The sequence below is a fragment of the Owenweeksia hongkongensis DSM 17368 genome, assembly GCF_000236705.1.
In the GTDB taxonomy this organism is placed as follows: domain Bacteria; phylum Bacteroidota; class Bacteroidia; order Flavobacteriales; family Schleiferiaceae; genus Owenweeksia; species Owenweeksia hongkongensis.
In genome coordinates this window covers 230,686-288,356 of record NC_016599.1, presented here as the reverse complement: position 1 = coordinate 288,356, position 57,671 = coordinate 230,686, and the positions used below count along the sequence as shown (strand labels likewise).

Here is a 57,671-nt window from a genome sequence, read left to right as displayed (position 1 = left end):
TTTTGGAATAGTTCACTACTGGGGTACCCCTGGTGGGTTTGGCGGTGTGCTTTTAGCAGGATTTCTCGGTTGGCTATTGGCCAAATCTATTCTTGAAACCAAAGGAATATTTTGGGCATGGCTCATTCACTTTTGCCAGGATATAATCATCATTTCCGCACTTCTGAGCAGCACTTAAACACTAATTAAAAACATAAGACCTTTTTGCTTTTGCAATTCCTTAATGAGGGTTTGCCAGGAGATTCTTTGTCCAAAAAATCAATTAAATAAACACGTATGAAAACCATCAAATTATTCATCCTATTGTGTTTCAGCCTTGCCTTGAACGCACAAAACAACTCCCAAAAACGTAACCAACTAAGTCTGATGACTGGCATTGGCATGGGGCAATGGAAAGATTTGAGCTATTCGCCATTGAGCTACAAACTAGGCCACATGCCTACTGAGTTGCGCTTTCGGCATTTTAGTAAAAAAGGTCACATTCTTGATTTTGAATTGCAGGGCTGGGCCGGCACTTTAGATTATGATCCGTATGAAAGTTTTGAAACCCATCTTTTGGGTCTAGACTTTACAGCACAGTGGCTGGGAAAACTGGGCGAAGCCAACGGATGTACACTCTACTTGGGACCTCGCTACAAGCTCGGCTCACAAATGATAACGTGGGAAGATGACCCTGAACTGAGTTCGGCCTACAGTTACTTAAGCACCAGCAACCTGGGAATTACCGCCAGAGTAGATTACACCCTAGAGAGGTGGAGTTTTTCCGCGGAAGCGAGCTTACCCTTAATCACCAGCAACAGCCGTCCTGCATATTCTGGTTTTACCGATGATGACAGCGATGAAATTCTAAACTTTCTTTTTGACGATGCCGAATGGCAAGGCCCCGACACCTATTTCGCACCAGAATTAGGACTCCAAGCCAGCTATCAAATCTTCAACTGGGCAGATATCACGGCTAAATATGAAGGCGCCTATACCCACGTTAGTGATTCTGAAAAAATCGCCTTTGCAACCCATCAATTCATGTTCGGACTAAAATTCAAATTTTAAAATGAAAAATATACTTAAAACCTCAGTATCACTGGCGATTCTCATTTTCACATCAAGCTGTGAAAAATCGTTTTTGTACGAAGACCAAGTCAATGACCCTCAAACCATTTTTGATGCCGTGTGGACAGACATGGACGAGCATTATAGCGGCTTTACTGACTCTCCACTTCAGTGGGATGATTTGGGAAATATGTATAGCCCGCTGATTACCAGCAACACTTCTAATCAGGATTTGTGGAATGTGTTAACTGAGATGATGGATAAGCTAAATGATGAGCATGTAAAATTGTATGATGATGCATCCAAAGAAGTATTTATTTCTGGAGATGACAAGGCTGAAAAGGCTGTAACCGAGTTTGATTTGGAACTTATTGCAAATGATTATCTCACCGAAATTGCCTCGCCCAACAATTACATCCTTAATGGCAAGATGGCTGGAAAGGAAAATGTAGGCTACATCTTTATTGCTGCTTTTTTAGATGAAAATCCCGGATTAATTGGCTCCGCACTTCAGCAAATGGATTATCAAAATCTGGATGCCCTCATTATAGACATACGCACCAGCATTGGCGGCTATGATGGCCTTGCGGCAAAATACGCTGCTTACTTTTCGGATGGGTGCCATCATATATATAATTCCCAATATAAAGATGGCCCAGACAGGAATGACTTTACTTCTGCAAAAGCATGCTACACTCAAAGGGCTGAGGTTGTAAATTTCACAAAACCCATCATCCTATTAGCAGATGCGGCCACGGCCAGCGAAGCCGAAATTTTCACCCTCAACATGCGGTCTTTTGCCCATGTAGTACAAATGGGTGACACAACAGCTGGAGCTCTTTCCACCGTGGGTCCAGCACGATTTTTAGCCAATGGATGGCGCTATGAATACAGCATTCAACGCATTAGCAACCCGGATGGCAGCACCTTCGAAAAAGCCGGTATACCTCCTGTAAAATATGTTCAAAATACGGAAACCGATATCCTAAACGGACAAGACAAAGTGCTTGAAGAAAGCCTCCTCTACTTGCAGCAAAACTTCAATATTTAACCTTTAAATTTTATCACGATGAGAATATCAATCCTTGCTATCTTTCTCATTTCGCTTTCGCTAAATGTATTCGCACAAAGCAAAGAAATACAGACTTTACAAAATTGCGACTCCCTTAGCTGGGGAGCTTATGGCGGCCCCAGAACCAGCATAATAAACCCGGTTGGAAAAACAGCTTTTATGGCTGGAGGTCAGGGAGCTATAGTACTAAACAGCCAATTTGCTTTAGGTGGATTTGGCCAGGGCATGACAGGTTCTTCCGAGTTTGATGGTGTGCCAAACGGCTACGACAATCCTTTGGAACTCAGCATGGGTTATGGTGGAATATTTTTGGAATACATGCCTTTTCGCCATAAGATTTTGCACCCTTCTTTTTCATTGCCTATAGGTTTGGGAGGCGCATCGGTTCAGGAAGTTAATTCTGATTCTAAAATCTCCAAAACCACCTTGGTAGCATTTACCCCTCGGGTAGGTCTCGATTTTAATATCAGTAAAAGTGCCGTGGTCTCCCTGTTTGCCGGATATCAGTTTATAAAAACTAATGACGATTTTATGATAGCTGATCATGATCTTTCGGGTTGGGAATTAGGGATAAGCGTAAAGCTCGGAAAGTTTTAATTTTACCAGGTCCGGTGAGCCGCTTAGCTTACCGGACCTTTCTTTATTTTAACTCAAAACCAATTTATGGCCGCTCCCGATAAAGATCTAAGCTTTCCACTACCACATTATGATCGTCTGTGTTTTTTGAAAAATATCGTCAAAAACCCCAATATCATTGTGGGCGATTACACGTATTACGATGACTTTGAAGACGTTTACAACTTTAAAAAAAATGTAAAGTACCACTTCGATTTTGTTGGTGATAAGCTCATAATTGGCAAATTCTGCCAAATAGCCTCAGGAGTAACTTTCATAATGAATGGCGCCAACCACCTTCAGGATTCCGTGTCCACTTTTCCGTTTGCCATTTTTGGTGAAGACTGGAAAGATGCCATGGAAGGCAAAACATATCCTACGAAGGGCAACACACAAATTGGCAATGATGTATGGATTGGTTTTGAAGCCTCCATTATGCCAGGAGTTAAAATTGGTGATGGAGCAATCATTGGCAGCAAAAGCGTTGTAACCAAGGATGTGGAGCCTTATAGTATAGTTGGCGGCAATCCCGCAAAGCTTATCCGCAAACGTTTTTCTGAGGAAAAAATAGCCGAGTTATTGGAACTGAAATGGTGGGATTGGCCAGTGGAAAAAATTACCGCTAATCTTGATAAATTGACGAGTTAAGAAAAAGCAGGTCTTGATTTAAAGAATCACCCACAGTGCCGTTAAAGAAATAAACAACCATAGTGAAACCCCAACTAAAAGAGGTTTAAAACCAACACTTTTAACCGAATTGAAAGAAAGGCCGGCTCCAATAAGGAATAAAGTCAGCGTTAATCCAGCTTTTGAAATTGCCACTAAATAAGGGCTTATCACTTCCATACCAGGAACAAAAGTGTTTACCAGCATAGCCAATACAAAATAGCCAATGAAGTAAGGTATCTTCAATTTGCTTCCACCCTCTTTTCCGTGTACTAGTGCAAAAGCAATCGACACCGGAATAATCCACAATGCACGCGTCAATTTTACTGTAGTAGCTACCTCTAAAGCTTCAGCGCCATATTGCGCAGCCGCTCCTACTACCGAGCTGGTATCGTGTATTGCAATGGCTGCCCACATGCCAAATTGTTGCTGTGTCATGTCTAAATAATGACCGATAGACGGGAAAACTAGCAAAGCGATTGAATTTAGAATAAACACAATTCCAAGCGCAACAGATATCTGCTTTTCATCGGCCTTGATAACCGGAGCAATAGCAGCAATGGCGCTTCCGCCACAAATAGCGGTACCAGAGGCCACCAAGCGCGAAATCTGCAAATCGATTCTAAAAACTCGACCTAAAAGAAAACCTAGAAAAAGAGTAAGTGTAATAGATACAACCGTAAAGATTACTCCATCCTTTCCTGTCTCTAAGGCACTATTAATATTCATACCAAAACCTAAGCCCACTACTGAGATTTTAAGCAATAGCGAACTGACCTTGCTATTTACTTTTTGAATTGGGTTTCCAATAGTTTGAGCCACCACCAAACCGAGCAATAAAGCTATGGCAGGCGACATCCACGGTGTAAGACACAAGAAAACTAAAACGATAAAAACTAGCTTCTTCCAATTTAAAGGAGTGAAGTCATTTGTGATTTCTTTTAGAATACCCATTCCTATTTATTTTTCACGAGCAAAATTGCCTTATAGCATTAGGTCTCGCAAATCACATAAAATGATAAGCCATTACTTTTAGTTATAGTCTATCGAGATAAAATCTTTAAAAAGCTTTGCTAAAGGCCCAGAGTCTTCAGAGCGTTGTACTAGATAAAAGTTTCGTTCCACTTTAAAATTTGGAATATCAATCACATTTAGATCGCCCGCTTTTAATTCTTTTAATACGGTATGAATACTAAGGAAAGCACAACAATCAGAATGAAAAAGATATGACTTTATACTTTCCGTACTGCCGAGTTCCATCTCTACAACCAGCTCACTCAAAGGCATTCCGGCTTTTTGCAGGGCTGTACTCAAAATTTGTAAAGTCCCCGACCCTGATTCTCGTATAAGTAACTTTTCCAGTTTTAGCTCCTCTAAAGTCACCTCTCCTTTTCGAGACAGTCTATGTCCTCGTGGAGCCACCAACACAATTTCATCTTTCAGAAAAGGAGAGTAACTCAATCCGGTTTGCTGTGTTTCACCCTCTATCAAACCAAGATGAACCTTACTATTCAGCACTAAATGCTTCACTTCCCGCGTGTTTCCATTTACCATACTTATTTTCACTTCGGGAAATTTCGAGTGAAACTCAGCCAGTAACGGAGGTAACCAATATTGAGCAATAGTAGTACTTGCCGCCATATCAATCTGCCCTCTAGTAGCCTCCTGAAGTAAGTTCATATCAAACTCCAACTTTTGATATTGCCCCACTATAGCGCGCACATGCTTTAGCAAAACACGACCTGCCTGTGTAAGCTCTACCTTATATCCTTTTCGGTCAAATAACTTTTCAGAAAAATGCTCTTCCAGCAATTTCACATGCTTTGTTACAGCTGGTTGCGTAATGTGCAGTGCCTCCGCAGCTTTTGAAAAACTACCTTTTTGCACGATGGCATAAAATACCCTAAGTCTAAAATCAAACATATAAACAAAGGTAATACACCGTGTTATAAAATCACTTTGACAAACTCACAATCCTTTACATGGTCAAAAAAGGATTTTATTTCTAAATAAAACACATGAACAAATCACCAAAAAACCCACGGTCAGCCCAGCCTTTTTATATCTTTGCCCTCCTTAAAAAATTAGGCTAGGCTTATGATTAATATCACTTTGCCCGATGGCAGTGTAAAACAATTTGAAGATGGTGCATCAGCTTTTGATGTAGCCAATAGTATAAGCAGCGGATTGGCGCGCAATGTGTTATCCGCCACATTCAACGACAAAACGGTAGAGGTTATGGATCCTCTTCCTGGTGATGGAAACCTTACGCTTCATACGTGGGACAGCCAGGAAGGAAAAACGGCTTTTTGGCACTCTAGCGCTCACCTTTTGGCGCAAACTATTTTGCAGTTTTACCCTGATTCCAAGCTTACGATAGGACCAGCCATCGAAAATGGTTTTTACTACGATGTAGATTTTGGTGATAAATCAATCGGTGAAGGCGACTTTGCCAAGATTGAAAAAGCCATGTTGGAAAATGCTCGTCAAAAACATTCATTCAAGCTTCACCCAGTGAGCAAGGCGGATGCTTTGGCTATGTACACCGACAATCCTTATAAAACGGAATTGATTGAAAATCTAACAGATGGCGAAATCACTTTTTGTGATCACGCTGACTTTACGGATTTGTGTCGTGGTGGACATATTCCAAACACGGGATTTATCAAAGCCGTAAAGGTGATGAGCGTAGCTGGTGCTTACTGGCGCGGAGATGAAAACAATCCACAGCTTACTCGTGTTTATGGAATTTCATTTCCAAAAGCTGCCTTACTGAAAGAGTATTTGGAACTTTTGGAAGAAGCCAAAAAACGTGATCACCGTAAGTTAGGGAAAGAGTTAGGTCTATTTACTTTCTCGCAAAGAGTAGGTCAAGGTCTTCCACTTTGGTTGCCAAAGGGTGCAGCTTTACGCGAAAGATTGGAGCAGTTTCTAAAGAAAGCTCAGCGTGCTGCAGGATATGAGCCGGTAATTACTCCACATATTGGGAGTAAAGAATTATATGTTACAAGTGGTCATTATGCCAAATATGGTAAGGATAGCTTCCAGCCAATCTCTACACCAGTTGATGGTGAAGAGTATTTGCTAAAGCCCATGAACTGCCCGCATCACTGTGAGATTTATAAAAGTGAACCTCGCTCCTACCGCGATCTTCCAATTCGTTTTGCAGAATTTGGAACCGTATATCGCTATGAGCAAAGTGGTGAGCTTCATGGATTGACACGTGTTCGTGGCTTTACTCAGGATGATGCACACCTTTTCTGCACGCCTGACCAGCTGAAAGAAGAATTTAAAAAAGTTATAGACCTTGTTCTTTATATTTTCAAAACACTTGACTTTAAAGAATATAAAGCTCAGGTTTCATTAAGAGATAAAGAAGATCGCAGTAAGTACATCGGTAGCGATGAAAACTGGGAGAAAGCAGAAAGCGCAATTAAAGAGGCTGTAGCCGAAAAAGAATTGCCATTTGTGGTAGAATATGGCGAAGCGGCCTTTTATGGTCCTAAGCTTGACTTTATGGTAAAAGATGCTTTGGGTCGCCAGTGGCAGCTGGGAACTATTCAAGTAGATTACAACCTACCAGAAAGATTTGAGCTAGAGTATAAAGGCTCTGATAACGAGACCCACCGCCCAGTGATGATACACCGTGCACCATTTGGTAGCATGGAAAGATTTGTAGCTGTATTGCTTGAGCACTGCGGTGGAAATTTCCCTGTATGGCTTACGCCTGATCAGGTTGCTATTTTGCCAATTAGTGAGAAATATATGGACTACGCTCAAAAAGTTTCGTATCTCCTTAAAAATAACGACCTTCGCACGCTCATTGACGAGCGGGCAGAAAAAACGGGACGAAAAATTCGCGATGCTGAAGTATCAAAAATCCCGTATATGCTTATCGTTGGTGAGAAAGAAGCAGAAACAAATACTGTATCTGTGCGCAAACATGGCGAAGGTGATATCGGAACCATGAGCATCGAAGAGTTTGCCAATATGGTAAACAAAGAGGTGAGCGATCAGATAGAAAATTTTGAATAATAATAAGTTTCATTAAAAAGTAGTAACACTGGCTAAGAGATTTAACAACAACAGAAACAGGGGGCCGATAAAAAGAGAAGACGCTCACCTGATTAACGAGAAAATCCGTTTTCCACAAGTTCGTGTGGTTGGCGATAATCCTGATGATAATGGGGTTTTCCCGATTGAGAAAGCAAGAGCAATGGCAAAAGATGCCGAAATGGATTTGGTACTTATTGCTGACAAAGCCGACCCTCCGGTAGTAAAGATTGTAGACTATAAAAAGTTTCTTTACGACCAAAAAAAGAAGCAAAAGGAAATTGCCCAAAAAGCTCAAAAGACCGTTGTAAAGGAAATCAGGTTTGGCCCGAATACTGACGATCACGATTACGACTTCAAAAGGAAACATGCTGAAGGTTTCTTAAAAGAAGGTGCTAAGCTTAAGGCTTACGTTTTCTTTAAAGGACGTTCAATTGTTTTTAAAGATAAAGGTGAAATCTTATTGCTTCGCTTAGCTCAAGATCTTGAAGATCTTGGAAAAGTGGAGAGCATGCCCAAGCTGGAAGGTAAGCGCATGATAATGATGATTGCTCCTAAAAAGTAAAAAGTACATAGTACTAAGTATAAAGTACGAAGAATAGGAGCCATACTTGGTACTACCTACTTTGTACTAAATACTGCAAAGCAAAAAGTTGAAAACCCGAATATAAAAGCGAAAGAAGATGCCAAAAATGAAAACAAAAGCTAGTGCCAAGAAGCGTTTTAAGCTTACTGGTTCTGGAAAGATCAAGAGAAAGCACGCCTTTAAGAGTCACATTCTTACTAAGAAAACGACTAAGCAAAAGCGTAACCTTACCCAATCTGGATTAGTTGCCAAGGTGGATGAGGCTAGTATCAAAAAGCAACTTTGTATTTAACAAATTAGAGTTATTAATTAACCCTGTGTAAGTGCACCTAAGATTTCGATTAACCTCGGAACGCCTTGCACAAAAAAATTAAAAATTATGCCAAGATCGGTAAACTCAGTAGCCTCAAGGGCTCGTAGAAAAAAAGTGATGAAACAGGCCAAAGGTTACTTTGGTCGTAGAAAAAACGTGTGGACAGTAGCCAAGAATGCCGTTGAAAAAGGGCTTCAATACAGCTACCGTGACCGTAAAAACAAAAAGAGAAATTTCCGCTCTCTTTGGATTCAGCGTATCAATGCTGGAGCTAGAGAAGAAGGAATGTCTTACTCTGCTTTTATGGGTAAAGTTAAATCCAGTGGAATTGAACTAAACAGAAAAGTTCTTGCAGACCTTGCAATGAACCACCCTGAAGCGTTCAAAGCTGTTGTGAATAAAGTAAAATAAGTATTTAACTTTTTTGGTTTTCAACTTCTTAAAGAAGCCTCGACAGAAATGTCGGGGCTTTTTTACTTTTAAAACTGTCTCGTCCTGAAATAAGTTGACACAAATTGGACTTATTATGTCAAGAAATTCAGGATCAAGTAAAAGGCGCAGTCAGCGTGATTACAACATGGGCTTTAAACTGGCGGTGATCAGCCAGGTAGAAAAAGGCGAAATGACGTATAAACAAGCTCAGAAAGCCTATGGTATCCAAGGTAGAAGTACGGTTTTGGTTTGGCTCAGAAAACATGGTAGCTTAGACTGGAGCAAACCTTACCTACACTCCATGAGCAATCCCAGACGAAAAGAAACCCCGGCCCAAACCATCAAACGCTTAGAGCGCGAGCTATCTGATGAACGTTTGAAGAATGAAATCCTTAACATAACGATTGATATGGCGGATAAAGAGCATGGAATTTCTATCCGAAAAAAGGTATTACCCAAACAATCTGGCGCATCCGGCAACAAAAGCAAGTAAGCCTTACCCACAGTTGTCGTTTGTTTGGGATTAGCCGTCAGGCCATCTATCAGGCTCGTGCAAGAGCTTTAAATCGAGCTGATGAATTAGCACAACTCAAGCCTATGGTACTGGCCATTAGGATGCGTATGCCCCGGCTGGGCACACGAAAACTCTACTATTTGCTTCAGTCGGATCTGAAGAAAATGGGAATCAAAATAGGTAGGGATGCTTTCTTTGACTACTTGCGATCAGAACACCTGCTGATCCGGCCAAAGAAAACCTACACCAAAACCACCAATAGCAAACACTGGTTGCACAAGCATCCCAACCTACTTAAGGAGCATAAGGTAACCCGTCCGGAAGAGGTTCTTGTCAGTGATATTACCTACGTAAAAACCAGGGAACGCACCCATTACCTTTCTTTGGTAACCGATGCCTGTAGCCGAAAAATCATGGGGTACCACCTAAGCGAAGACATGGCCGCAGAGCAGGTGGTCAAAGCTTTGAAAATGGCTATGAAACATAGGCGTAGTCAAGCTCCGATGATCCATCACTCAGATCGAGGACTTCAATATTGCGCAGCCGTTTACCAAAATGAACTTCAAAAACATCAGGTCACCCCTTCCATGACGGATGGATATGACTGCTACCAGAATGCCTTGGCTGAAAGAGTTAATGGAATCCTCAAAAATGAGTTCCTGATAGAAACCTGCAACACAGCTAGCGAGCTACAGTTGCTGATAAAACAGTCCATTGAAACCTACAACAACTTGCGTCCACACCTAAGTCTCAACTATAAAACACCTAACTTTATACATGAAAAAACCCTAGAAGCTATAGCTTCTAGGGTTCATTAAAAATCTATTTAAAAACCGTCAACCTATTTTAGGACGTGTCAAACCTTCCCGCACTCCTCCACCTCATTTCCTATTCCAACCAAACACGTAAGTATAATTACAACCCTCCTTCAAAGTTTGGCGTACCTTCGGCCCACTTTTAATAGCATCTGTTTTGAAAAATTTTAAAGAACTTGGTATTGGCGCTGACTTTGTAAAAGGCCTTGCTGAACTAAATATTATTGAACCTTCTGAAATTCAAAAGAAGGCCATACCCCTATTGATGTCGGGAGCTACAGATCTTGTGGCACGAGCACAAACGGGAACCGGAAAGACAGCTGCTTACGGTCTGCCCTTGTTGGCACAAATAAATCCAAAGCGCAATGCCGTTCAAGGTTTAATTCTATGTCCCACGCGTGAACTGGCAAAACAGGTGGCCAAGCAGTTATTCAAGTTTACTAAGTATACCGATAAAATTTTTGCCGAAGCCGTTTATGGTGGTGAGCACATTGACCGCCAGATTTCTGCCCTACAACGCCCTACTCATATTCTGGTAGCTACACCCGGCCGATTGATTGATTTGGTGAAAAAGAAGGCCGTAAACCTTAGCGAAGTAAAAACTGTGGTACTGGATGAAGCAGACGAAATGCTGAGCATGGGCTTTAAAGCCGAACTGGATGAAATCCTGAGTTTTCTTCCTGCCGCCAAAAACAAATGGCTTTTTTCAGCTACCCTTCCGCAAGGTATACAGGAAATCATTTCCAAACACCTTTCTGAAGATGCTGCGCGCCTTAAAGCCAGTGGAGACGATATCGTAAACAAAAATATTTCGCACCGCTACGTGATGTGTGAAGACTCTGAGAAACTGCCTGCTCTTTTGCAGTTCTTAAAGTCAGAAGGGCAAAACCGAGGAGTGATTTTTTGCAAAACAAAAGCTGCCGCTAAACTGCTTTCTAAGCAATTGATAGCAAAAAACATAGCCACAGATGCCATACATGGTGATTTACTCCAAAAAGAGAGAGATAAAGTGATGCGCTCCTTTAAGAATGAAACCCTACGCATACTTATTGCCACAGACCTTGCAGCAAGAGGAATTGACATATCTGACCTCACCTTTGTAGCACATTACCAATTGCCCGAAAGTGATGAATACTATACCCACCGCAGTGGGCGAACTGCTCGTGCCGGCAAAGAAGGTGTTTCTATGTGTTTTGTAACCCCCACCGAAGTGCAGACGCTACGCAACTACGAACGCAACCTGGACATTAAGTTTTCTAAAGTGAAAAGGGTGGGCTAAGACATTACAACATTTAGATAAAATGTTCTAATAAAGTACACAGACCGCCTCTAAGAAATTCGGGGCGGTTTCATTTCTTCACCTTTCCCCATTCCAATTTCTTATATATTTACGCTAGCCTGACCGCTGTGTATCAAACCTTAGTGGATATTGGGCTTTAAACGAAAATTATATAGTGGATATAACGGGAATTCCCGTTAGCCGCTAGTTAGGCGCAATCTGAAAAAATGAACTTACTAACCGACATAATCCAAGGATTAATAAAAGGACTGACCTCTTCTAATTCGAAGTTGAAATTGACCGTGAAACTGGCAATTTTTTTGACAATGATTGCAATAGTTGTAACTGTGGTCTCCAAAATTGATAAATCTAATGAACAATTATTTGAAATAATAGCGGGTGCAGTTGGAGCTATTGCTGCACTTATCGGGTTGGGTGTTAAAGTTTACGAGGACACGAAAGACAGAGAAAAGCGAGAGGAGAAAATTGAAAATCTAGAAAAGGAGGTAAAAGAAAAACCAACCGAAACGAAAACGGCTTGGGAATTAGCTAGATTAAAACTTGAAAGTTACCTGAACCGAAACCTCCAACAAGTTTCCTCAATTTTTTATTTGTCTGTTACTGTTATGATTGTGGGTTTTGGCCTCATTATTTTCGGAGTTTATCAGGTTTTTACGGACCCTGAACTTATGAATCCGTCTATCCTAGCAACTTGTTCAGGAATAGTCGTAAACTTTATTGGAGGAACATTCTTGTTGATTTATCGGTCGACTATGAAACAAGCAAAAAACTATGTGGACGTATTAGAAAGAATTAATGCCGTAGGTATGTCAATTCAAATTTTAGAAAATATAAGCTCTGAAAAAGGAGATTTGAAGGACGAAACAACGGCTCAAATTTCAAAGGAGTTGCTAAAAATATACAGTGAAATGAAAATTAACAAGAAAGAAAGCGCCTAACAAAATGTATAGTGCATACCCTTCGGGATACGCACCATACATAGACCGTTGGCGGTACTTTAAAAACGAAAAATTCGCAACATTAACAATTAATTCAAATTCAATGACCTATGAAAAAATTAATTCTACTTTCAGTCTTAATCCTAAATGCCTGCACAGGTGAATCAGATTTAGATGATTTTGTTGGCAAATGGAAACCTGTTAACCCCTTGAATAAATATGAAGAGGTGGAAATTGAAAAGGCGGACGATAATGAACTAAGAATGATTCTTCACAACCAAAGAAACAACCTAAATTTCATTATGATTCCTGAAGACGACCACAAAATTAAAAGTAAAGAAGCTATGTTCGGAAGTCATATAATCTGGAAATATGACGAAGAAAAAGGCCTTCTAATAGACTACAACCTTAATCAAGAGTATCAACCAATAAAATAACAACTATGACATTTGTGTATTTAATATTTGCAATCATTATTGGAGTATTAATCTATCTATTTACCAAAGGTTTCTCAAACTCCAAATACACAGCTAACGAAAACGAATTCAGTCAAGCTGGTGTTACCGTGAATTTTAATGAACAGACATTATCTTTCAAGAATAAGAAGTTCAATGTAAATCAAGTAACTAGACTTAGAATGAATCATTTTGAATCGGGCAGAAGAGGTAATAGTAAAGCTATGAATGTAATTATTGAATTAGATGATTTTGACTGTCCCTCTCATAAAATCATGTTTCTATCAAGCGGACAAGGTCAAAAATTTATGCAGAGGTTTTCTACGGCACTCAGAAAAGCAGGTGGACCAAGTTTCGCTTAAAAATTAAAGAAAAAAACTACCGCCAACAACACATATAGCTTATGGCGGGTGAACGGCAGCCAGCAAGGTTTTCGCTTCGTAGCCAGCTTTGGTTTCAGCGGACAGGAAAGTGCTCCGAAACCGCCACAAGCCATATGCAAAACGTTCCTATCACCTCCCCCTATCTCCCAATAACAAACCCCACTCCCGCTTTCCGAAATAAAAATTGACCTTTACCCAATGGCAAAGGAAAAAGTAAAACTCAAGGATCGCGTTAGTGCTTTCCGTAACCTTCCCCGTTTTTTCAAAATGATATGGCACACCAGTCCGGGTATGACGCTGGGGAATGTGGTATTGCGTATTGTAAAAGCGGCCATTCCGGTAATTATGCTTTGGGTGGGCAAGCTCATCATTGATGAAATCGTTTTTCAAATAGCGCAGGAAAACAAGGATTTTCACAATATCTGGATTTACCTAGCCATGGAGCTGGGGCTTGCACTTTTTAGCGACATCATCAATAGAGGCATCACTTTGCTGGATAGCTTGCTTGGCGATCTTTTTAGTAATGAAACTTCTGTAAAGCTCATTCACCATGCTGCCACTTTAGACTTATATCAATTTGAGGATAGCAAGTTTTACGACAAGCTGGAGCGTGCCCGCAGGCAAACCAATAGCCGCACAGCACTTATGAGCCAAACGCTCACCCAGCTTCAGGATATTATCACCATCATCTTTTTTGCGGTGGGGCTTATTGCTTTTAAGCCACTGCTAATTGTCATTCTGTTTATTGCTATCATTCCTTCCTTTTTGGGCGAAACCACTTTTAGCGAGCGCAGCTATAGCCTCACCCGCAGCTGGACACCTCAACGCAGAGAGCTTGATTACCTAAGGTATATTGGCGCTAGTGATGAAACGGCCAAGGAGATTAAGATTTTTGGTCTTCAGGATTTTATCTCACAGCGATTTAAAAAACTGACTGAGGAATATTATAAGGCCAATAAAAAGCTGGCCACCAGCAGGGCATTTTGGGGTAGCTTGCTTACCGCTGTCGGTACTGTGGCCTACTATGGCGCCTATGTTTATATTGTGATTGACACTGTAAATGGTGACATTTCTTTAGGTAAACTCACCTTCTTGGCGGGGTCATTTTTACAAATGCGAAATATGCTGCAAAGTATCATGAATCGCTTTAGCCAGATTGCTGAAAGTGCTCTTTACCTGCAAGACCTTTTTGATTTCTTTGAGCTTCGTCCGCAAATCATACCAAAAAGTAGTAATCCCAAAATCCCGGATCCTATTCTTCAAGGTTTCACTTTTGAAAACGTAAGTTTTAAATATCCAGGCAGCGAACGCTACTCTCTAAAACATCTCAACTTTCATTTGAAGGCTGGTGAAAAGTTAGCATTGGTTGGTGAAAATGGTGCAGGAAAAACCACTCTGGTAAAACTTCTGTCTCGCCTTTATGAACCTACCGAAGGGCGAATTCTTCTGGATGGTGTAGACCTTTCAGAATATGACATTGTAGACTTACGCAAAAACGTGAGCATCATATTTCAGGATTTCGTGAAGTTTCAGCTTAAAGCTGATGAAAACATTGCCATTGGAAATATCAACCAGTTGCAAAAACAGGATCTGATTGAGGATAGTGCTGATAAAAGTCTGGCCAACACCGTAATTGACAAACTCCCGGAGCGCTACCAGCAGTTTCTCGGCAAACGCTTTGAAGGTGGTGTAGAGCTGAGTGGTGGCGAGTGGCAAAAAATAGCTTTGGCCCGTGCCTACATGGGCGAAGCACAACTCATGATTTTGGATGAACCCACCAGCGCCCTGGATGCCCGAGCTGAAAATGAAGTTTTTATCCGCTTTTCAGAACTTATTGCTGGACGAACAGCTGTCCTCATAAGCCACCGCTTTAGCACCGTGCGTATGGCCGATCGCATTCTATTTTTAGAAAACGGTGAGCTATTGGAGCTTGGCAGCCATGATCAACTTCTGGAGAAAGATGGTAAATATGCGGCTTTGTTTAAGTTACAGGCCAAGGGATATGAATAGATTTCTGGATCGCTTGAATGTAGAACAAGGCCTGAGCGCGTAGTACGATAAGTATCTCCTTACTCCTCAAAATACTCATACGCATCAATGATGTCCAGGTAAACACCACTAAAGCCTGAGCTTACAATTTTATTAAGGTATGAATCTGAATTGCTGTAAATAATGCCTTGCCAATCTGAGTGCCAGTATTGCACTTTGTAATTCCCCGCCCAGTTCGGGTTTTCTTCCAACAGCCATTCGGGCTTTTCTGTTTCCCACTCGGTACCCCAATAGTAGCGGTAGTCTTCTGCTTCGCCAATGCTCATATAGGCCAGCACCAGCCTGCTTCCGCCATTAGCTTTGGTTTTAAGGCTTTGTACATCTCCTGAAGATAAAAGCTCATCTTCATAAAAAGCATCTACTATAACCACATCATAATTGGTATTGGCCACCGCTTGTAAAAAATCATCTTTCCCTGAATAGTTGGATGGATTGATGATGTACAAGAAATTTTTGGCAGCAGCCAAGGAGCTGATATCTTCACTATTCTCCTGAAAAGGTTTGATAGGATATGTGGGAATTTCATCCAACTCACGTGATGGAGCAGCAAAACCTACATAGCCAAGATTGCTGTTGGTTTGGTATGAATCATCCACACCAGCCTGCGAGTACACATAGTCTGTTACCAAGATTGTTTTCCCGGCATCTTCATACAAATTCAGGAAATTGCTCAACTCACGATTTTGGGCTGCGCTGTTTAACACATTGTCTTTGGAGTAGCCATAATTCAAGTCTTCACGTCCAATACCATCAATGCTATTCATGTAATCCACATCAACAGATGTGGCGCAATCACTGCAGTAACTTCGCAAAGCCACGGCCTGGCCATTTTGAGGAACCACTATAAAACTGGGTCGGGCAGCTCTCGCTTCCTGAGCAATATTTTTTACCAAAGTTCGCATATCATCACGATACACATACTCTGTTTGGGTTACCGAATCGGGTGGATCACAAGCCGCAAAAAGAAGGGGAATACCTAATAAGGCAAAGTATAAAGTACTTTTCATGGTGTGGATATTAACACAGACTGTGCCACTACCAATCTATTTTTCAGAAGGATGGCTTACTTCTCCAAGCAATGAAACTGCCTTCTCCATTCCTCCAGAGTAATCGCCTACACTGAGGTGAGGAATAATGCTTCGTATCACATTATCGCAAACGGAATCATTATAAACCTGCTCTACACCTTGACCGGTTGCTATACCAATTTGGCTTACACCTTCGCTCATCAAAATAATAAGCCCATTGTTTTTAGATCCGTCACCCACATCCCATTGATTACCAATTTTGGCGGCAAACAGAGTTGCATCTTCATCAGAAGGAATCGTGTCCATAGTAACCACCACAATGCGATTTCCAGTGCTTTCTTCAAAGTTTTCAATTGCAGTACTTAAATCAATTTCGTCCTCATCGCTAATGATTCCTTCAAAATCGTTTACCACCCCCATTTGCTTGGGAATTGGAACACCAGTCTCCTCCGCTTTTTCCGTAGAAACAGCGGTGTCGCCTGTGTTAGAATTACAAGCTGATAGTACAATTGCGGCAATGGTAAGCGATAAGAAGGCTCTCTTCATCATAAATAATAAATACTTTTTTGGGAGCCCGAATATAGCCAATATTCTAGTCTGGCGATTTAATCAAGGATAACCGTGCAGCCAGGCAGTGCCTCTTTAATTCGCGTCTTTTCGCTTTCGCTAAAATTGTTTCCCACTGCTATAAGCGTTCGTAGATTTTTAAGGCGGCCAATATTACGAGGGAGTTCTGTCAAAGCATTTTCTGAAAGAATAAGTTGTTCCAGATCTTTCAGCTTACAAAGTTCTTCAGGAAGTTCGGTCAGTTCATTATTCGAAAGATTCAAAGCTTTCAGACTCTTCAGTTTTTTCACCTCACCAGGGAAATTCCGCAAATAGTTATGGTTTAAATCTAAATCCTCTAAGCTTGATATGTTACACCAATCGCCTTTAAATTCTCTAAACTGGTTATAGCCCAGTTGCAATGTTTTTAAATTTTTAAGACTTGAAAATTCAGCTGGAATAGCACTCAGTTGATTGTGAGACAGATCAATAACTTGAAGCTGTTCGCAAGTACCTAGCGCTGGCGAAATGTAAACCACATTGTTAAAGGAAGCGTGCAATAATCTTAAGCTTTGCAACTCTCCCATCTCCTTTGGTATCTCTGGTACTTTGTTTTTAGCAATGTCCAAAGCCTCGAGCTTTTTCAGGTTTTCGATTTCTTTTGGAATGGCCTTCAGGCTATTCTCCTTCACATTTAAAGTTTGGAGATTTGTAAGTGTAAAAATGCTCTTGTCCCAACTCTCCATATTGTTTTTCATCAAGTTTAGAAAAGTGAGATTCTTCAATTCCTCGGCACTATCATCCAGCTGAAAAAGCTGCAAGTCGCGAAGGTTAAGTTGTGTGGCATTATCTACCTCTGCAGCTTCGCTTATCGCGGAATATACCGGCTCAGTAGGATTGGCGAATTGGGCAGAAAGAGCCAATGATCCAAAAACGAAAAGCGTAATTATGGTGAATTTCGGAGCCATCAATTAATAATTTAAAGTAGTGTCCGTAAGCGATTTCATAAACGCAATGATATCATTCATTTCATTTTGTGAAAGACCAAGTGAATCCGGAGCCAAGGTTTGATTTGTAACTTCTAAGCCAATTCCTGCTCCACCTCCATTATTGTAAAAATCCATCACATCCTGAAGTTCAGCAAACTCTCCATTGTGAAAATAAGGTGCAGTAAGCTCCACATTTCTCACCGTTGACGTTTTGAAGGAACGTTCATATATCCAAGCCTTTTCGCTGTGGATCTGATTATTTATTCTCCCAAGGTCATCGTCCAACTCTTCATCATTGGCAGTAGCCAAAATGCCCAAAATCTCTGTTTCATTTTTAATAAAATTGGGAGGAACTAAGCCTGAAAAAGTTGGTGCAAAATGACAAGTACCACAAGCTGCTTTTCCCATAAAAAGGTTGAAGCCTCGCTTGGCGTCATCCGGTAGCTTAGCTTCTTCATTCCGTACATATTTATCAAAAGGGCTATTGAAAGATCGCAATGACAAAACGTAGGAAGCCAAGGCCGAGGCAAATTGCTCCTCGTTTATTTTCTTGCTGCCAAAGGTTTCTTTGAAGACTGACTTGTATTCTTTGTCATCATTCAGTTTCTCTAAAATCTCAGCATTGGCAGTGTTAAATTCATCAGGATTGAAAATTACGTGCTGTGCCTGCTGCTCCAAAGTGAAGGCTCTTAAGTCATAAAAGTATCGATCTGCATAAACGGCATTTAGCAATGTAGGTGCGTTGCGCTCCACCGTCTTCCCTTCTACGGAACTCAGCGATCGCTTTTCGCCATCAGTAAAAGCCTTGGTAGGATTGTGGCAAGTAGCACAGCTCATTTGTGCGTTTCCGCTAATTAACGGATCGTAAAAAATCTTCTTCCCAAGGTTTCTCAACTCATCCGAATCTTCTTCTGCGCTAAGCTGACTGTAGAAATAAGGATCGAGCACATCATTTGCAAAAATGCTTTTGCTCTTTGGGTTCCAACCGCCTTTACTTTCCGGGTAAGCATAATTGCTAATCTTAGTCAACTTTTCATACAGGGGATCAGCTATTTCTTTAATAAAAGTAAGTCTGTCAAAATCGTCAAAAGTGCTATTTGAAACCTGCTTTTGTCCTTCGTTCAAAAGCTCCAAAACTTCATTATGAATTGGTTTATCCGAAGCTTGAAGCAAAGGCTCAAGGTACGTTTCCATACTTTTCAGAGAAACCGAAACTTCATCCAAACCGTTGAGCGAACCAGGCGTATCAAAACCAGTAATACTCATGGACACCATCCTAATTATTTCTAAGCGAGCCGCATTTAGAAGCTCCTCTGTTTTTAGTGTCCTGCTTTTGAAATCGGCCAATAGAAATCCGGATTGCATTTGTAATTGTCGAGAAAGCAAGGCAATTTCCTTAATATTCTCGTTCCAGTCTTCGGCAAAAATCATTTCGTCCAACACCTGCAGTCCTTCCGGTGGAATCACCATTGGGTTGGTGTCAAAAGTTTCGATGTGTAAAAGTGGGGCGCCATTGATATGCTCCTCCACATATTCAGGATAAAAATATTCGAGTAAAAACTCAAGCCTTTTGTAGCTCTGGCGGGTTCTTACTAGTTGGCTTTTTAGCTGTTCGCTGCTGGCTTCTCCTTCCCTTGCCTTTTCGGCAACTACTCTTAAGCTTTCAATTTCTTCCTCAAAACTTTGGCTAAGTGTGGCATTAAGCACCTTCACTTTTTCGGCAGTAGATGGATTGTAAAATTGAAACATCAACACAGCGCCAACAATAGTAAGGAGTATCCACAGGCGCTTTGCAGCAAAATTCATCTTCATGGGAAGTCTATTCATAATCCACAAAAATGAACTACTCAACTTAACTGACTCTTAAGCCTATATTAAGAAAAGGTGTAGAAACAAAAAATCCCTCCCGGTTGCCCGGGAGGGATTTAGAAATAAGGGTTAGAAACCGCTTAGTGCTTAATCAACTTTTCAGTAAAGTTTTCTGAACCATTCTTCACCTTAAGGAAGTAAACTCCTGCAGGGTAAGCGCTCAAATCAACTTCTACTTCAGTTTGTGCATCAGCGTGGTACATTAGCTTTCCGTTGATGTTGAAAATCATCACTTCGCTAGCCGTAGCTTGTGGCAAAGCAATGTTGATCACACCGCTGGTAGGATTAGGATACACTGCAAATGAAGCAGCACCTTCAGCAGAAGCCTCAGCGTTTTTCTTCACTATTACTGCATTTCCAGCTTTGTCAAGATCCATACGGAAAGAGAAACCACCTTTATCACCTATACGGTTTCTCAAAGCTACTGTTACGTGGTTCATTCCTACTTGGTACACAGTGTCCATGTCGGCAGCACCTACATAGTCAAAAGCATCACCACCAGCATTTGGATTAACCATAGTTCCATCAGCATTAAGCATCAAGTCATGCGCGTTTCCAGTGAAGTTATCCATACCAAACATATCTTGCTCACGAGCAACCAAAGTACCGTTGATGTAAACCTCAACATTATCATCAAAGTAGCTGCGGATACGGGTATTAAGATCCATGTTGTCTGAAAGCTCAAACCATGTTCTGTAATAAGTAACATTTTCTTCAGCTTTCAATACTGATGATCCTGGTACTTCAAGGATGCTGTTCCAACTGTACGGCTGGCCTACTTCTGCAGGAATACTAAAAGTACTATCAGCCGGTAAAGAAGCTACTCCCATCCATGGAAATTGCTGGCTTGTAGAATTGGTAGACACAGTGCTCAACTTCCAAAGGTTATCAGAAACGATGCTGTCCGTTTGTACTGGTGTGGTAGCCATACCACTTTCTAAATCCATACGGAAAGAGAAACCACCTAGGTCATTATTTGTACCATTACGGATTGCCAGTGTAATGGTATTGTTTCCAGCCATTAAGTACTCTTCCATTTTGTTGCTAGTGTAATAATCAAACTCATCACCACCGTTGTACCCATTTTCTACTGTTCCATTTACATGGAAAATAATGTCATGAGGAACATTTTGAGCATTTGCTTGCCTTCTGTCTCCTTCACGTGCTACCAAATTACCATTTAGATAAATTTCGATATCATCATCTACAGTTACTTGGAAACGAGCAGTAATGTTGGTATCTACACTAAGATTGAAGTCTTTACGGAAGTAAGTAACATACGCATCGGTTTTAATAACCTTAGCCCCATCCACACTGTCTACCCCGTGCCATCTGTATGGCTGTCCTTCTTCTGCCATTAAGCTAAAGGTGCTATCAGCTGGTAACTCACCTGCTACACCTTTCCATGGGTAACCACCGGCATTAGCCTGAGTAGTTAAGGTAGATTTGCTCCATTCGCTATTTGAAACTACTGCGATAGAATCTTTTGGTTGTGCACCAAGATCTTTAGCCAAAGCGATAACAATAGTGGCCGATCTGTTGAAAGTCACCATATTTCCGCTAGCATCTTCCTGAGAAGCATTAGAACTACTTGGATGCTGAACTGAAACAAATCCGAAACGGTAATCTGGAGAGAAAGTAAGACCTGTTGGCTCAGAACCTCTTGGAAAAGAAGCATACAATTCAACTTTTGGATCAAGTTGAGTGTGATCCGGGCGAACTACCCAAATATAGTTACGACCACCATCTTGAAGTACCCAAAGGTTTCCTTTATCATCAAAGGTAAGGTTATCGTTTCCTCCACCCCAAGATTCGCTTACCACACCACTTTCAGTAACGATGTCATAAGAAGTGCCTCCAACAAAAGTTTCAAACTCACTAACAGTGTTCCCGTTATCCGCAAATCTAAAAGTACGACCAAGGCCTTTGGCAGTGAAGTATACCTTACCATCGATAGGGCTTATTTCGCAATCTTCTACACCGTTGAAATTGGTTGCTCCCAAAGAACCTGCAATTGAGTACATATTATTTCTATCAGCTTGAGTAGCATTTGGAACAGGAATCCAGGTAGCAGTAGTTCCAGTAGGATCTCCACCAGAAAGTGGTTGATCTAATTTCAGTGCATACACTTTACCGGTGCTAAGGTTTCCTTTGTTGTCAGCCACAAATTTGTAAACTACAGAGGTACCACCATCTTCACCATAGTAAGCAGTTACGCTATCATCAGCAACTACGATGTTTTCATGAGACATACGGCCCATTGCCCAAAGCTTGTCTTGCTTACCATCGTTGTCATAATCCAAAACTTTACCAGTAAGAGGATCAATTTCTACATGCCAACCTACATCCTGATATCCATCAGCATTATTGTCTCCAGTATTTCTAGATTCTTCACTCGTAATGATTGTTCCCCAAGGAGTAATACCTCCAGAACAGTTACGAGTAGTAGAAACTAAATCACTATTGTAAAAATCTACTGGCTGCGTAGTATCTACAACCCATAGTTGAGTAGACTTATCAAAGTGCAAGTCTAACAATGAAACTCCACCTGGAGTGTTCTCATGGTTAATAGCAAGATGACCTAACTCACTGCTTCCATTCATTGGAACATATCCGGTAAAGTCATGGTTTCCAGGAACGGTAGTAGGAAGACCAGGACCGGTTTTGGTATAAGCTTCTCCTTGCTTAAAGATCAACTGAAACTTATGCTCTTTAGCAATAATCAGTTTTGAAGTTTGAGCAGTTGGGTTGATAGATGTAAAGCAACCAATGTGCTCATCAGTACAAGATACACCAGGGTTGTAAGCTGGCTGATCTTCTAAGAAAAGGTCAAAACCAATATCAGAACTCTGTCCATCACGATTGTGAATTTCTACTGCGATTTGGTTTCTTCCATTTCTCAAAACTGATTTTGCAAGTTTATAAATGGTGTAGCTGGTTTCGTCAGCACCGTCAATAATGCTTGAAGAGTGAGTTAAATAATCAACAGAACCGCTAGGCATATTGCTACGCACTACCTCTACCCCATTAATGTATACAATGGCTCCGTCATCTCTACGAAGACCTAAATACACTGTATCAGTAACGTTATTCAAATCAACCATTACATCTCTACGGAAGTAATATGTGATGTACTTATTATTAGCATCAGGACCATAAGAAATCTCTGTTGTATAAGCATCGCCATAACCTAAAGGAGCGGCTCCAAATGTCCAGTTCTTATCATTAAAAGAAGTATCCTTCCAAGCAGCAGCGTCAAGGCTGGTACCATTGTCAAGGTAGTTCCACTCAGTACCTGCAGTAAGCGGGTAAGTAGTTGGTCCTAATGGAGGAAGCTCAAAATCTACTTTCATATCAAAGCTTAGGTCAGAGCTACTTGCAGTAGCTTGGTGCAATTCTACAGCAATCACGTTAAGGCCATTTTGCAAAAGGTTTGCAGTTACATTTCTATAGTAGGTAGTTTCATTAGCACCGCCTACGGTGGCAGAAGCCGCAGTTCCATACGCAACATTTCCTGAAGGCATATTTTGGCGGAAAGCCTCCACACCATTTACATATACCACTACTCCATCATCACGCATTACATCAAATACTAGTGAATCATAAGCAGAAGCATCAGTAACGTTAAAAGTATGACGCAAGTAATAAGTGTTGCGCTTATTGTTTGCATCAGCACCAAAATCTAAAGTGGTGTTTTCATTACCATTATTATAACCTAATGGTGCATTTCCAAAATCCCATGCAGTATCCACATAGTTTAGAGCTGTCCAGTTGGTTCCCGTAAGATCGTTTCCGCTGTCATCATACTTCCAAGAAGCGTTACTCAAAACTGGGAATGCACCCGATTGGTAAGTTGTAGGCGGTGTGTAAGTAACAGTAAGGATCGGAGATGAATTAGCTTCGCCATTGTATGACTCAGCGGTACGCTTACCAGTATTTCCGGTATATCCAGGAACACTCAAATAAACTGGATCAATGAATCCTGCTAAAACAGAATTTCCTTGTACCCAACCTGTTCTATTAACTACGGTTTGAAGACTGGCTTTCAAGTCCGGAGTTCTTTGATCAGCACCATTATCATTTACATTGGCAAATGCCGGTACGTTCCAAAGTACTGCGTCATTTAATGTATAAGCTCTGTTGGTAAGGCTACCGTTTCCTCCTGAAATGGAAGCTGCATCGTCAGCATCTTCAAATGCGATTACTACATCAACGTTTCCGCTAGTGGTAACTTCATCAACAGTAAACTGGATAGATGCACTTTGAATAATTGCACCCTTTGGGATATTCAGACTTTCAAAACGAATACCCACCATTTGGTCAGTTCCGTCAGTAGATAGTTCTAGATCTGTACTCGTAAGATCTAGTGTGTTGTTGGTAAGGTCTTCTTCTGCGTCATTTGACGAGGAGTTTACCTGCACTTGCACTGTTTGGACTTGTGCTTGGGCTATTGCTCCTCCATAAAGGGCAGCCGCAAGGAAAATCCAATTGGTAACTTTTTTCATTGAATTCGGTGATTTTTAAGGATTTATTAATGAGCCTAAATGTCCTTAGCTCATGTTCCTCAAAATTTCCCTCACTATTAATTCAATCTTAAGCACCTAATTTAAATTGATTTAAAATAACATTACTACCTATTGATTTACAGTGTGTTTCCAAATTCAACAGTAGAAATAATAATAATTTGACCACAAGTCATCCTTAACTGAAACAAAACAATAAGTAAACATTAGAAGTAACCAATTGCAACATTCTCCTTTAATAACACGACTTTCAGACCACATCTTTGAAAACACATGACAAAACCGATAGAAAATAATAAGGCTGCCTCCATTTTCCTACAAGCACAATTTGGCGAGATAAAATTTACTCTGGCAAATCTTTGTTCTCATAAAACTTCAGCAGCTTTCGCTTGAGCATAAAATATCGGATTAAACCATAAATAATAAGCAAGGCACTGATTACCAAGGAAACATTTCCGAGCCAGCGCAAACTGCTAAAATCTTCAAGCTTGAGTAAACCAATCCCTCCAATTACCAAATAAAGGCTGGTTCGAATGTAGGAGAATAATGTCCTTTCATTTGCCAAGGTGGTTCGCTCTAAAGCGAGATAATCTCTGAGAATGATTTTCTCTTTTGCCTCAAAAGGCTTTACAATTCTTGGGAATCGAAGTTTTCTCTTCATAATATATAATAACAAGAAATGTAGCAAAAGATCACAGACCTAGCATTTTTACCGGGTAAAGACTTTCAAAAAAACAAAGCCCCTCACGTAATAATACCTGAGGGGCTCTTCAACTAAACTAAAACTAAACACAAAAAAATTAACTCAAAAGAATTAGCTACGCTTGTAATTCTATCTTTATAGACTGAGTTGGATAGTGATGGTTTAATTCAATCCTAAAAAAAAGATGAATGACGAACTTTACATAAGGTTGGCAATTGAGTTTTCACAAAAAGGAATGGATAGTGGAAGTGGCGGTCCTTTTGGTTGTGTGATTGTAAAAGATGGTGAGGTAATTGGCCATGGCTATAATCAAGTAACTACCACCAACGACCCCACTGCACATGCAGAAATTGTAGCCATTCGCAACGCATGCAAAGCAATTGACTCTTTTCAGCTTGAAGGTTGTGTAGTTTACACCTCCTGCGAACCCTGCCCTATGTGCCTGGGTGCTATTTATTGGGCTAGACCTGATAGGTTAGTTTATGCATGCTCTCGCCAGGATGCTGCTGCCATCGGGTTTGATGATGATTTTATTTATCAGGAAATACCATTACAATCTTCCGAAAGGAAGATAAAAACCGAGCAACTTCTTCAGGAAGAAGGTGTGAAAGTGATGGAGCTTTGGAAAACAAAAAAGGACAAGATTGATTACTAGCTGATAAATATCACTAAACAGTATTCAGATATGCCGTAGTTTTATTGCTATATACCAAAGGCTATGAAACCAAACTCGTTATCCCTTAAATTTTTAGGTGCTGCAGGAACTGTTACTGGTTCTAAAACATTACTAACCTTCAATGGATCCAAAATACTTATTGATTGCGGCCTTTTTCAAGGAATAAAATCGCTTCGAAAACAGAATTGGGAAGATCTTGATTTGGCATCTGATGTTTCGGACATTATTCTTACCCACGCACACCTCGATCATAGTGGATACCTACCCCGCTTTGTAAAACAAGGCTTTAAGGGACAAATCCATTGTACACCTATTACTGCCAAACTCGTTCGTATTATACTTCTTGATAGTGCTAAAATTCAGGAAGAAGACGCAGAGCGGGCTAATCGAAAAAAGTATTCTAAGCATGAAAAGGCAGAACCGCTTTATACAACAGAAGATGTGCACCATACATTAAACTTAATAGTTACACATGAATACAACGAGTGGATGGTTCCTGGGCCAGATCTTAGGTTTACATTTATTCAAAATGGACATATCCCGGGCAGCGCCATGGTGGAAGTTCATGCAGGTGTCAAGAAAATTGTTTTTTCAGGAGACTTGGGCAGGTTAAAGCCTCTCATAATGCCAAAACCAAAACCTCTTCCAGAAGCTGATTTACTAATTCTTGAATCTACCTATGGTGATCGACTACATGGTGTAACGTCTGCTTTTGACCAAATTAAGGAAGCTGTAAACTTAGGTTACGAGCAAAAAGGTCAAATCTTAATCCCCAGCTTTGCCGTAGAGCGAACTCAGGAAATACTCTACATTCTCTTGTGCCTGATTAGAGACAAAAAAATTCCCTCATTAAGAATTTACCTTGATAGTCCTATGGCTACTGAGGTGACCAAAGTACTACTGAGCTTTTATGAGTTTTTAAAAGACCCCGAGCTTCGTGATATCATGAACCGTAACCTTGAAATAGTTTCAGATTACAGAGCTTCACAAGCAATTGTAGCTATGGAAGAATGCAAAATTGTAATTGCGGGAAGTGGTATGATAACCGGAGGGCGTATTCTTCATCATCTAGAAGCTCATATTTCAAAACCTTCTACCGTAGTAATACTCCCTGGCTTTCAAGCTTTAGGCACACGTGGTAGTGATCTTGCGAAAGGTGTACCTGAAATCAAATTCTTTGGCAAGTATTATAAGGTTCAAGCTCGAATCACACAGCTTGATTCATTGTCAGCACATGCCGACCGTAACGAAATACTGGAATGGGTAAAACACACATCGAAGTTGCCACAAAGAATAATTCTTAATCATGGTGAAGAAACAGCAGCACATAGCCTTAAGCTGAAACTTGAACATGAATTAGAAATTCCAGTCTTAGTGGCAACTCCAAATATGCATTACGTCATGGATTTTTAATCCTTCTTCAATTCATCCAAAGCCTGGATTATATCTTCAATTGGAGCACGCTCTCTATAATCTGCATGTAAGAAACTGTAGGTTACTTTTCCATCCGTATCAATTACATAAGTAGCCGCCAATGGAAGTTCTCCCTTGTCATTTCCATTATATTCGCTTAGGCCAAATCCCTCTTCATATCTTGCCGCTACTGCTGGAGTAAGTTTAAAAACGATTCCATATTCTTTGGCCACCTTATTATCTAAATCACTCAAAACCTGAAATTCAAGCTCATTTTTTTCAGTGGTGTTCATACTCTTATCAGGGTTTTCCGGTGTTAATGCCAACAAGTTTGCACCTCTGGCCTTAAACTCGTCCATATTTTCCTGAAGGTAATGCAAGGTAATATTGCAGTAAGGGCACCATCCTCCTCGATACCAAACCAAAACTACCGGTCCATTTTTAAGCTCCTCATGAAGAGAAACCTTCTTTCCAACAGCATTGTTAAGTTTAAAGTTAGGAGCCTTATCTCCCACATTTATTGCCGCTTCCAACACACCTGATTCCTCTACAGCTTTTATGCCTTCAGCATAATCTTTCTTTTTATCAGCAGGTGCTGTTGCGTTAAAGTTCTCTTTCCGCTCGTTCAGAGTTTCTGTTAAAGTTTTGCTGTCTTTTTCCATTTCGTTTTCACTTTGTGCTAATGCAGGCAAGGTTGTCGCTAAGATTGCTGCAAGAGTAAGATGTTTGATTGTTTTCATTTTCAATTTTTGTTCGGCTAATATACCGAAGGGTTAATACTACAAATGTTATGTTTCTGACAAAAAGAAGGGCTTGATAACAAAAATGATACCGCTCTTAAAAGCAAAAAGCTCTGTATCCTAAGGATACAGAGCTTTCAAATAACATATATCTAACAAATACTATGCTTCCAAAAGACCATTAGTCTTGCGAACAGCATCAGCACTTTCTGTCAACTTGTTTTTCTCAGCATCGTTAAGTTCAATTTCTACAATGCTTTCGATACCATTCTTGCCAATGATAGCAGGTACACCAATAGAAATATCGCTTAGTCCGTACTCTCCATCAAGTAAGCAAGAGCAAGGGAACATTTTCTTTTGGTCGCAAGCAATAGCTTGAACCATAGATGATACAGCTGCTCCTGGAGCGTACCATGCGGAGGTTCCTAGCAATTTGGTTAAAGTAGCACCACCCACTTTAGTGTCTTCAAGTACGGTGTTCAATCTATCTTCTGAGATAAATTCAGAAACAGGAACACTATTACGAGTAGCAAGGCGAGTCAATGGAATCATACCAGTATCGCTATGTCCACCGATTACCATACCGTCAATGTCAGACTGTGGGCAATCCAAAGCCTCAGCTAAACGGTACTTAAAGCGTGCAGAGTCAAGTGCTCCACCCATACCAATAATTCTGTGCTTAGGAAGGCCGGTAGCTTTGTGCGCCAAGTAAGCCATAGTATCCATTGGGTTAGAAACCACAATGATGATTACGTTTGGAGAGTGCTCAATAATTTTTGAAGCAACGTCTTTTACGATACCCGCATTAATGCCGATAAGCTCTTCGCGAGTCATACCTGGCTTACGTGGAATACCAGAAGTAATTACCGCTACATCGCTGTTTGCAGTTTTGGAGTAATCATTTGTACTTCCAGTGATTTTGGTATCAAAACCATTAAGTGAAGCGGTTTGCATAAGATCCATTGCTTTTCCTTCTGCAAATCCTTCTTTGATATCTACCACCACTACTTCAGAAGCAAAGTTCTTCATGGCGATGTACTCAGCACAACTGGCACCTACTGCTCCGGCACCTACTACGGTAACTTTCATATTATTATAAGCTTTTATTACAATTCATTAAGGGCGGCAAATGTACAGATTGAAGGGCAAATAGGGTAATTTGAAACTGATTTATAGCCACACAAAAATGAAATTTCCCAATAATTGAGTATTCTTATGAAATCCTTTCTCCGTTACCTGTATTGCCCAAGGTGGTGAGTACTGTTACTTCATCTCCGTTTACAGCTCCCAAAACCAAACATTCACTCATAAAATTGGCAATCTGCTTTGGAGGAAAATTCACTACAGCTACCAATTGTTTTCCCTGCAAATCTTCTTTACTATACAATTTGGTTATTTGAGCAGAGGTTTTCTTCACTCCAAGCTCGCCAAAATCTATATGCAACTTATATGCAGGTTTACGAGCCTCAGGAAAATCCTCAACCTTAATAACTGTTCCTGTACGAATGTCTATTTTTTCAAAATCTAACCAACTTATCATAAGCACTTTACCTCTTAAAAATTAAAAATACCTGAAATCAGGTATTGTATTCAAACCGTATCAGGCGCATCTTTGACTAACTGTAATCGCATTCCCCCTTAATGTGTGATTTTGTTACCCAAACCTTTATTTTGTGTGAAGTCGCCACCCTCGGGTGGCGCTTTCATTTAGGGGTACTCCTAATCAGCTACTTTGCCCTGCATTTCTAATTCTTCAATGTCAGCAATCTCCCATTCCGAAAAAGGCTCAATGGTAAACTTCTTATCAAACAATTCGCTACCAATATAAAAGCTCACCCAAAATTGATTGTAAAAACTAAATACTGCGGGGTCAATTCTTTCCACTTTGGCAAAAGTATTGGGCTCTAAACCTTCAATAGAATGACGAAGTGTAGAGGTCTTTCTTCCTCCTCCACTTTGTTCTTCACTGGCGTTAGAAACTATCATTACGGTATTTAGTGCAATTGGTTTGTTATTGATAATATATACATACCAATCACTTTCTCCTTTGTCATCTATAGTTTTTCCAATCGCAATTTTCACATCTGTTACGGCCGGAAAATTTATGTCTTTCTTCATCTTTCATGTCTTAAAACGGCAAAGTTAGCAGCTTTGATAAGCTTAGAAAGAATAAAATGAAATGGCTCCAAGGTCATTTCTAAGAAATGGTAATTTCGCTAATCCAAAAAATGAAAATATGTCCGACAAAATAGTTCTACTTGGTTCTGGTGAGTTAGGTAAAGAGTTAGTAATTGCCCTAAAACGCCTCGGCCAATTCGTAATAGCCTGTGATAGCTATGCCGGAGCTCCGGCCATGCAAGTGGCTGATGAGTTTGAAGTAATAGATATGCTGGATGGTGATGCCTTAGACAAAGTTGTAGCCAAGCATCAGCCCAAACTTATAGTTCCAGAAATAGAAAGTATTCGCACCGAGCGTTTTTATAGCTATGAAAAACAGGGGTACACAGTAGTACCGAGTGCCAAGGCGGCAAACTTTACGATGAACCGCAAGCTTATCCGCGACCTTGCGGCCAAAGACCTTGGTGTACGAACCGCACCATATCAGTATGCTACCTCGTTAGAGGAATTCAAATCGGCTGTAGCCAAAATAGGAATGCCTTGTGTGGCAAAACCATTGATGTCTTCCAGCGGCAAAGGGCAATCGGTAATAAAAACTGAAGCAGACATTGAAAAAAGCTGGCAATACGCTCTGGACGGCAGCCGTGGCGATTTGATGGAAGTTATTGTGGAAGGATTTATTGATTTTCATACCGAGATAACTTTACTAACGGTAACTCAAAATAATGGCCCTACCCTTTTCTGTGCACCTATTGGTCACCGCCAAGACAGAGGTGATTATATGGAAAGCTGGCAGCCCTGTGCCATACGCTCAAAAGATTTGAAAGAAGCACAGGATATGTGTGCCAAAGTAACCGAAGCACTTACCGGTGCTGGTATTTGGGGTGTAGAGTTTTTCATTGCAAATGATGGTGTGTATTTCTCCGAGCTATCACCACGACCACATGATACGGGAATGGTAACCTTAGCGGGAACACAAAACCTCAGCGAATTTGAATTGCATGCACGCACTATTTTAGGTTTACCTATTCCTGAAATCACACAAGAACGAGCTGGTGTATCTGCCGTAATTTTAGCGGAAGCAGAAAGCAGCGAAACTCCTGTATTTACAGGAATATCAGAGGCGATTAAAGATCCCAAAACGGACATTAGAATATTTGGAAAACCAACAACTCGCCTCTACAGAAGAATGGGCGTAACCTTGGCTTACGATGAAATAAACACAGATATGGATGCTTTGCGCAAAAAGGCTACTGATTGTGCGAGTAAGGTGAGCGTAAAATAGACTACCTCGCCCTGAAAGCTTTCGGGGCACCCCTTCGGTGTCGAAGGGGAATTGGCTCCGAAATAAACTCCATAATAACGAGAATATACTCGCTGGTAATTCCCCTTCAATTTTTGAAGGGGTGGATTCCGCGCAAAGCAAGCGGAAGACGGGGTGGTTAAAAAACAAAAGCGGCCCGTGATTTCAAAAATCACGGGCCGCTTCATTTATACTATAGGGAAATATTAAAACTGCATCACATTTGGTGCAATCTCTTTATTATAAAGCTCTATACTTTCGTTCAAAATTTGGATAGCAACTTCCTTGCTTTGGAATTCTTCAACGATTACTTCTTTGTTTTCCAACTTCTTGTAATCCTCAAAGAAACATTTCATTTCAGAAATCAAGTGTGGAGGAAGCTCTGAAATATCATTATAATGACTCATGCTTGGATCACCATTAGCTACAGCGATAATCTTATCATCAGCTTCACCTTGGTCGATCATGCGCATTACGCCAAGAATCTTTGCCTCTACCAAAGTAAGAGGAACGATATCTACCTGAGAAAGTACCAAAATATCTAGCGGATCGCCATCATCACAAAACGTTTGTGGAATGAAACCGTAGTTTGCAGGATAGTACATTGCAGAATAAAGCACGCGGTCAAGCTTTAGCAAGCCACTGTCTTTGTCAAGCTCGTACTTAGCACGCTCGCCCTTTGGAATTTCAATAATACCGTTTACAATATCGTCTGCAGAATGGCCCACAGATACGTGGTGCCAGGGGTTAAAATAATCTTTCATAGTAATGTATTGTGTGGCGAACACTCGCCCATGCATCAATTTCGGGCGGCAAAGATACTCAACATTACTAATTTGGGAAATCTTATAGATTAAATATCCGTTAATACAGATTAGTGGTTATTTAGGTCTTCCAGCTTTTTTACCAAAGCAATAGACTGAGCATCGAGAAAAATATAGCCCTGATCGTAACAAAAGTAGTAACGCCCCCCTTTTTTGGTTTCATAAATACTGGTGAAATAATCAAAGTTAAAACCTTTACCAACAAGGATATCACGGGTAGTTTTGGTTTTTCCGGTAGGGTTCATTTCTACCAAAATCTTTCGGTTTTTAGAAAGCACCCGGTTGGTATTACGAATGAGATTATTCACATCCCTAAACTCCCGATTGTTATAAGCATTGCGACAACCATCGCTGCAAAACTTTTTATCAGCTCTACCCTTTATGGGCTCATTACATTCTAAACAGGTGCGTTGTTCTTCAGACATGATTGCAGCTTTAATTCAACTAGTGTCCACTCCGTACTAAATCAGTATATAAAGCATCAATAATAACTCGATGAGCTTTCTCCCCCTTTTCCGTGGTTCCAAAATGAATTGCTTGAGTGTCTCCTTCAATCTGTATGGTATATTCAATAAGATCCAAACTCTGAAGCTTTCCATAGATGTTCTTTTGAACATTGGAATTCAAGTTCGTTGGTGCAAAGCGATAATATGTAGCGTCTTCACCACAAACAATTAGAAAAATTTTCAACTCTTCATAACTCAAACCTTGGAGATCTTTAGTTAAATTATCTAATCCTTTAGATTCAGATAACTCCTTTATGGTAAGTTGAAAATCCCCAATTTTCATATTTCCCGTATTGTCAAGCAGTTTTTCAATTGGGGAAAAAAATAAAGCAATCAATAGCAACGCAATAAACTGCCATGTGAGGACTTTATCTATCAAATAATTTAAAAAGTCGGATACTTTACTCATCAGTATAAAAGTTCATGATTAATCTAATATATAAAAACCATTTCCAATTACAACCGTTTACAAACGCTTACAAACGACAGCTAAGTAGATAGTAAGTGCTTAAATACCGAATCGGGTTTGGATACTGCCGCACCTTTGTCTCATCAAAATTTTAATAATCGTAAAACCCTTTATCATGAATTCTTTAAGAAACCGCGTACAGTTAATTGGCAACCCAGGCATGGATCCTGAAATCAAAAATCTAGACAATGGAAATAAGCTCGCTAAGTTTTCGCTAGCTACCAATGAAAACTACAAAAACGCTAAAGGCGAAAAAGTAACTGACACCCAATGGCACAATGTAGTAGCCTGGGGCAAAACTGCCGAGCTGGTAGAAAAATTTATCCGTAAAGGAAAAGAGGTAGGTGTAGAAGGTAAACTTGTAACCCGCACCTACGAAACCAAAGAAGGTGAAAAGCGCTATGTAACCGAAGTAGTGATGAATGAGTTTTTGCTACTTCAAAACAAAGAGTAAGCTCAGGTTGATATCCAGCTATCTTAAAACCGCCTGTGTAACATAGGTGGTTTTTATAGCTATATAAAGTCCACCTCCGCCCTACAGGCACCTCCGCCAGCGGAGGACAACGCTGCGTATCCTCCGCTGGCGGAGGTGGCGAGGAACGAGACGGAGGTGGACTCTCACCAAGGTAATCTTTATTAAAACCCAACCTTAATGAAACCTAATCATTATTATAACCCAAAGCTCCAACATTACGCTCTCGAAAACCGTTCAACCATGACAAAGGCCGAAGCCTGTTTGTGGAAATATGCTCTAAGCAAAAGGCAAATGCTGGGTTTTCAATTTAGGAGACAAAGACCAATTGAAAACTACATTGTTGACTTTATTTGTTTACCCCTAAAACTTATTATTGAGGTGGATGGATATTCTCACCATATTCCAGAAAACGAGGCTAAAGACATAGTCCGCCAGAACCGCTTAATTGAACTTGGATATATCGTGGTAAGATTCAAGGATGAAGAAGTCCTTGAGCATATTAACATTGTTAGAGAAAATATTGAAGGTTGGATTCGAAAACTGAGTCAGGAACTTGGTAAATAACTCTTACGATGTCCACCCCCGCCTTTCAGGCACCCCCGCCAGCGGGGGACAAGACGCTCTCCTCCGCTGGCGGAGGTGGCGAGGAACGAGCCGGAGGTGGACTTTTCAGAAAACGCTCTTTATTCATTCCCCACAACTGGAAACAATTACTTCTATATTTACCTTGAAACCCTTAAGATCCAGATTGAAGTGAAAATCATTGTTTCAATACTTACGACCCTCTACTTTCAGTCTGCTCTTGGTCAAACAAGTTTGGAAACTATAAAAAGGAATGAAATAATTACGGTCATTCAAACAGACTCTTTACCTGGTACATATTTGAAACATGTACCAATTGAAGGAAAGTTTGAACAACTTACTTCGTTTAAGTTTCCAAATGGAATCTTTGATTACGTAACAATGATTATGGGAGAATATCAGAATGGGAAGCCTTTTGGAACTTGGATCTACACTAGGATTAATCAAGACTTTTACTGGATTGATATTGAGAAGAAAGTTCGATTCTACCCTGACTCAACAATCGTTACAAGTGACTTTGGTAGTATTAGGTATAACAGGGATAGCACCACAGTAGAGGCATCAATCTCAGGAATGCTTTCTAAGGTGAATATTTCATGCGGTAGGAACACGTGTGTTTTTCAATCAATGGGAAAAGCTAAGAATGAATTTTGTTTCCAACAGGAGCATTTGAATGCAATAATTACAAAGTTGAGAGAGGGTATTCCAGAGATTGAAATCTATAATGAACTTGGTGAAAAAAACGCCAATCATCATAAATAAAAGCAAACCAATTTTCCCCTATTCGTTTGGAACTTTGCGGCTGGACAAAGAAACATTTCGCTTCTTAACAAATCTACGGTGGAAACTTCGCCTTGTTTAAAACACCTCTACCCAACCTACTCCACCATCCCCACAGCAATCTCAGCCGACTTTAAACTCAAAGGAATACTTGACCCCGGATGCACTGTTCCGCCACAGAAATACAGGTTTTTAAACTCTTTACTAAAATTGGGGTGGCGGAAAAACGCTGAGAAATTGCTGCTAAAGCGATTTCCATAAATAGAGCCAAAGGCACTGAGGTAGCGCTCATCAATCCCTCTAGGATCCATAACATCTTCGGCCACAATCAAAGGTTCAATATCTGTTCCTAGAGTTCGGTTTATTTTGGCAATAATGTTTTTACGCGAACGTGCTATTATCTCATCCCAATCCTGACCTACATTGTTGGGTACATTTATCATAGTAAACCAATTCTCTCCTCCTTCTGGCGCATCGCCCTGGCATTTTTTAGATGTTATATTTATATAAATGGTAGGATCATTACACACATTATTCTTTTCAAATATGGCTTCATACTCCGTCTCCATATTTTTTGCAAAAAGAATGTTGTGAACGGTAAGCTCATCAAAGCTTTTATTTATTCCCCAGTAAAAAACCAATGCAGATCCGGACTTTGGTTGATCTAAAACTTTGCTTGGTCTCTTGGCTTGCGGAAGCAATTGATTGTACAAATAATACACATCCATGTTGCTCATAAAAAGATCTGCCTCTCGTCTTTCGCCTTCCACAACTATTGCTTCCACCTTGCTTTTCGAAGTCTCAATTTTATCCACTTTTTTACCAAAATGAAATTCTACACCAAGCTCTACGGCCAGCTCATATACTGACCTACTGATTTGTTGCATTCCGCCTTTCGGCAAATAGGCTCCTCGGTTTATTTCATAATGCTGAATAACGTTTAATGTACCTGGTGCTTCGTAAGGGTTGGAGCCATTGTAGGTAGCATATCGGTTAAAAAACTGCACCATCTTTGGATCATCAAAGGTCTTTTCATTCACCTCATTCATGGTATTAAAAGCATCAATTTTACCAAAATTCAACACCCCCTTCACAGTCTCCTTGTTTAGGAAGTTTTTAAACTTATGAAGCGACCGATTGATAAAAACATCCTCGGTGAGTTCATTGATTTCCTTCACTTTATCCAAATACTTTAGAACAGTTTCCTTACTGTCTAAAGTGTTTTCAGCCACGCTTTCCGCAAATTTTGTTGTGTCGGAGCATCCCTTAATTCGGGTGCCATCTTCATAAAAATAATGGAATATGGGGTCTAGCCGAGTATATTCAAAATAGTCCGCTGGATTTTTGCCGGCTAGCTCAAATAGTTCTGTAACATTTTGAGGCATTGTAAATATGGATGGTCCATAGTCAAATCGAAAGCCATTTACATTTCTGGAAGTAAGCTTTCCTCCAAAAAAATCATTCTTCTCATAAACAGAAACATCATACCCTTTTACGGCCAAACGCACACTGGCACCCAGTCCCGCAATTCCTGCCCCTATTACTATGGCTTTCTTTTTACTCATACCCACGCTACAATTTGGCTGCAAAGTACTACCGAAAAATCTTCCGCACATCGTGGATAAAGAATTTTACCTTTGGCTGCTTTCAAAACAGTTATCTCCTTTAATGATACAGGTTCTAAACCTTCATAAATCTTACGCCACAAACAACACAAACGCTGTTTCCGATTTGAACTTGCAAGTTCAAAAAGGGGAGTTTTATGGTTTGCTTGGGGCCAATGGTGCGGGAAAAACTACAACCATCGCGATGCTTTGTGGTATTTTAAAACCTAATACCGGTTCCATTCTCATTGATGGTAAAAATATTGAAGAGCACCATGAGTATATAAAACAGCATTTTGGGGTTGTGCCTCAGGACTTAGCTTTATACTCTGCGCTAAATGCTTATGAGAACCTGCGTTTTGTTGGCAAAATGTATGACATTCCGAAACTAGAACTTGAAGCAAAAATTGAGAAGTATATTGACCTTTTTGGCTTAAAGCCGTACGCTAAGCGCAAATTGGGAACCTACTCCGGAGGGATGAAAAGAAAGGTAAATCTCATTGCTGGAATTTTACACGACCCTAAATTGGTGTTTCTGGATGAACCCACCGTAGGCATTGATATCCAGTCCAAAAAATTGATAATCGACTTTTTGAAAGATCTCCACACCAAGGGCACCACCATTATCTACACTTCGCACAATATGGAAGAAGCCGAGATGCTATGCACGCGCATAGGTATCTTGAACCTTGGAAAACTGATTTTAGAAGGTACTCCAAACGAGCTAACAGCACTCAACCCAAAGTTTCATAAGCTGGAAAATCTATTACTTCACCTTGCCGAGCATGGCGAAATAAGCCTCAACTCCTGATGAAACAGTTTCTTGCCATCTTGTACAAGGAGACCCTGCTTATTTCTCGCGACCGTGCAGGGCTTGCACTACTTTTCGTGATGCCAGTAATATTTCTGCTCATTATGAGTGTGGCCCAGGATAGCGTTTACAAAAGTGTGACTGAACTTGGAATGCCAGTTATTTTGGTGGATAATGACCAGGATAGTTTAGGACATTATGTAAATCTTGGTCTTGAGCAAACCGATTTTTGTAAACTCAGCACCACCATAAATGGGAAAAAACCTACGGTAAAAGAAGCTCATGAAGCTATTGCCAGAGGTGAATTTATGTTTGGCGTAATCATCCCAAAAAATGCTACTGCTAGCATTCGCAGAAGCGTGGAGAACCTAGTGAGCCAAACTATTGGTATAGATAGCAATGCTCAAAGTGGAAACATTGACAAAGTTGAAGTAGAAATCATTTATGACCCTACTACTCAAAAATCAATGGTCACCACGGTTTCCAGCACATTGCGTGAATTTATTTCTAACCTTAAGGCTAAAATCATTTTTGAAACTTTTACTGGTGAGATTAAGGAGTTTATCCCTTCTACCAACAGTAAAATCAATTTGGCCGAAACTGATGTAATTCGGTTTAGTGAAGAATTCGCGAATAATAGTGAATCTAAAATTCTACCGAACTCGGTGCAGCACAACGTGCCCGCCTGGACCATTTTTGGGATATTTTTCATTGTTGTTCCATTGGCGGGAAGCATCATTAAAGAAAAGCAAGAAGGTTCTAGCATCAGACTCAAAACCTTACCTGGCCCTTATGTTTTAAACCATTTAGGTAAAATGGTGGTATACTTTGCTGTTACCATTATTCAATTTGTTTTGATGATGTCTCTGGCCAAATTACTCCTACCACTTATTGGTCTGCCAATGCTGCAATTTGGTGGAGAAATTCCTGCTGTAATCGTGATAGCAATTGGTCTATCACTAGCAGCTACAGGCTTCGGAATGTTTGTGGGTACCATCTGCACCACATATCAGCAAGCTGCCATTGGTGGCTCGCTCACCATCCTTATCCTTGCGGCCCTTGGCGGGATATGGGTTCCGTTACACATAATGCCTGAGTATATGCAGATAGTAAGCAAAGTGTCACCTCTCAATTGGGGCCTTGAAGCTTTCTATACCATCTTCCTCCGTGGGCAAGGTTTTCCATTAATTTGGCCTTATGTTATAAGCCTTTTCAGCTTCTTTATATTGACCATCACCATGACTATTATTATTGTAAAACTGAGACGTAGCTAGTAAAGGTTTGCTTTTAAATTTCTATATAAGCAACTTACATCTCACTGAATTAACTATCCCAAAATAGCTAGTCGAATTACCTTAAGCCTTTGGAAAAATATTGATATGTTAACAGGTGTTTTGCGTTAGTACTTGGTCTTACAAAATCTAATTATTACTGTTACTTTTGCCGCAAATCCAGTTTTCTATGTCCCCAGCCGAAGTCTCGGAAGAGCTTTTAAAATTTATTCAGGAGAATCTTGTTGATGCAAGCTTGGAGCTAACTTCCAAAACCGACTTACATAATGTTGCCGGAATTGACTCAATGGCCATGGTGGAAATCATCCTCTTTATAGAAAGAAAATTCGGAGTTAGCTTTTCTGATGATGAACTAAACCCTAAGATATTTATTTCTGTAGAAGTGCTTTCAGAAGCGGTATTAACCCACGACTAATATTTTGAAATCGGTAAAAATTAGTGGAACTGACTATTTTTTTCTGGTGCTATTACAGCACATGAAAAAGCAAGGAAGCACAAGCTACGATTGTCGATTTATCATGAAGCTGGATAAGCATTTAGCTCTTGAAGCCCTGCAAGCGGCAATTCAGCAATCACAGTATTTTGAGCTTTTAGAGCAAACTCGATTAAGCTTTCCAAAGTTTAAAATACCTAAGTGGGAATTGACAAATGAGCGTATTTCTACAATAATTAAAACCCGTAAATCAAACTCAGATGAAATTCCAACTGAGGTTTTAAATAAACAAATCGAACTAAAAGACGATAACCTTTATCGCTTTGATTTAATACACCATCCCACCTGCAGCACTCTAGTTTTTTCCTGGCATCACATATTAATGGATGGCTTTGGAGCCAATACACTTTTACATTCCCTATCTCATACTATTGAAAATGCTGAGCGCAATTTTTTAGTCACTCCAGCAAAAGAAGGTCTTCGCCAGCAGTGGAGCAAGCTTATGAAAACCAAAGACTTTTTGAAAGATATTTCGAAAGGTTCACTTCAAAAAATTAAAGAGTTAAATACAATTCAAAAAGTTGATTTTGTTGAGTTAAAATTTAATGCCAAACAAACAGCAGAGATAAAGGAACAGGTAATAAAGTACAGTCGAGGCGGAATCGACACTCCGTATTTCTTAGGAATAATTGCCTTGGCCTATTTCAAAACATTGGAACAACGTGTCGAAAAACTTGAAGACATCTTCGTCCCAGTTCCAATGGAATTACGCAAAGCCGGAGCCAAAGGTCCCATCCTTTCAAACCAGCATACCCTTTTATTTTTCAGAATAAAAGCCAATTTGAGAAATGATAAAGCTGCGCTTATTAAAGACCTCAACGAGCAGTTTTTCAATCAGGTAAAAACTCAAATGCCGCACAACTATGCGAGTATGATAAACCTGCTCAGATTATTACCTACAGCCTGGTATTACAAACTTGTGAAAGGGCCAAATGACGAAAGCCTTGCTGGATTTCTTTATAGTAAATCACCATCACCAAACAACCTTTCTGGTCTTTTGGATTGTCATATAACCGATGCAACCGTTTTACCGCCAAACACAAGTCCTCCAGGAATTTCATTTCAAATGATGACCTTTGGTGGCAATTTAAAATTCGTTATACAGTTCAGCGAAAGCTGCTTTGCTAAGGTGGAAATCAAGTGTATTTTGGAAGAAATGCAAAAAGAACTTTTGGCACCCAATGACTAATAATGTAGAAGATGTAGATGTATTGATTGTGGGTGGTGGTTCTGCCGGAATTGCCGCAGCCATTGGCGCGTCTAGAAATGGTGCCAAAGTAATACTGATTGAAAAGTCATCTCAACTTGGCGGAAAAGCCACACAATCAGTGGTGGGTACTATTTGCGGTGCATACTACAGAAGTACTAACAAAACTTCAAAATATGTTACCAATGGTTTTGCTAAAGAATTTTGTGAAATCCTAAAAAAAGCAAGTAAAACGGAGCCTATTGCACATTACCAGCATGAGCTTCATTTTTTACCATATAATCCACTTTCATTATCATTAATAGCAGATGATTTCTTGGCGGAAGCCAAAAATACTCAATGCTTTCTCCACGCTACTATTAGTGATATTTCCATTGTTAATAATAAAATTACCACCGTTGAATTCATCAATTTTAAAGAGAAAAAAATAGTTCGGCCAAAGTTTGTCATAGACTGCACTGGAGAATCTACCGTGTCGAAAATTGCAGGAATTCCTACTTTAAAACAAGATGAATATCAAGCCTCAGCTGTGGTTTTCTCATTAGAAAATGTAGTTCCTTCTGAACCAGTAAAACTCTCTTTAGCTATTCTTAGAGCGATCAGCAAGGCAATTACTGATAAGGAGCTTCCTGCCGATTTAGACAAGGTATCGATTGTTCCAGGTTCTATTCGTGATACTCATCTTATGATTAAACTGGCTCTGCCTACCATCGTAAATGATACAGCTGAAAACAAAAGTGAAATAGAACGATTTGCAAGAAAAGCAGCTGCTAGTGTAGCCGATCAACTCATTAAGAGAGTGAGCAACTTTGCAAACGCTCATATAGGTTTTGTAGCTTCTGAAGCCGGAACGCGCACCGGAGCCCTTTCTGAAGGCAAATACATTCTACAAAAAGAAGATGTTCTCAACTGTGCAAAATTTGAAGATGGAATTGCTAAGGGAGCCTGGCCGATAGAGCTTTGGGAATCTGGAAAAAATGCTCAATTAGAGTTTTTTCCTCATGATGAACACTATGAAATTCCACTCCGAGCTTTAGAATCTAAAACAATCGGAAATTTATACTTTGCGGGCCGAATAATTTCGGCCACCAACAATGCTATTGCGAGCGCCCGTGTAATAGGAATTTGCCTAAGTACAGGATATGCGGCTGGCACAGCGGCTGGTTTACAAACTCAAGGATATAATCCGTTAGAAATTATAAAACTTATACGAAAAGAACAAGTAGATCGATAATGCCAGATGTGTATCAAATCTTAGCCAACGCTGCCCAAAAGTGGCCAAACAAAGTTGCTATTTATGATTGTAAAGGCTCATTAACCTTTACCGAATTACAGCAGCAGAGTGATGCTTTGCGAGATGAACTCACTTCAAAAGGTATTTGTAAAGGTAAAGGCTTGGGCGTACTAGCCCGTAATAGCCGAGAGTTCATCATTGGTCTTTTTGCAGGCATTGGAACAGGTGCTACCGTAATGCCTCTTTCACATCAACTCAGAGAAAACGAGCTAAATGAGGCTATTTCTGAATCCGGGCTCCACGCAATTATTGATGACAACAGTGTGACCAGAGGCACCGCAGAATACCAACCAATTGACAGCAGTAAAGGTTTTAGGTTTTCATTTACTGAAAATAAAGACAGAGAAAATATTGCTCCTCATGTTGATCATGCCGCATTTATAAGGTTTACCTCTGGAACTACAGGAAAAGCAAAGGGTGTGGTTATTTCACACTCATCCGCTCTTGAACGAATAAAAGGTGCACAGCGAGCTCTAGAGCTTACAGAAGAAGATGTGGTAATTTGGGTTTTACCAATGGCCTATCATTTTATTGCCAGCATTGCTCTTTACGTTTATACTGGTTCAGCTATTGTGATTGCTGATAATTTTATGGCACCTACAGTTATCGATTGCATTAATAGACGCAAAGGAACTTTGCTTTACGCATCCCCTATGCATCTCCGCATGCTCGCTGCTGATAAATCAGAAGCTAAAATTGAGAGCATGAAGCGCGTAATTTCCACAAGCACTTCAATTGCTAAAGATGTTTGTGAGTCTTTTTACCATCGCTTTGATATTCCTGTAACACAAGCTTACGGCATTATAGAAATTGGCTTACCTATTATAAATAAGGATCATAGCATTGATATGCCTGAAAGTGTTGGAACTGAGGTCGAAGGCTATTCTACGGTTATATTGGATGAAAACTGTGTAGAACTTCCTGAAAACACTGAAGGTCTTTTGGCCATTAAAGGCCTCGGAATGTTTGACGCCTATCTTAATCCTCCCCTCATGAGGAGCGAGGTTGTGCAAAATGGTTTTTTCAAAACTGCCGATATGGCCATCAAAGACAGGCAAGGGAGAATCTTTATCAAAGGACGCAAGAGTTCTGTCATCAATATTTCTGGAAACAAAGTATTTCCTGAAGAAGTAGAAAGCCTGATAAATACGCTTCCTCAAGTTAAAATGTCCAGAATTTCAGGAGTACCGCACCCTATAATGGGGCAAATTGTGCAAGCCGAAGTTATTCTGAAAGAAGGCCAGGATATTGACCAGGAAGACTTGATTTCCTTTTGCAGGAAAAACCTATCCTCTTTTAAAATACCACAAAGAGTGAAGAAAGTCGAGCAAATAGAAATGACCGATAGCGGGAAAATCAAGAGACATTAGTTTCCTCCAGAATAAGTCAATTTTACCTTTTGTCCTTCTTCCAAGTCTCCTTTTCCAAAATAATGGGTTATTAAAGTTTGCCCATATTCTGAGCTATACACTTCTACTTCTGTAAAACCACCGCAATAATGCAGGTTGGTAATTTCTACTGAAATACCAGTTTCAGCAAAAGAAAGCTCATGTGGCCGAACTAACTTTTTTTCCGTTTTCAAGGCTTTTACCAACTCAGAATTAAGCACGTTTATTGGGCCCAACAACTCTGCCACATAGCGGTTTTTAGGATTTTGATACACTTCCTTCGATTTTCCCTGCTGCACAATTTTGCCCTTTTTCATAATGACCAGTCTATCACACAGGCTAAGTAAGTCTGCTGGCTCATGTGCCACCACTACCATGGCTTTTGCCCTCCATTCACTTTTCAGCAATCGTATGGCTTGTACTTTTAAAGAATAATCCAAGTTGGCAAAAGGCTCATCCAACAAAAGCACATCTGGCTTTGTGGCAACAGCCGTTGCCAAAGCTATTCTCTGTTTTTGCCCCCCTGAAGTATTTACCGCTTTGTTAGAGCCTACATCCTTTAAATTAAGGTGTGATTTCATTTGCTTAAGCAAGCGCTTTCTTCCGCTCTCGCTCAAGCTTAAGCTGTTGCGGATAATGTTTTCATCTACAGTAATGTATGGCATCAAATCAAAATCCTGATCTACGATTTTTATGGAATCGTGTCCACGGAGTAATTGCTCATTTCCAGCATAAATATTTTCATTCTTAAAAAACACCTCGCCACTTTGAGGAACTAATTTGGCGCTAAGCACTTTGAGTAAGGTTGTCTTTCCTGACCCACTCTCCCCGGCTATTCCCACTACTTCGCCAGCTTTTAGGGTAAACCTAATATTAGTAAGCACCGACTTTTGGCCATAGCTAAAATTGATGCCCTTAGCTTTAAGAAGACTATCAGTTTTAATTGTTTGCATTAAGAATGTGATATTTGCAGTTCGCCAGCCAACCTTTGGTTGATATTTAGCGTGTAAAGAAATGAACTATAAGTCAATTGGAGAATTTCCGATTGCAGAAATTATAATCAATGACAAAGACTCTGAACGCTCTGTTTCTCGTACTTTTTTCCATAGCTCTCTTTATAGGATGTAAAGAGGATAGTTACACGCCAGCGCAGATAGAAACAAGTGTGTACAATACATTACGCCAACAATCTGACCTTTCAATTACTCTTGAAGCAATTGAAATGGCAGGTTTGCAAAATGAGCTCCGTCAAGACAACCTCACATTCTTCGCTCCTACGGATAGTGCTTTTAAGGCCTACCTGCAAGACCTTGGTGTAGATAGCCTTTCCGGACTGTATAATTTTTATGGCGCTGCTACATTTAGAAATGTAATGCTGTACCATCTTTTAGAAAAAAAGGTGAAAGGCATGGACGTGGTAAACTCTTACATTTTAACGGCTGCTACAAATTCCAACGGAAATAATATTCATGCGTACATCACCCGTATTGACAAAAATATTTCGCTGAATGCTTTTACAGCCAGGGTTTCAGAAAGGGACATTGAGGTTGGCGGAAGCGTAATTCACAAAATTGATGGCGTGCTTTCTCCTCTTACCTTAAATGGTTTGATACGTGTAAATCCCAATTTTAGCAAGTTGAAATCTGCCATCAGTAAATCTCAAGGTAACTTAGAAACAATACTTAATCAGGAAAATCAAGTACATACAATATTTGGCCCTGACGATATTGCTATTACTGCTTTTCTGAGCGGCAATGGTTTCACGGACTGGAGTGACTTTGCCAATTCCAATAGCTATAATGCTCTTAATAACTTATTGCAATACCATATCATTTCTGGAGAAACCCAAGCACAAGACTTGAAGAATCAGACCTATAACACTCTATTTACAAACCATTGGATACAGATAGTAAAGGAACAAAGTGGTGCTATTAACATTCAGGATGAAAAAGGCAGCAGCCCTGCGGCAGGACTAAAAACTACGGATATTACCGCTATTAATGGGACTATACATGTCCTTAATAAAGTATTAGAACATAACTAGTCTCTGCTCGGTAACCATCGACCAACCTTAGGTCCTTCATTTTTTGAAGGACTTTTTTATTTGAAGTAATCCAACTTTACGTTCCCTACGTAAATAGAGTTGTAGAGCATTATTAAGTTATATAATGTAAAATTTTGTTTGGTTGGTTGAATTGCCGGTAGCGTTAATTTACTTGAATAGTAAATGGCGTTACCGGCTTTCTTTTAAAGCATCAAGCAAAACTTTTAAAGCCTCCTGGTTGGTCTTATTTTGAAAAGTAGATAATATACTTTGCTTCTCCACATTAGTAAGATGCCAGCTTAGCGACACATCCTTATCTTCATTTATTAATGAAAAGCGCACGATGTCCATAGGCATTTTTAGCTCCTCACGACTAAGCTCCATAAGTAGTGACTTGTTGTAAATCTGAAGATTATGAAAACTCTTCATCACCCCACCAATTGGTAAAGTAAGTTTGTCCAGCTTAGTTACCCGTTCTTCTTCAATGGGTATTTCATTGGCACGATTTGCTTTTATCTGCACAATGATTACTCCACTTGTATTTTCTTCAATCCATTTTTTATGAGAAAACACATATCGTAAGCTATGCTCAAAACCTTCATTATCGCGAACTCCCGCATCAATAAGCTCAATACCCGGCTTAGATGGCATGTTGATAAGTGGCGTGATATACGGGAAGGAAGCGCTCATTCGCAAGGCCGTAAGAAAACTCAAGTTATCGGCATCCTGATCAGCAAACAAGCGGCTAAACTCTATACCACTATGTTCTTTTTCGCGACCAATACCCGCGTATGGACGTGTAAATGTAAGGTAGGAAACTCCCTGAGGGCTCATTAGTAATTTGCGACCGTCCCCTACTATTGTAGGCGCCAATACCATCTGTGGCATTTGCGAATTAAATTCCAGTTCCTTGTATTCGTAGAACTTTCTATCCAGCAGTCCCATGGTATTTTCGTTCAGTCTTCTATCAAAAGTATAGCCTCTATCTTTTGGGTAAGAATATGGTTCATACTCCACTTTTTTTAGCCTAAAAAACAAATCATTTACCGCCAAGGTAAAGGTTACGGGATTCAATAGGTCTTTCCCCATCAGGGTGAGTAGCGTGTCATTTTGAAGATTGACATCTAAATTACCCTTCCTATTTCTATACTCTACTTCACGCAAAAAAGCCGCACCCAGCATTCCACCAGATGAACCTGTGATTAAATGAATATTTGGGTAAAACTGGTTTCCAGTGGCTTTATCTATTTCTTGAATAACCTTGGTAACCCAAAGTGCAGACCGCAAACCGCCACCACTAACATTTAGCAATATTAGCTTAGGCTTACTTTCATCCTGCTTTGCTTTCCAGTTTTGTAATATTTGAAGGCTTTGCTTCTTGTCATACTTTACTAAAGAATCATTAGTGAGTGCTTCAAAATTCGCATACGAATAGTCAGCCCGTTCGGTCTCGTAATTCATACCATAAGCATAATTGAGCGAAGCAAACCTTTCGAAACCAGAGAAATAATTCAATGCAAAAAGAACTACCACGCCAATAGTTACTGTCCACGTTTTGAGCCTTGTATAAAACGCTCCTGTAACCATTAAATACAATGAAAAAATAAGAAATACAGACGCTCCTGCGGGTATTATAAACACTTCGTTATCCCCCACAAGGCTAAGGCCAATAACCAGTAATATGAGAATCACAAAGTAAATAGAGGCACTAAAATGATGCTGTTGAATAGTTTCCAGCAATACCTTTTTGCCATAATGCCCCGCATGTCGAGTAAGCTTTATTTTAAACATGCCACTCATATAGTAATTAATATGAGTCTTTGACCTTGAGCCAATCTTAGTTGCTGGCATCATGATATTCTGTAAGGGCTTTAGAGCTTTTGCTTTCTTGCTTCCATCCTCAGGTATATCCAGCGTTTTTAGTGTACTTATAAAATAAGAGAATGAAAAGAGAATGGTAAAAAGTCCACCTGCGGCAAGCCCTAAAGTGTTTATTGCTATTGACATCCAATCGAAGCCTTCCCTTAGTAAAAGGTCAATTACCTGATATAAATAAAAGCCGATAAAAAGAACCGGGATAACTGAATTGTTGATACTGAACTTCCAAAGTGGACGACTAAGTGTGGCCAAGAAAGGATAGCGATAACTGTAGTAAATATAACTGCTGATATGAAAGGCCATTACAAAAAGACCACCCGAGACTCCTACTATAAAATAGCTTACAAAGTTTACTTTATCCAGGTATTCTGGTGTGAGAAACAAATAACTCAGGCCATAACTTTCGGCCATAAAGCCACCAATAAAAGCGAATAGAATAAGCCAAAAAATAATTAGTAAATGGCTACGCCTAAGGTGAAGCAAAAACAACTGGATAGGAAAAAACGAGTTGGCAAAAAACCATCTATCTTTTATCCAATTGAGTAAAGAGCTTATCATATATTTTGTTGGGTTAGATCAGCTATAGCAATCCAAATTGTAGGAAGTGATGTGTAAAATGTTTCTTGTGCAAGTGTTTCCACTCTGCCACATTGAGCCTTCCAAAACTAGAATGAATAGCACTATGGTATGGATGCTTTTCAAAGTACTGAAGCATTTCTTCAATACGTTTTAGCAACTCCACTTTCTTCCCATTAATGTCGCCATTTTTTGTGGGATAATCATCAAATTCTTTAGGCCTTGGTAAATCTTTTCCAAATGGACGGTCGCTCATCAAAAACTTCTTGAAAACCGGCAGCTTATCTTCCGGGGTTGTAATTTTTCGAGGCGCATCTTCCATGCTTATTGTAATACCAGCTATCAAGTGCTCGACCATTTCTTCAGCATTCATGCTACCCCATTCAGGCTTCGCATCAGCACTAAGCTTGGCTAGCACTGGTGCTACTTCGTCCTTAAAGTACTTGTTGTAACCCATCACTTTTCAGAAATTTTCACCATTAAAAAATTATTGTTGTCAGAGTCGGGCATTCGGGAAGTTGCTGGTTTTGGGCGTACCAAAAATAACTCCCTAGGCACATACATTTTTTTTAGCGTCCTGTCAATTGCAAAGCCTCTTCCCTTGGTAAGGGCATTGTCATTAATGTTATCAAATATCACAAATTCGAAGTAAAGATTTTCAGGGTGCTGCAACATTTCAGCGATAAGCGAAAGGGAATGATCGCCCTGAGGTGTAAGCCTTGATTTTTTGTTGAAAAAAGTAACACCAAGTACGGGTGCTCTCAAGTCCAACTTTTTATCGAGGGCAATTACATTCTCCACTCTGTCACTGTTGTCAATTACCAATACTTCTACCCTTCGGTTCAGTGCTTTCTCCTTTTCTGTTTTTTCTTTAAAAAGGGGCTTCTTGTTGCTAAATCCTTTATAACTCAACCGTGATTGGTCAATACCATTTCCTACCAAAAAGTCATGCACCATCTTGGATCGCTCCATAGAAAGCTCATAATTATCATTACAACAAACGTGGCCCTGCAATTCAATTTGTAAATCAGGATACATCAACATTACTTCGAGTAAATCCCTGAGCACAGAAAAACTTTGTGCTACCGGAATGGGTTGGTTTCCCACAAAATTGAGATTTGGTAAGCGGATGCGTTCTCCTTTTTTAAACTTCTCACTTGTAATGCGGTACTCTGGCTTTGGGAACAGGCTTGGGTCAATGGATAAATGTACTTCTACCCTTCTGTTTCGAGCCCTGGTTTCTGCGGCATTGTCATACTTCGGTCTTTCTTCTCCATAGTAATCAGCATCTACTAACAATGGGTCTAAACCATTGTAAACAAGATAGGTAAGAATGCTTTGAACCCTTCTTTTTGAAAGTTGACGATTGTATTCTATTCCGGCAAGACTATCGGTATGACCGTAAATTTCTACATGTTTTAAAACAGAAATTGGAGCCAAATCCAACACGCTGTCCACTTTAGCTTTTTGAGCTTTGGATAAAGCGTATGAATCCAAATTAAAATTGATTTCGAAAACTAAAGTGCTATCTCCTTTTTGAGCTATTGCAAAATTGAGTGTAAGGATAAGAGCAGCAAGCGTATGTTTTATAAACTTCATTCAAATGAATTAAAACCCAACAAAGGTTGAACGACAAATATGACGAGTAGGTATCATATTTCATAAAAAAAGCCCCGAAACATTTCGGGGCTCTTCAAAAATATATAAGTGCTTACTTACAAATGAATCACCTCATCATAAGCAGCAGCAGCAGCTTCCATCACAGCCTCACTCATGGTTGGGTGTGGGTGTACAGATTTTACAATTTCCATTCCGGTAGTTTCCAACTTACGTGCTACAACTGCCTCGGCAATCATTTCGGTAACGTTGGCTCCAATCATGTGGCAACCTAAGAATTCACCGTACTTGGCGTCAAAAATCACTTTTACAAAACCATCTTTGTGACCAGCAGCACTTGCTTTACCACTTGCTGAGAATGGGAATTTACCCACTTTAAGTTCAAAACCTGCTTCCTTAGCAGCTTTCTCAGTATAACCTACAGAAGCGATTTCAGGAGAACAGTAAGTACATCCCGGGATGTTGTTATAATCTAATGGTTGTGGATGGTGTCCAGCAATTTTCTCCACACAAATAATACCTTCAGCTGAAGCTACGTGAGCTAAAGCTTGTCCAGGAACACAGTCACCGATAGCATAATATCCATCAACGTTGGTAGCGTAATAATCGTCTACCATGATTTTTCCTTTTTCAGTTTTGATGCCTACAGATTCCAAACCGATATTTTCGATATTAGCAGTAACACCAACGGCAGAAAGAACTACATCGCAATCGATTTGCTCCTCTCCTTTTTTGGTCTTCACAGTTACTTTACAACCATCACCAGAAGTATCTACTTTAGTTACTTCGCTATTGGTCATAATTTTGATACCCGTTTTTTTAAGGCTACGCTCCAATTGTTTTGAAACTTCCTCATCTTCCACTGGCACCACGTTTGGAAGAAATTCTACTACAGTAACTTCAGTTCCCATAGTATTATAGAAATAGGCAAACTCAACACCGATTGCTCCTGAACCTACGATCACCATTTTCTTTGGCTGCTCAGGCAAGTTCATCGCTTGGCGGTAACCTATGATTTTCTTTCCATCTTGCGGCAAGCTTGGCAACTCACGGCTGCGTCCTCCAGTAGCAATGATGATATTTTTTGCGCTATACTCGGTAGTTTTACCGTCTTCTCCTTTTACAGAAATCTTTTTGCCGGCCTTCACGGTACCTTCGCCCATGATCACCTCAATCTTGTTTTTCTTCATCAAGAATTTGATACCGTTGCTCATTCCTTCGGCAACAGTACGGCTGCGCTTTACCACTTTGGTAAAATCTTTATCTACATTCTCAGCTCTCAGACCGTAGTCTTCAGCGTGATTCATATATTCAAATACATTGGCGCTCTTAAGAAGTGCTTTGGTTGGGATACATCCCCAGTTTAGGCAAATTCCACCAAGGCTTTCGCGCTCTATAATGGCAGTTTTCAAACCTAGTTGTGCTGCTCTGATAGCTGCTACATATCCTCCGGGGCCACTGCCCAATACTATTAAGTCAAAATTCATAATGAATGATTTATTCGATTCTTTCTAAGCTTGCGCGAATTTAAGCCATATTCTTAATTGAGGAATCCCATTTCAATGAATATTCTATTTTCGCTCTTTATCAACTAAAAAAACATAAAACTATGGAACCTTTAGATACTCTTAATCCAGACCCTCAACAGCCATCACTTTTAAAAACAGACTACGTCCGCCAAATGCTGAGCACAACTGCAAAATGGACCAAATTCCTAAGTATAATAGGTTTTATAGGATGTGGGTTGATGGTTATTGCGGGTCTTGGACTAGCTGCTATTGGAAGCTCTTTTCCTTCTACCGATAATCCAGCAATGAACTTAATTGGAGGTAGTGCCTTAGGAGTAATTTATATTTTGGCGGCAGCCTTATACTTTTTCCCTAGTCGCTATTTATATCAATATGCTGAGAAGCTAAACCTAGCGGTACAATCTGAAGATGAGACCCAATTGATATTAGCATTAGACAAAAACAAGAGCTTCTTCAAGTTTGTGGGGATCATGACGATAGTAGTTATTGGGCTATATGTGCTTATGTTTATTGGGCTTATAGCAGGAGTAGCAATGGGCAGTGAGTTTGTTGTGCCTTCATAGTCCTAAACTTTCACTTACAAGACCTGACAGGTTTTTCAACGCAACGCTAAAAAACCTGTCAGGTCTATTTCTATCAAAAGTCAGTTCCCTTTTACCCGTTCCCAAAGCTCTTTCAGTAATTTCTTGCCATCGCGTGGTGCTTTAGCCTCTTCGGTAAAATGAACTTGTCCAGTTGAGTCAACATCTATCCTATACTTAAAAACAAAATTTTGAGAATTGGGCTCCAAGCTCATTAAACCAAAGCGCAAATCATTAAAATACAATTGCCCATCTTCTCTACTGATGGTATACCAGTCTTCGGAAATATGAATCATTCGCTGTACTTTTTCATGCTCCGAGAGGTTTCCCAGCAACTCGTGATTTTTGGGATACTTTTCAAAAGTGATGGGTTGAGTATCAAAAAACGAGTAACTCCCCAATAAGTAGGTGTCATCAGCTTCTACATTGGCGCTCCATAATATAGTGTTCATGGGCGAAGGGCGTGTGTCAAGTTGAGTATATTCTATGTTTTGCTCATGTAATGCCCATTCAAATTTTGAGAAGGCCAAAGCTTTTAGCAGAAATGTAAGAGCCAAATAGCTGGAGCTAATAATGAGTCCGAGATTATTGTAGCGTCTGCGTTTTAGAGATGTACGCTTTTGCCGCATGGCTAAAATCAAAAACATCAAAAAAGGCAATGTATAAAGCGGGTCAATCACAAATATGGTTTTGAACGCCAAACGTGCATCCATAGGCCAAAACAATTGTGTGCCCCAAGTGGTGTGTGCATCTAAAAGTGGATGAGTGATAAAGGCCCAAAAGAAAAGCCATGACCAGCCTTTGAAGCTTTTATAGGATTCATAACGGGAAACTATCCAACCAAAGATGGGCGCAAAAAGCACAGAAAAAACTATGGAGTGTGTAAACCCCCGATGAACAGCAAGGGCTGTAACTGTATCAGTAAAGTTAGAGGCCAGTACATCAAAATCCGGAATAGTGCCCGCAATGGCACCATAAAGCACTGCCTTATTACCAACTTTTTTACCAAGCACAGCCTCGCCAACAGCCGCCCCTAAAACTATCTGCGTAAGTGAATCCATAGAACTGGCGAAAATAGGTGATGTGGGTTAAGTAGATGGTATTTTATATACTCGCATTGCGACTTAGGTTTTGAAACCTAATGAATCCTGACACTCTTCGGTAGGCTTACTACTTATTTCGATTTATTAAACTTGATTACAAACTTAGTACCCTTATCTATTTCACTGTAGGCCTTTATGTTACCCCCCATAGCTACAATTTGTGTTTTCGTAAGATATAGGCCCACTCCTTTAGCATCAGGATTTCTATGAAACGTTTTATGCAACCCGAATAATTTTTCTGCATGTCTTTTCATGTTTATTCCTAGACCATTATCTTCTACATGAAGCTCTATATTCCCTTCCTCATCTCGAAGGGTTTTTACAGACATCCAAGCCTGTCGGTTGGTAGATCTATACTTAATTGCATTGGACATCAGGTTTAGGAAAATGCTATCCATATAATCGGAATTATATCTTATCTCCGAAGCTTCATCAAATTCAAAATCTACCTGTATTTGATGTTCCAAAATTTGCCCTGAAAGTAATTCCAAGGTTTTATCAAAAACCTTCTGAAAACTTACTTGCTCCGTTTGTTGTGGTGTTTGCTCTTGAATTTTGAGTGCCTCCATTAAATCATTTAAGGTTTCAAAAAGATGGGTTATCACTGTACCAAACTTTTCTATTAACATATCCCTATCCGCCTGATCGGTAGAATCATTGTATAAATTAAGTAAGGCCAAGAGGTTGCTCACTGGTGCTCTTAGGTTGTGAGATGTGATTTGAGCAAAATTGGCTAACTGACGGTTTTGATTAGTGAGCCTTGCAGCCAAGGCCTCTAGGTTTTCATTTGCCTCTTTAAGTCGTTCTTCCTTTTGCTTAATTTCGGATATATCCGTGGCTACCCCCAAATAGCCTTTTAAGTTTCCGTTACTATCTCTTATTCCGGTCACAGCTAACTGCACAGGAAAGCGCCTCTCATCTTTTGAAATATATGTCCACTCCCTATTTTCATACCCCCCACGCTTCACTGCCTCTGTAAACACATCAAAACCGCGAATATCTCTACCATATTCTGTTGATAATGCCATCCCGCGATCATGAACCTCTTCTTCACAGTGTAATACATTTGGAGTAGTTATTCCCACCATTTCTTCCATGGAGTATCTAAGTAAAGCCTCCGCCCCTTTGCTAAAATGAGTTATGACTCCATCAAGATCGGTACTTATAATGGAAACATTGGTACCGGAATCAAGAATAGCTGTCAATTCCTGATTTACCTTATCCAATGCATATTGAGCATTTTTTATTTGATCAATATCCTGAAAAAGCCCATATAACCTGATGCATTCTCCTTTGTCATATTCAGCTTGTCCAATTGTCCTTATCCATTTGCTTCTTCCTGAGGCTGTAGTTATCTCCAGCTCAGCATCAAAGGGTGCACCCGTTTCTGCTGTATGATCTACCATGGATTTAATAGCATCTCTGCTTTTACCTTCTTTATAAAAATCTATAGCGGTTTTAAATTCCGGTACATAATCCTCTTCTACCTCATGAATTTCCTTTGTTACCTTATCCCAGTTAACCTTTTTATCTGCTAAATCTAAATCCCAAACCCCAATTCTGGCAATATCAGAGGTTTTTGACAATATCTCTTCGATACGTCTTTTTTCTTGTTCTCTAATTTTTTGTGTGGTAATATCTTCTGTATACATCAGGATTCCACCAATGTCATCTGGAGATGAGTACCATGGCCTAACTTCCCATTTTATCCACTGCATAGACCCGTCTTCTCTTTCAAAACCAGCCTCATCACATTTGTTTACGTCTCCCTGCTGGCATTTCGTATGAATTTCTTTCCAATCGTCACCTATTTCAGGAAATATATCATAATGAGATTTACCTATAATATCCTTTCCAAATAGATCATAATCCTCATACCATTTCTCAGAAGCAGCAATGTATTTCATCTCTGTATCAAACATTGCAATAGCATTGGGGGCTTGACTTACAAAAATTTTATTCCTTTCATTACTCTTTTGAAGTTCGGTATTTATATCACTAAGAGCAGCTGTCCTTTGCATTACTTTTAATTCAAGTTTTGCGTTTGCTTCTTTCAGGGCAGCTTCCGCTTTCCGCCTTCCTTTATCTACTTTATTTAGAGAAGTTGCTGTAAACCAAATCATAAAAAGACCAACCACCAAAAAAAGTAATACAAAAAGACTAATACCAAACTCCATGCTTATCAGCCCTAAGCGATGAGCATTAACCCAAGCTACACCAAGAAACAATACCAATATGGTAAGCAGTGGAAAGAGATTTCGAGCCATTATTTGCCCAACCTTATCACCAAAAAATAAAGCGGTCAAACCCCATTGTGGTGTGTTCATCTGAAAGAAAAAACCGAGCACCAAAAAGCCAATGGAGGTGTGAAGAGCCATGGAAACCAAAAATGTAAGCTTATGAAAAGCTGGAATCTCATACATATAGCCGACAATTGAGACCAATGCCACAAATATTACCACATGATTAAAAAAGGAACTAACAAACGGGCAAAGTTTATTTTTATAAAAAAAACACAATTGAGCCAAGCCTAATAAAAAGAAGCAAAATGCCGTACTAATGGACATTCTTCCAGGATAAATACCTCCTTTACTTCTTGCTATATAATCTTCCACAAATAGTTCGTCAATACCCAAATTGGTTTCATACAAACCTTGATAAATGTGCAAAGCACCAAAAAGAACTAGAAGAATAGATAAACTCTTTATAACTACACTGCGCTTGGAAAAAGAAAATGATTGTAGACATAAGATAATTCCTGCCAGAACAAAACCAACAGCCGTATTCCACTTCATAGTTTCAAGATTAGGAATAAGGCTTAATAAAATGTCTGTCCGGGTAAGCCATCCAACCATTACTGTGCCCCCACAAAGGGCAACCACACCTCCTGCTATTAGCGCATGCTTATTGTATCTACCTCTCATTTCCAAAATTTATCACTTACAAAGAAGTACATTTTTAGATTAAACTTTATGCATAAAATCTTACAAGAAATAAATAGTAGGCTTACACCTAATGCTAGTCAGTGCATGCAGAAAATCTTCACTTAAACCTTAGCGTCCAAACAAACAATTAAACGGTGATTATTATTTCACGGCAATCCCCGAAATCTCAACATTTACGTTTTTGGGCAAGCAAGCTACTTCTACAGTTTCTCTGGCTGGTGGATCGGCCTTAAAGTACTTTGCATATACTTCATTAATTTGTGCAAACTGCCCCATGTCTTTTATAAAAATGCTGCACTTTACTAGGTTGGAATAATCCATTCCAGCTTCAGCCAAAATACTCCCCAAGTGCTTCATTACCCACTCGGTTTCCTCCTGAATAGTGTTATCCATAAGCTCTCCCGTTTCAGGGTTTAATGCTATTTGCCCGGAAATATAAAGAGTACCATTTGCCAAAACGGCTTGATTATATGGGCCAATGGGAGTTGGGGCTTTGGTAGAGGTAATTATCTTTTTCATTATCGATTTTATTTTGACTCAATGTAAGTATGAATTAGGTAAATATCCCGATCGATATTCAACATTTTAATAGTGATACCTGCACTGTACAACTCGGATTTCATCGTCATTCATTCTATACACCAAGCGATGTTCCAAATTTATTCTTCGAGACCAATAACCAGAAAGGTCGTGCTTTAGAGGTTCGGGATTTCCAATACCTTCAAATGGAGAGCGATAAATATCCTTCAAGAGCTCATTAATTTTCCTGAGCATTCTTTTGTCATGCTTTTGCCAATAGGTATAATCTTCCCACGCTTGATTAAGGAACGCAACCTTCATTTATTCTTGTAAATCATGGACTGTGGCTTCTCCCTGCTTGTCTTCTTCAATGGCGGCTAACAACCTGTCTGCATTCTTTGGACTTTTCAGTAGATAAAAAGTTTCCTGCATACTTTCATAATCACTTTTGCTCATCAGCACCATATCTTCACCCTTGGGCCTACTTATAAATAAGGGCACTCGTAAATTGAAAACCCGTTCAAAATAGCTCTTCATGTTTCTCCTAAAGTCTGTAAGATTGGTCACTTCCATGGTATAATTATTTTCACAAAGATACAAAAGTACAGCATCCTGTACACTTGTATTATTTTCTTAATAATTCAAAGCAATTTCTTCTATTTGCAGCCGCCACCAAAAGAAGCATTTTACTTGTGAAAGTTCTGATACTCGACAATTACGATTCGTTTACCTACAATCTTTTCCACTATGTAGATCAGCTATGTGATGATGTGGTGGTAAAACGCAACGATGAAATTTCTTTAGAGGAAGTTGATGAATTTTCGCACATCATTATTTCCCCAGGACCAGGGTTACCAGTAGCTGCTGGCATTACAATGATGGTTTTAGAAAAGTATCATAAAACAAAAAACATATTTGGGGTTTGCTTGGGCTGTCAGGCTATAGCCGAATTTTTTGGGGGAAAACTATATAATCAACAGTTAGTAGCTCATGGTATTTTCCGAAATGTGAAACAAACAACACCTTCCAAACTATTAAAGGATTTACCCTCAGAATTTAAAGTGGGACTTTACCACTCATGGGCCATTGACGAAAAATCCCTTCCAGAGGAATTAGTTATTACTTCAAAATCGGAAATGGGAACTGTGATGAGTTTAGAGCATCATAAATACGCTGTGTGCGGAGTGCAGTTTCACCCGGAATCGATTATGACCGAGGGTGGCCTTCAGATTATAAAAAACTGGTTGGAATCTTAACGTTCAAAATCTCCAATTCCTCTTACACGCTCTAGCTTCAAGTCTTTCAGCGTTTGTGCTTTTACATTTATACCAATGGTATAAGATTGCTGCAAGCCAAATGGAACCCATGAGCAACGGATTTCCCAGCAATGAAGGTTTCGATAAAAATCAAAAGAGGTGTAGGTAAAATCTTTGGCTTCAATATCATAACCAGTGCTCATCCCTGCTCTCCAGTTTTTAGTTATTTCAAAGTTGGCATTCATGTCTGCCGATTGACGAACCACAGCATCCAAGCCATTATAACTTTTAGTAAGGTTGTAATTAACATTTGCCGACCAAGGCAAAGAAAAATCCACTCTTTGGCGGGTATTGTAGTAATTTATATCCCCTGCCGTAATTCCCAAATCATTGGCAAAACCAGGGTCTGCAAGCGGTCCTTGCGACTGCTTATCCTCATCACTTTTCTGGCTATTTTCCTTTTTGCTAAACCTACTTTGATCCAAATTAATTCCTGTTGTAAAACGCTGGCTAGTAGTACGCAATAGCTTACCATTTACATCAATAGCAAATTCATTTACTCGTTGCCCCTCTATTTCATCATAGCCATAGAGATCAAAAACAGCCGAATAGTTTAGAGATATCAAACCTTTAAAGATCGAAGAAGACATGGTAAGATTCACATTGGACCATTTAAACTCTTCAGCAGCTACATTATAGGATGTAGTCAAACTTAGTCTCTCCAAAATCTTCACTTTTTTAGCTCCAGT

57 protein-coding genes (2 of these 57 only partly in view) are annotated in these 57,671 nt (G+C 39.9%); 30 read left to right on the top strand and 27 right to left on the bottom strand.

Features of this window, described 5'->3' with window-relative positions:
• From OWEHO_RS01340 to OWEHO_RS01320, 5 genes are all read left to right on the top strand, one after another.
• Positions 1-178, top strand: the final stretch of a protein-coding gene (locus OWEHO_RS01340; protein ID WP_014200652.1) for a CPBP family intramembrane glutamic endopeptidase. The gene continues 539 nt to the left of window position 1, outside the view; only the last 178 of its 717 coding nucleotides appear in the window; its start codon lies off the left edge, out of view; its stop codon occupies positions 176-178.
• A 98-nt stretch (positions 179-276) separates the two neighbouring features.
• The gene (locus tag OWEHO_RS01335; protein ID WP_014200651.1) at positions 277-1,050 is read left to right on the top strand and encodes a hypothetical protein; all 774 of its coding nucleotides are present in this window, start codon (positions 277-279) and stop codon (positions 1,048-1,050) included.
• 1 nt (position 1,051) lies between these two features.
• A complete protein-coding gene (locus tag OWEHO_RS01330; RefSeq protein WP_014200650.1) occupies positions 1,052-2,101 on the top strand; it encodes a S41 family peptidase in 1,050 nt (349 codons plus the stop codon).
• 18 nt (positions 2,102-2,119) lie between these two features.
• The gene (locus OWEHO_RS01325; protein WP_014200649.1) at positions 2,120-2,719 is read left to right on the top strand and encodes a hypothetical protein; all 600 of its coding nucleotides are present in this window, start codon (positions 2,120-2,122) and stop codon (positions 2,717-2,719) included.
• 66 nt (positions 2,720-2,785) lie between these two features.
• The gene (locus OWEHO_RS01320; RefSeq protein WP_014200648.1) at positions 2,786-3,385 is read left to right on the top strand and encodes a CatB-related O-acetyltransferase; all 600 of its coding nucleotides are present in this window, start codon (positions 2,786-2,788) and stop codon (positions 3,383-3,385) included.
• Between the two features lie 18 nt (positions 3,386-3,403).
• Here the strand turns inward: OWEHO_RS01320 and OWEHO_RS01315 are convergent, their stop codons facing one another.
• On the bottom strand, positions 3,404-4,357 hold the full coding sequence (locus OWEHO_RS01315; protein WP_014200647.1) for a YeiH family protein: 954 nt from the start codon (positions 4,355-4,357) through the stop codon (positions 3,404-3,406).
• A gap of 78 nt (positions 4,358-4,435) precedes the next feature.
• Positions 4,436-5,326, bottom strand: a complete 891-nt coding sequence (locus tag OWEHO_RS01310; protein ID WP_014200646.1) for a LysR substrate-binding domain-containing protein — start codon at positions 5,324-5,326, stop codon at positions 4,436-4,438.
• A 174-nt stretch (positions 5,327-5,500) separates the two neighbouring features.
• Here OWEHO_RS01310 and thrS point away from each other — a divergent pair, with 174 nt between their 5' ends.
• The 10 genes from thrS to OWEHO_RS01255 all read left to right on the top strand — a co-directional run bounded on the left by thrS (position 5,501) and on the right by OWEHO_RS01255 (position 15,202).
• Positions 5,501-7,438: a threonine--tRNA ligase gene (gene thrS / locus OWEHO_RS01305; protein WP_014200645.1), complete on the top strand. Its 1,938-nt coding sequence runs from the start codon at positions 5,501-5,503 to the stop codon at positions 7,436-7,438.
• A gap of 88 nt (positions 7,439-7,526) precedes the next feature.
• Positions 7,527-8,021: a translation initiation factor IF-3 gene (gene infC / locus OWEHO_RS01300; protein ID WP_143764448.1), complete on the top strand. Its 495-nt coding sequence runs from the start codon at positions 7,527-7,529 to the stop codon at positions 8,019-8,021.
• Positions 8,022-8,139: 118 nt separating this feature from the next.
• Positions 8,140-8,334 (top strand): 50S ribosomal protein L35, encoded by a 195-nt coding sequence (rpmI, locus tag OWEHO_RS01295; protein WP_014200643.1) that lies wholly within the window; start codon positions 8,140-8,142, stop codon positions 8,332-8,334.
• 87 nt (positions 8,335-8,421) lie between these two features.
• On the top strand, positions 8,422-8,766 hold the full coding sequence (gene rplT / locus OWEHO_RS01290; RefSeq protein WP_014200642.1) for a 50S ribosomal protein L20: 345 nt from the start codon (positions 8,422-8,424) through the stop codon (positions 8,764-8,766).
• A gap of 115 nt (positions 8,767-8,881) precedes the next feature.
• A protein-coding gene (locus OWEHO_RS01280) for an IS3 family transposase (protein WP_407635930.1) occupies positions 8,882-10,119 on the top strand; the annotation gives its coding sequence in 2 pieces (ribosomal slippage) (positions 8,882-9,254 and positions 9,254-10,119; 1,239 coding nt in all).
• 154 nt (positions 10,120-10,273) lie between these two features.
• Entirely contained in the window at positions 10,274-11,395 is a 1,122-nt protein-coding gene (locus OWEHO_RS01275; protein ID WP_014200639.1) for a DEAD/DEAH box helicase, read from the top strand.
• A 227-nt stretch (positions 11,396-11,622) separates the two neighbouring features.
• Positions 11,623-12,354: a TRADD-N-associated membrane domain-containing protein gene (locus tag OWEHO_RS17655; RefSeq protein WP_014200638.1), complete on the top strand. Its 732-nt coding sequence runs from the start codon at positions 11,623-11,625 to the stop codon at positions 12,352-12,354.
• A gap of 110 nt (positions 12,355-12,464) precedes the next feature.
• Positions 12,465-12,791 carry a hypothetical protein gene (locus OWEHO_RS01265; protein ID WP_014200636.1) on the top strand — a complete coding sequence of 109 codons (327 nt, stop codon included), beginning with the start codon at positions 12,465-12,467 and terminating at the stop codon, positions 12,789-12,791.
• A gap of 5 nt (positions 12,792-12,796) precedes the next feature.
• Complete coding sequence (locus OWEHO_RS01260) at positions 12,797-13,171, top strand: hypothetical protein (RefSeq protein ID WP_014200635.1); 375 nt, start codon at positions 12,797-12,799, stop codon at positions 13,169-13,171.
• A gap of 219 nt (positions 13,172-13,390) precedes the next feature.
• A complete protein-coding gene (locus OWEHO_RS01255; RefSeq protein ID WP_014200634.1) occupies positions 13,391-15,202 on the top strand; it encodes an ABC transporter ATP-binding protein in 1,812 nt (603 codons plus the stop codon).
• A 59-nt stretch (positions 15,203-15,261) separates the two neighbouring features.
• On the opposite strand, the gene OWEHO_RS01250 is transcribed toward OWEHO_RS01255, so the two are convergent.
• The 6 genes from OWEHO_RS01250 to OWEHO_RS01225 all read right to left on the bottom strand — a co-directional run bounded on the left by OWEHO_RS01250 (position 15,262) and on the right by OWEHO_RS01225 (position 24,857).
• Complete coding sequence (locus OWEHO_RS01250; protein WP_014200633.1) at positions 15,262-16,248, bottom strand: endo alpha-1,4 polygalactosaminidase; 987 nt, start codon at positions 16,246-16,248, stop codon at positions 15,262-15,264.
• Between the two features lie 36 nt (positions 16,249-16,284).
• Entirely contained in the window at positions 16,285-16,818 is a 534-nt protein-coding gene (locus OWEHO_RS01245; protein ID WP_014200632.1) for a TPM domain-containing protein, read from the bottom strand.
• Between the two features lie 56 nt (positions 16,819-16,874).
• Positions 16,875-17,783, bottom strand: a complete 909-nt coding sequence (locus OWEHO_RS01240; RefSeq protein WP_014200631.1) for a leucine-rich repeat domain-containing protein — start codon at positions 17,781-17,783, stop codon at positions 16,875-16,877.
• Between the two features lie 3 nt (positions 17,784-17,786).
• On the bottom strand, positions 17,787-19,631 hold the full coding sequence (locus tag OWEHO_RS01235; RefSeq protein WP_143764444.1) for a cytochrome-c peroxidase: 1,845 nt from the start codon (positions 19,629-19,631) through the stop codon (positions 17,787-17,789).
• 122 nt (positions 19,632-19,753) lie between these two features.
• On the bottom strand, positions 19,754-24,178 hold the full coding sequence (locus OWEHO_RS17650) for an alkaline phosphatase PhoX (RefSeq protein ID WP_014200629.1): 4,425 nt from the start codon (positions 24,176-24,178) through the stop codon (positions 19,754-19,756).
• A gap of 361 nt (positions 24,179-24,539) precedes the next feature.
• On the bottom strand, positions 24,540-24,857 hold the full coding sequence (locus OWEHO_RS01225; RefSeq protein WP_014200628.1) for a DUF202 domain-containing protein: 318 nt from the start codon (positions 24,855-24,857) through the stop codon (positions 24,540-24,542).
• Between the two features lie 226 nt (positions 24,858-25,083).
• On the opposite strand from OWEHO_RS01225, the gene OWEHO_RS01220 reads away from it, so the two are divergent.
• A complete protein-coding gene (locus OWEHO_RS01220; RefSeq protein WP_014200627.1) occupies positions 25,084-25,554 on the top strand; it encodes a nucleoside deaminase in 471 nt (156 codons plus the stop codon).
• Between the two features lie 63 nt (positions 25,555-25,617).
• Positions 25,618-26,988: an MBL fold metallo-hydrolase RNA specificity domain-containing protein gene (locus OWEHO_RS01215; protein ID WP_014200626.1), complete on the top strand. Its 1,371-nt coding sequence runs from the start codon at positions 25,618-25,620 to the stop codon at positions 26,986-26,988.
• Here OWEHO_RS01215 and OWEHO_RS01210 read toward each other — a convergent pair.
• From OWEHO_RS01210 to OWEHO_RS01195, 4 genes are all read right to left on the bottom strand, one after another.
• Positions 26,985-27,728, bottom strand: a complete 744-nt coding sequence (locus OWEHO_RS01210; RefSeq protein ID WP_014200625.1) for a peroxiredoxin family protein — start codon at positions 27,726-27,728, stop codon at positions 26,985-26,987. The two genes, OWEHO_RS01215 and OWEHO_RS01210, sit on opposite strands and share 4 nt — an antisense overlap.
• A gap of 162 nt (positions 27,729-27,890) precedes the next feature.
• A complete protein-coding gene (mdh, locus tag OWEHO_RS01205) occupies positions 27,891-28,817 on the bottom strand; it encodes a malate dehydrogenase (protein WP_014200624.1) in 927 nt (308 codons plus the stop codon).
• Positions 28,818-28,941: 124 nt separating this feature from the next.
• Complete coding sequence (locus OWEHO_RS01200) at positions 28,942-29,268, bottom strand: tRNA-binding protein (protein ID WP_014200623.1); 327 nt, start codon at positions 29,266-29,268, stop codon at positions 28,942-28,944.
• Between the two features lie 179 nt (positions 29,269-29,447).
• The gene (locus OWEHO_RS01195; protein ID WP_014200622.1) at positions 29,448-29,846 is read right to left on the bottom strand and encodes a hypothetical protein; all 399 of its coding nucleotides are present in this window, start codon (positions 29,844-29,846) and stop codon (positions 29,448-29,450) included.
• Between the two features lie 118 nt (positions 29,847-29,964).
• On the opposite strand from OWEHO_RS01195, the gene purT reads away from it, so the two are divergent.
• Entirely contained in the window at positions 29,965-31,131 is a 1,167-nt protein-coding gene (gene purT, locus OWEHO_RS01190) for a formate-dependent phosphoribosylglycinamide formyltransferase (protein ID WP_014200621.1), read from the top strand.
• Between the two features lie 224 nt (positions 31,132-31,355).
• Here purT and OWEHO_RS01185 read toward each other — a convergent pair whose 3' ends face one another.
• The 3 genes from OWEHO_RS01185 to OWEHO_RS01175 form a co-directional block, all read right to left on the bottom strand.
• A complete protein-coding gene (locus OWEHO_RS01185; protein ID WP_041627781.1) occupies positions 31,356-31,913 on the bottom strand; it encodes an inorganic diphosphatase in 558 nt (185 codons plus the stop codon).
• Between the two features lie 110 nt (positions 31,914-32,023).
• The gene (locus OWEHO_RS01180) at positions 32,024-32,398 is read right to left on the bottom strand and encodes a hypothetical protein (RefSeq protein ID WP_014200619.1); all 375 of its coding nucleotides are present in this window, start codon (positions 32,396-32,398) and stop codon (positions 32,024-32,026) included.
• Positions 32,399-32,417: 19 nt separating this feature from the next.
• The gene (locus OWEHO_RS01175) at positions 32,418-32,888 is read right to left on the bottom strand and encodes a hypothetical protein (RefSeq protein ID WP_014200618.1); all 471 of its coding nucleotides are present in this window, start codon (positions 32,886-32,888) and stop codon (positions 32,418-32,420) included.
• Between the two features lie 175 nt (positions 32,889-33,063).
• Here OWEHO_RS01175 and OWEHO_RS01170 point away from each other — a divergent pair, with 175 nt between their 5' ends.
• The 3 genes from OWEHO_RS01170 (at position 33,064) to OWEHO_RS01160 (ending at position 34,767) form a co-directional block, all read left to right on the top strand.
• Positions 33,064-33,402, top strand: a complete 339-nt coding sequence (locus tag OWEHO_RS01170) for a single-stranded DNA-binding protein (protein WP_014200617.1) — start codon at positions 33,064-33,066, stop codon at positions 33,400-33,402.
• A 198-nt stretch (positions 33,403-33,600) separates the two neighbouring features.
• Entirely contained in the window at positions 33,601-33,987 is a 387-nt protein-coding gene (locus OWEHO_RS01165; protein ID WP_014200616.1) for an endonuclease domain-containing protein, read from the top strand.
• Between the two features lie 96 nt (positions 33,988-34,083).
• Complete coding sequence (locus OWEHO_RS01160; RefSeq protein ID WP_143764442.1) at positions 34,084-34,767, top strand: hypothetical protein; 684 nt, start codon at positions 34,084-34,086, stop codon at positions 34,765-34,767.
• A 116-nt stretch (positions 34,768-34,883) separates the two neighbouring features.
• On the opposite strand, the gene crtD is transcribed toward OWEHO_RS01160, so the two are convergent.
• Complete coding sequence (gene crtD / locus OWEHO_RS01155) at positions 34,884-36,350, bottom strand: 1-hydroxycarotenoid 3,4-desaturase CrtD (RefSeq protein ID WP_041627780.1); 1,467 nt, start codon at positions 36,348-36,350, stop codon at positions 34,884-34,886.
• 103 nt (positions 36,351-36,453) lie between these two features.
• Here crtD and OWEHO_RS01150 point away from each other — a divergent pair, with 103 nt between their 5' ends.
• The 6 genes from OWEHO_RS01150 (at position 36,454) to OWEHO_RS01125 (ending at position 42,856) form a co-directional block, all read left to right on the top strand.
• Positions 36,454-37,200, top strand: a complete 747-nt coding sequence (locus tag OWEHO_RS01150; RefSeq protein ID WP_014200613.1) for an ABC transporter ATP-binding protein — start codon at positions 36,454-36,456, stop codon at positions 37,198-37,200.
• Positions 37,200-38,474, top strand: a complete 1,275-nt coding sequence (locus OWEHO_RS01145) for an ABC transporter permease (protein ID WP_014200612.1) — start codon at positions 37,200-37,202, stop codon at positions 38,472-38,474. The genes OWEHO_RS01150 and OWEHO_RS01145 overlap by 1 nt, the downstream gene beginning before the upstream one ends.
• A 187-nt stretch (positions 38,475-38,661) precedes the next feature.
• Positions 38,662-38,907, top strand: coding sequence for an acyl carrier protein (locus OWEHO_RS01140; protein ID WP_014200611.1), 246 nt, complete (start codon positions 38,662-38,664; stop codon positions 38,905-38,907).
• A gap of 61 nt (positions 38,908-38,968) precedes the next feature.
• Positions 38,969-40,174 (top strand): condensation domain-containing protein, encoded by a 1,206-nt coding sequence (locus OWEHO_RS01135; RefSeq protein WP_014200610.1) that lies wholly within the window; start codon positions 38,969-38,971, stop codon positions 40,172-40,174.
• Positions 40,167-41,426: an FAD-dependent oxidoreductase gene (locus OWEHO_RS01130; protein ID WP_014200609.1), complete on the top strand. Its 1,260-nt coding sequence runs from the start codon at positions 40,167-40,169 to the stop codon at positions 41,424-41,426. Before OWEHO_RS01135 ends, OWEHO_RS01130 begins: the two co-directional genes overlap by 8 nt.
• Entirely contained in the window at positions 41,426-42,856 is a 1,431-nt protein-coding gene (locus OWEHO_RS01125; protein WP_014200608.1) for a class I adenylate-forming enzyme family protein, read from the top strand. Before OWEHO_RS01130 ends, OWEHO_RS01125 begins: the two co-directional genes overlap by 1 nt.
• On the opposite strand, the gene OWEHO_RS01120 is transcribed toward OWEHO_RS01125, so the two are convergent.
• Positions 42,853-43,827, bottom strand: coding sequence for an ABC transporter ATP-binding protein (locus tag OWEHO_RS01120; RefSeq protein WP_014200607.1), 975 nt, complete (start codon positions 43,825-43,827; stop codon positions 42,853-42,855). The genes OWEHO_RS01125 and OWEHO_RS01120 overlap by 4 nt on opposite strands.
• A gap of 110 nt (positions 43,828-43,937) precedes the next feature.
• Here OWEHO_RS01120 and OWEHO_RS01115 point away from each other — a divergent pair, with 110 nt between their 5' ends.
• Positions 43,938-44,918 (top strand): fasciclin domain-containing protein, encoded by a 981-nt coding sequence (locus OWEHO_RS01115; RefSeq protein ID WP_014200606.1) that lies wholly within the window; start codon positions 43,938-43,940, stop codon positions 44,916-44,918.
• Between the two features lie 189 nt (positions 44,919-45,107).
• Here the strand turns inward: OWEHO_RS01115 and OWEHO_RS01110 are convergent, their stop codons facing one another.
• The 4 genes from OWEHO_RS01110 to lpdA all read right to left on the bottom strand — a co-directional run bounded on the left by OWEHO_RS01110 (position 45,108) and on the right by lpdA (position 50,476).
• Entirely contained in the window at positions 45,108-47,354 is a 2,247-nt protein-coding gene (locus OWEHO_RS01110) for a patatin-like phospholipase family protein (protein WP_014200605.1), read from the bottom strand.
• A 22-nt stretch (positions 47,355-47,376) separates the two neighbouring features.
• Positions 47,377-47,829: a DUF1569 domain-containing protein gene (locus OWEHO_RS01105; RefSeq protein WP_014200604.1), complete on the bottom strand. Its 453-nt coding sequence runs from the start codon at positions 47,827-47,829 to the stop codon at positions 47,377-47,379.
• The gene (locus tag OWEHO_RS17645; protein ID WP_014200603.1) at positions 47,829-48,971 is read right to left on the bottom strand and encodes an OmpA family protein; all 1,143 of its coding nucleotides are present in this window, start codon (positions 48,969-48,971) and stop codon (positions 47,829-47,831) included. Before OWEHO_RS17645 ends, OWEHO_RS01105 begins: the two co-directional genes overlap by 1 nt.
• A 116-nt stretch (positions 48,972-49,087) precedes the next feature.
• Positions 49,088-50,476: a dihydrolipoyl dehydrogenase gene (gene lpdA / locus OWEHO_RS01095; RefSeq protein ID WP_014200602.1), complete on the bottom strand. Its 1,389-nt coding sequence runs from the start codon at positions 50,474-50,476 to the stop codon at positions 49,088-49,090.
• Positions 50,477-50,598: 122 nt separating this feature from the next.
• Between lpdA and OWEHO_RS01090 the strand changes: the two genes are divergently transcribed.
• Positions 50,599-51,081 (top strand): DUF5362 family protein, encoded by a 483-nt coding sequence (locus OWEHO_RS01090; RefSeq protein ID WP_014200601.1) that lies wholly within the window; start codon positions 50,599-50,601, stop codon positions 51,079-51,081.
• Between the two features lie 80 nt (positions 51,082-51,161).
• Here OWEHO_RS01090 and OWEHO_RS01085 read toward each other — a convergent pair whose 3' ends face one another.
• The 5 genes from OWEHO_RS01085 to OWEHO_RS01065 all read right to left on the bottom strand — a co-directional run bounded on the left by OWEHO_RS01085 (position 51,162) and on the right by OWEHO_RS01065 (position 56,239).
• Entirely contained in the window at positions 51,162-52,160 is a 999-nt protein-coding gene (locus OWEHO_RS01085; RefSeq protein WP_014200600.1) for a metal-dependent hydrolase, read from the bottom strand.
• A 113-nt stretch (positions 52,161-52,273) separates the two neighbouring features.
• A complete protein-coding gene (locus OWEHO_RS17640; RefSeq protein ID WP_014200599.1) occupies positions 52,274-55,126 on the bottom strand; it encodes a PAS domain S-box protein in 2,853 nt (950 codons plus the stop codon).
• A 162-nt stretch (positions 55,127-55,288) separates the two neighbouring features.
• On the bottom strand, positions 55,289-55,666 hold the full coding sequence (locus OWEHO_RS01075) for a RidA family protein (protein WP_014200598.1): 378 nt from the start codon (positions 55,664-55,666) through the stop codon (positions 55,289-55,291).
• Between the two features lie 66 nt (positions 55,667-55,732).
• The gene (locus tag OWEHO_RS01070) at positions 55,733-55,987 is read right to left on the bottom strand and encodes a Txe/YoeB family addiction module toxin (RefSeq protein WP_014200597.1); all 255 of its coding nucleotides are present in this window, start codon (positions 55,985-55,987) and stop codon (positions 55,733-55,735) included.
• Entirely contained in the window at positions 55,988-56,239 is a 252-nt protein-coding gene (locus OWEHO_RS01065) for a type II toxin-antitoxin system Phd/YefM family antitoxin (RefSeq protein ID WP_014200596.1), read from the bottom strand. It lies immediately after the preceding gene.
• A gap of 119 nt (positions 56,240-56,358) precedes the next feature.
• Between OWEHO_RS01065 and OWEHO_RS01060 the strand changes: the two genes are divergently transcribed.
• Positions 56,359-56,922 carry an anthranilate synthase component II gene (locus OWEHO_RS01060; RefSeq protein WP_041627774.1) on the top strand — a complete coding sequence of 188 codons (564 nt, stop codon included), beginning with the start codon at positions 56,359-56,361 and terminating at the stop codon, positions 56,920-56,922.
• Here the strand turns inward: OWEHO_RS01060 and OWEHO_RS01055 are convergent.
• Positions 56,919-57,671, bottom strand: the 3' end of a protein-coding gene (locus OWEHO_RS01055; protein ID WP_223252705.1) for a putative LPS assembly protein LptD. It continues 1,968 nt past the right edge of the window; 753 of the gene's 2,721 nt are visible here — the last part of the coding sequence; the start codon falls outside the window, past its right edge — the gene reads right to left on this strand; the stop codon is at positions 56,919-56,921. The genes OWEHO_RS01060 and OWEHO_RS01055 overlap by 4 nt on opposite strands.

What these genes read in the sequence shown, in the direction of transcription:
- OWEHO_RS01175 (WP_014200618.1), bottom strand. Translation starts at nt 32,888, where the DNA reads ATGAGTAAAGTATCCGACTTTTTAAATTATTTGATAGATAAAGTCCTC.
- lpdA (WP_014200602.1), bottom strand. Translation starts at nt 50,476, where the DNA reads ATGAATTTTGACTTAATAGTATTGGGCAGTGGCCCCGGAGGATATGTA.
- OWEHO_RS01255 (WP_014200634.1), top strand. Translation starts at nt 13,391, where the DNA reads ATGGCAAAGGAAAAAGTAAAACTCAAGGATCGCGTTAGTGCTTTCCGT.
- OWEHO_RS01260 (WP_014200635.1), top strand. Translation starts at nt 12,797, where the DNA reads ATGACATTTGTGTATTTAATATTTGCAATCATTATTGGAGTATTAATC.
- OWEHO_RS01090 (WP_014200601.1), top strand. Translation starts at nt 50,599, where the DNA reads ATGGAACCTTTAGATACTCTTAATCCAGACCCTCAACAGCCATCACTT.
- OWEHO_RS01220 (WP_014200627.1), top strand. Translation starts at nt 25,084, where the DNA reads ATGAATGACGAACTTTACATAAGGTTGGCAATTGAGTTTTCACAAAAA.
- OWEHO_RS17650 (WP_014200629.1), bottom strand. Translation starts at nt 24,178, where the DNA reads ATGAAAAAAGTTACCAATTGGATTTTCCTTGCGGCTGCCCTTTATGGA.
- OWEHO_RS01110 (WP_014200605.1), bottom strand. Translation starts at nt 47,354, where the DNA reads ATGATAAGCTCTTTACTCAATTGGATAAAAGATAGATGGTTTTTTGCC.
- OWEHO_RS01075 (WP_014200598.1), bottom strand. Translation starts at nt 55,666, where the DNA reads ATGAAAAAGATAATTACCTCTACCAAAGCCCCAACTCCCATTGGCCCA.
- OWEHO_RS01125 (WP_014200608.1), top strand. Translation starts at nt 41,426, where the DNA reads ATGCCAGATGTGTATCAAATCTTAGCCAACGCTGCCCAAAAGTGGCCA.
- OWEHO_RS01130 (WP_014200609.1), top strand. Translation starts at nt 40,167, where the DNA reads ATGACTAATAATGTAGAAGATGTAGATGTATTGATTGTGGGTGGTGGT.
- purT (WP_014200621.1), top strand. Translation starts at nt 29,965, where the DNA reads ATGTCCGACAAAATAGTTCTACTTGGTTCTGGTGAGTTAGGTAAAGAG.
- OWEHO_RS01235 (WP_143764444.1), bottom strand. Translation starts at nt 19,631, where the DNA reads ATGAATAGACTTCCCATGAAGATGAATTTTGCTGCAAAGCGCCTGTGG.
- OWEHO_RS01085 (WP_014200600.1), bottom strand. Translation starts at nt 52,160, where the DNA reads ATGGATTCACTTACGCAGATAGTTTTAGGGGCGGCTGTTGGCGAGGCT.
- mdh (WP_014200624.1), bottom strand. Translation starts at nt 28,817, where the DNA reads ATGAAAGTTACCGTAGTAGGTGCCGGAGCAGTAGGTGCCAGTTGTGCT.
- OWEHO_RS01320 (WP_014200648.1), top strand. Translation starts at nt 2,786, where the DNA reads ATGGCCGCTCCCGATAAAGATCTAAGCTTTCCACTACCACATTATGAT.
- OWEHO_RS01070 (WP_014200597.1), bottom strand. Translation starts at nt 55,987, where the DNA reads ATGAAGGTTGCGTTCCTTAATCAAGCGTGGGAAGATTATACCTATTGG.
- OWEHO_RS01200 (WP_014200623.1), bottom strand. Translation starts at nt 29,268, where the DNA reads ATGATAAGTTGGTTAGATTTTGAAAAAATAGACATTCGTACAGGAACA.
- OWEHO_RS01065 (WP_014200596.1), bottom strand. Translation starts at nt 56,239, where the DNA reads ATGGAAGTGACCAATCTTACAGACTTTAGGAGAAACATGAAGAGCTAT.
- OWEHO_RS01210 (WP_014200625.1), bottom strand. Translation starts at nt 27,728, where the DNA reads ATGAAAACAATCAAACATCTTACTCTTGCAGCAATCTTAGCGACAACC.
- OWEHO_RS01135 (WP_014200610.1), top strand. Translation starts at nt 38,969, where the DNA reads ATGAAAAAGCAAGGAAGCACAAGCTACGATTGTCGATTTATCATGAAG.
- OWEHO_RS01265 (WP_014200636.1), top strand. Translation starts at nt 12,465, where the DNA reads ATGAAAAAATTAATTCTACTTTCAGTCTTAATCCTAAATGCCTGCACA.
- OWEHO_RS01150 (WP_014200613.1), top strand. Translation starts at nt 36,454, where the DNA reads ATGATACAGGTTCTAAACCTTCATAAATCTTACGCCACAAACAACACA.
- OWEHO_RS01185 (WP_041627781.1), bottom strand. Translation starts at nt 31,913, where the DNA reads ATGAAAGATTATTTTAACCCCTGGCACCACGTATCTGTGGGCCATTCT.
- OWEHO_RS01315 (WP_014200647.1), bottom strand. Translation starts at nt 4,357, where the DNA reads ATGGGTATTCTAAAAGAAATCACAAATGACTTCACTCCTTTAAATTGG.
- OWEHO_RS01145 (WP_014200612.1), top strand. Translation starts at nt 37,200, where the DNA reads ATGAAACAGTTTCTTGCCATCTTGTACAAGGAGACCCTGCTTATTTCT.
- OWEHO_RS17655 (WP_014200638.1), top strand. Translation starts at nt 11,623, where the DNA reads ATGAACTTACTAACCGACATAATCCAAGGATTAATAAAAGGACTGACC.
- OWEHO_RS01225 (WP_014200628.1), bottom strand. Translation starts at nt 24,857, where the DNA reads ATGAAGAGAAAACTTCGATTCCCAAGAATTGTAAAGCCTTTTGAGGCA.
- OWEHO_RS01115 (WP_014200606.1), top strand. Translation starts at nt 43,938, where the DNA reads ATGACAAAGACTCTGAACGCTCTGTTTCTCGTACTTTTTTCCATAGCT.
- OWEHO_RS01105 (WP_014200604.1), bottom strand. Translation starts at nt 47,829, where the DNA reads ATGGGTTACAACAAGTACTTTAAGGACGAAGTAGCACCAGTGCTAGCC.
- rplT (WP_014200642.1), top strand. Translation starts at nt 8,422, where the DNA reads ATGCCAAGATCGGTAAACTCAGTAGCCTCAAGGGCTCGTAGAAAAAAA.
- OWEHO_RS01325 (WP_014200649.1), top strand. Translation starts at nt 2,120, where the DNA reads ATGAGAATATCAATCCTTGCTATCTTTCTCATTTCGCTTTCGCTAAAT.
- rpmI (WP_014200643.1), top strand. Translation starts at nt 8,140, where the DNA reads ATGCCAAAAATGAAAACAAAAGCTAGTGCCAAGAAGCGTTTTAAGCTT.
- OWEHO_RS01215 (WP_014200626.1), top strand. Translation starts at nt 25,618, where the DNA reads ATGAAACCAAACTCGTTATCCCTTAAATTTTTAGGTGCTGCAGGAACT.
- OWEHO_RS01240 (WP_014200631.1), bottom strand. Translation starts at nt 17,783, where the DNA reads ATGGCTCCGAAATTCACCATAATTACGCTTTTCGTTTTTGGATCATTG.
- OWEHO_RS01330 (WP_014200650.1), top strand. Translation starts at nt 1,052, where the DNA reads ATGAAAAATATACTTAAAACCTCAGTATCACTGGCGATTCTCATTTTC.
- OWEHO_RS01170 (WP_014200617.1), top strand. Translation starts at nt 33,064, where the DNA reads ATGAATTCTTTAAGAAACCGCGTACAGTTAATTGGCAACCCAGGCATG.
- OWEHO_RS01310 (WP_014200646.1), bottom strand. Translation starts at nt 5,326, where the DNA reads ATGTTTGATTTTAGACTTAGGGTATTTTATGCCATCGTGCAAAAAGGT.
- OWEHO_RS01335 (WP_014200651.1), top strand. Translation starts at nt 277, where the DNA reads ATGAAAACCATCAAATTATTCATCCTATTGTGTTTCAGCCTTGCCTTG.
- OWEHO_RS01140 (WP_014200611.1), top strand. Translation starts at nt 38,662, where the DNA reads ATGTCCCCAGCCGAAGTCTCGGAAGAGCTTTTAAAATTTATTCAGGAG.
- OWEHO_RS01195 (WP_014200622.1), bottom strand. Translation starts at nt 29,846, where the DNA reads ATGAAGAAAGACATAAATTTTCCGGCCGTAACAGATGTGAAAATTGCG.
- OWEHO_RS01120 (WP_014200607.1), bottom strand. Translation starts at nt 43,827, where the DNA reads ATGCAAACAATTAAAACTGATAGTCTTCTTAAAGCTAAGGGCATCAAT.
- OWEHO_RS17640 (WP_014200599.1), bottom strand. Translation starts at nt 55,126, where the DNA reads ATGAGAGGTAGATACAATAAGCATGCGCTAATAGCAGGAGGTGTGGTT.
- thrS (WP_014200645.1), top strand. Translation starts at nt 5,501, where the DNA reads ATGATTAATATCACTTTGCCCGATGGCAGTGTAAAACAATTTGAAGAT.
- OWEHO_RS17645 (WP_014200603.1), bottom strand. Translation starts at nt 48,971, where the DNA reads ATGAAGTTTATAAAACATACGCTTGCTGCTCTTATCCTTACACTCAAT.
- OWEHO_RS01250 (WP_014200633.1), bottom strand. Translation starts at nt 16,248, where the DNA reads ATGAAAAGTACTTTATACTTTGCCTTATTAGGTATTCCCCTTCTTTTT.
- crtD (WP_041627780.1), bottom strand. Translation starts at nt 36,350, where the DNA reads ATGAGTAAAAAGAAAGCCATAGTAATAGGGGCAGGAATTGCGGGACTG.
- OWEHO_RS01165 (WP_014200616.1), top strand. Translation starts at nt 33,601, where the DNA reads ATGAAACCTAATCATTATTATAACCCAAAGCTCCAACATTACGCTCTC.
- OWEHO_RS01245 (WP_014200632.1), bottom strand. Translation starts at nt 16,818, where the DNA reads ATGATGAAGAGAGCCTTCTTATCGCTTACCATTGCCGCAATTGTACTA.
- OWEHO_RS01180 (WP_014200619.1), bottom strand. Translation starts at nt 32,398, where the DNA reads ATGTCTGAAGAACAACGCACCTGTTTAGAATGTAATGAGCCCATAAAG.